The organism is Ruminococcus callidus ATCC 27760, assembly GCF_000468015.1.
Taxonomy (GTDB): Bacteria; Bacillota; Clostridia; order Oscillospirales; family Ruminococcaceae; genus Ruminococcus_C; species Ruminococcus_C callidus.
Map to the genome: position 1 here is coordinate 86528 of NZ_KI260408.1, position 57671 is coordinate 144198.

Here is a 57671-nt window from a genome sequence, read left to right on the forward strand (position 1 = left end):
ACTGTAAATCTGCCCACAGCAGCTGTACAGGTCGTTGCTCCTATCGCATTGGAAGCCAGAATTGGTTCTGTTTGCGGCTCTGACGGCACAACACCAGTTCGCACAGTTATTATGACGCTGGGACTTTTCTCGGTTGTAGAAGTTTTTCGTCCCGTAACCATTCTGGTGCCCACGTATGAGTACACCATTCCCGCAAAGGAATGTCATACCGACACCGAATCTCCCTGTGCTGTTTTTGACAAGATTCGGTTTCCGGCAGAAGAATTTTCACCGTCGGCACTGGACACCATTCCCAAAGAGAAGTGCTGCGGCTGCAATGAACTAACAGAAAACGACGAAAATTCTACATTGGAATAAACAGACAACACCGCCCAGAGCTCGCCTAAGGGCTTTGCACAATTTTTATGTGGTGTTGCCTTTGATCTTATCCAACGCGTACAGGCAAACGGGCGGCAGTTTTGTCGCCCGTTCCTTATTTCAAAGGGGTTTCTCACATGCGAAAACAAGTTTACCGGAAACGCCGTACTCATATCCGTTCCCTGCTCCTTTTTGGAACGGCTATATGCTTACTGCTGGCATTTCTGCTTCGCATAGACCATGCGATCCGTCCCAATCTCTGTGCAGTTTGTGAAAGCGAAACCAAACAGTTTACCGCCGGACTAATGGCAGACAGCATTGCAGAAGTGTTGCAAGATCAACAGATGAAAAATGTCAGCTTTGCTGAACTGACATACGATGCCGCCGGCAATGTCACTACAATGGAAACCCGAACAGACCAGATCAATCGGCTGCAATCTGCAATCTACCGCAACGTACAGCAGCACTTGGAGCAGTGCCGTGATGCAGAACTTGAGGTTTCTCTGGGAACTGCATCTGGAGTCTGGATTTTTGCCGGACGGGGTCCGCACGTTTCTGTGCGGCTTCTGCCGGTAGGGCATGCTTCCGTGAAACTCATCAGTACAATAGAATCTGCCGGCATCAACCAAACTTGCCACACCATACGAGCAGAGGTAACTGCGGAAGTACAGACAGCCATTCCCTTCGCACAGACCACAACAAAAACCACCTATGCATGTCTTCTCTCGGAAACTTTAATTGTCGGAACCGTGCCGGATTCCTACATGGAATTTGAAAGCACGTTGGATTCTGGCGAAAAACAGGATTTCAGAGAATAAAGCATGAAATATTTGTAAAAGGTCTAGCATATGACGCGTTTTTGTGGTATAATAAATTGTGTGCCAAAAAAAATGCAGAGCCGCTTTCTGTGGCTCTGCCACACAAGGAGTGTGACCGAATGGACGAAGCAACAGCAAAACAGCGTATGGCGGAATTACAACAGCGGCTGGAACGCTATAACGAAGAATATTATGTACAGGATGCCCCGTCTGTAACAGACTATGAATACGATATGCTTCTACGGGAACTGGAAACATTGGAGCAGCAGTATCCTCAGTTTGCCGCAGCCGATTCGCCAACCAAACACGTTGGCGGAACAGCGTCCCGCACATTTGAAAAGGTGCCGCACACCGTACAGATGATGAGCTTGCAGGACGTATTTTCCTATGAAGAAATGAACGCTTTTGTACAAAAGTGTCAGGAGGAACTGGAGAATCCAGAGTTCAGCGTAGAGCCGAAAATCGACGGATTATCCGTATCGCTGGAATATACCAATGGCGTATTCACTCGTGGTTCCACCCGCGGGGACGGCTTTGTAGGGGAAGATGTAACAGCAAATCTCATGACGATTGCCAACATTCCCAAGAAGCTGGAACACGCTCCGGCATTTCTGGAAGTCCGCGGCGAAGTATATATGCCGCGAAAAAGTTTCGCTGCATTAGTGGAGCAACAGGAACTGAACGGAGAAACACCGGCAAAAAATCCCCGCAACGCAGCCGCTGGTTCACTGCGGCAGAAAAACGCCGTAGTCACTGCACAACGCAGTCTGGATATCTGGATTTTCAACATCCAGCAGATCGACGGAGAAATTCTTTCAGAACACATTGAATCGTTAGAGTATCTCCGGAAGTTAGGCTTCCCTACAGTTATTCCACACAGCAAACCTTTACGAACCGCAGAGGAAATTCGTGCGGAAATTGCTGCAATCGGTGAAGCCAAGCTGCATTACGCCTATGACACAGACGGCGTAGTTGTCAAAGTGAATTCCTTTGCACAGCGAGAAGAAATGGGAGCGACTTCAAAAGTCCCGAAGTGGGCAGCCGCTTTCAAGTTCCCGCCAGAAGAAAAAGAAACCACACTGCGGGAAATACAGTTGAGTGTAGGGAGAACCGGTGTGATTACACCAGTGGCAATTTTCGATCCGGTACAACTTGCCGGAACCGAAGTAGCACGTGCCACTCTGCACAATCAGGATTTTATCACCGAACGAGATATTCGTCTGGGTGATACCATTGTGGTTCGTAAGGCAGGGGAGATCATTCCGGAAGTACTTCGTGTCAAGTGTCATGCAGAAGGAGCTTTACCGTATCAGCTGCCCAATGCTTGTCCGGTGTGTCATACGCAGGCAGTACGCGATCCGGAAGAAGCTGCCATTCGCTGCCCGAATCCAGATTGTCCGGCACAGTTGATGAAACGCATGATCCATTTCGTTTCCAAAGATGCCATGAACATCGACGGACTGGGACCGCAGAATCTGGCTGCCTTGCAGGAAAATGGTCTGGTGCATTCTGTGGCAGACTTGTATTCACTAACAAAAAAGGAACTGACCGAACTGGAACGCTTTGCAGAAAAATCTGCGGAAAATCTGGTTCGTGCCATTGCCGCTTCTAAAGAAAATTCTTTGGATCGTCTGGTGTTCGCACTGGGTATTCGCGGCATTGGTTCCCGTGCGGCAAAATTGCTCTGTGAACGATTTCCAACTATGGACGCACTGCTGCACGCAACGGCAGAGGAAATACAGGAAATTGACGGTTTCGGAGAAACCATGGCAGAAAGTGTCGTAAAAGCACTGTCAGAGCCGCATATGCTTCAACTGATTACACACCTGCGGGAAGCAGGCTGTAATATGACCTACCACGGAACGGTGGTAGAAGATCATCGCTTTGCCGGTATGACCTTTGTACTGACCGGAACGCTTTCTACTATGAAACGCAGTGAAGCCAAAGAATTGGTGCTGCGTTACGGCGGAAAAGTCAGCGGCAGTGTTTCGAAAAAGACAACTTTTGTGGTGGCAGGAGAAGCCGCCGGCAGCAAGTTGGACAAGGCAAACGAACTGGGTATTCCGGTTCTTAGCGAAGAAGAATTTCGTCAGAAAATTTTGGAGAACGCAGAAACAAAATAGATTCTTGCGTGCTCTGTGAAAGGAACGATAACCATGAAAATTGATATTGCACATATTGCAAAACTTTCCCGACTGCATATCGAGCCGGAGAAAATGGACAAGTTTGAAAAAGATATGGCTGCCATTGTAGATATGGTAGACCGTCTGCCGGACGTGGAAGACGAACTGACACTGGACGCAGAACACCCCATGAAATTGCGGGAAGATGTTGCGGTGGAACATAAATTCCGCCGTGAAGAAATGCTGGCAAATGCACCAGTGGTACAGTCTGGCTGTCTGGTTGTTCCGAAAACGGTAGAATAAGGAGGAGATACACATGAAGCTGTATGAGAAAAATGCCGCAGAACTGTCTGCAATGCTGCAAAAAAAAGAATGCAGTGCAGTTGAACTGACGCAGGACGTTCTGGAACGTATCGAAGAAAAAGAATCTGCTGTCGGTGCCTATGTAACACGTTGCGAAGATTGTCTGGATCGGGCAAAGGCAGTAGACGATGCACGTGCTGCCGGAAAAGAACTGCACCCGCTGGCTGGTATTCCAATTGGCATCAAAGACAACATTTCCACTAAAGGAATTCGTACTACCTGTTCTTCCAAAATGCTTGGAAACTATGTGCCGCCTTTTGATGCAACAGTAATGCAGCCGGTTCGTGAAGCTGGAATGGTGATCACCGGTAAGATGAACATGGACGAGTTCGCCATGGGTTCTTCCACGGAAACTTCCTATTTCCACACTACACATAATCCGCACAATCTGGAGTGCGTACCAGGCGGTTCGTCTGGCGGCAGTGCCGCAGCAGTAGCTGCCGGTGAAGCAATCCTCACACTGGGTTCAGATACCGGCGGATCGATTCGTCAGCCTGCTTCCCTCTGCGGTGTTGTAGGACTGAAGCCGACCTACGGCAGCGTTTCTCGTTATGGTCTGGTGGCATTTGCTTCCTCTCTGGATCAGATCGGTCCGTTCGGAAAGTCGGTCAAAGATGTTGCCCTGCTGCAAAGCCTGATTCAGGGACATGACAACATGGACGCCACTTCTGCATATCGGACATACACTAATCTGTATGACAATCTGAACGGCAACGTACAGGGTCTGCGTATCGGTGTTCCGAAAGAATATTTCGGTGAGGGTATCGATGCAGAAGTCAAGACTGCTGTGCATGCTGCGATCCAGCTGCTGGAGCAGAACGGTGCTACTGTAAAGGAAATTTCTCTCCCCAGCACAGAATATGCGATCAATACTTACTACATCATTGCTTCTGCTGAAGCTTCTTCCAATCTGGCAAGATTTGACGGTGTAAAGTATGGCTTCCGTGCAGAAAATTATGATGGTCTGACAGACATGTATGAAAAGACCAGAAGTGAAGGTTTTGGCGATGAAGTAAAGCGTCGGATTATGCTGGGCACATTCGTGTTAAGTTCCGGTTTCTATGATGCGTACTATAAAAAAGCAAAACTGGTACAGCGTCGCATCGGTCAGGAATTTGCAGCAGCATTTCAGGATTGTGATGTAATTCTGACACCAACTGCACCTTCTGCCGCATTCAAGATCGGTGAAAATATTGGTGATCCGTTGAAAATGTACTACAGCGATGTCTGCACAGTCACTGTCAACATTGCAGGTCTGCCGGCTGTCAGTGTTCCCTGCGGAAAGTCTGCTTCCGGTCTGCCGCTGGGTATGCAGCTGATCGGTAACAAGTTTGCAGAACAGACCATTCTGAACGCAGCATATGGTTATGAACAGCTGGTCGGCGGATTTCACGCCATTGCAGAAACCCTTTGAGCAGGAGGAAGAAATCAATGAAAGATTATGAAATTGTCGTTGGACTGGAAGTCCACGCAGAACTGAATACCAAATCTAAAATTTACTGCAACTGCCGTAACGCATTTGGTCTGGAAGTCAACACACAGGTTTGCCCTGTCTGCATGGGCATGCCGGGTACATTGCCGACACTGAATGAAAAAGTGGTAGAATATGCAATCAAAATGGGACATGCTATGCACTGCCAGATCAACGGTGTTTGCAAACAGGACAGAAAGAATTACTTCTATCCGGATCTGCCGAAGGCATACCAGATTTCTCAAGCAGAAGTACCGCTTTGCGGAAAGGGTTATCTGGACGTTATGGTAGACGGACAGATGAAGAGAATTGGCGTAACCCGTATCCATATCGAAGAAGATGCCGGAAAGCTGCTGCATGACGAGTCTTTCTCTGGTTCCCTGGTCGACCTGAACCGCTGCGGCGTGCCGCTGATCGAAATCGTATCCGAACCGGATATTCGCAGCAGTGCCGAAGCCAAGGCATATCTGGAAACCATCAAATCAATTTTGCAGTATCTGAACATTTCAGACTGCAAGATGCAGGAGGGTTCCATTCGCTGCGATGTCAATGTTTCTGTTCGTGAAAAAGGTGCAACCGAATTTGGTACCCGCTGTGAAATGAAAAATGTCAACAGTTTCAGTGCAGCTGTTCGCGGCATCGAATATGAGGCAAAACGCCAGATAGAAATTCTGGAAGCCGGCGGTACCATTGCACAGGAAACCCGTCGTTGGGACGATGTCAAGGGTATGAGCATTGTTATGCGTTCAAAGGAAGATGCTCAGGATTACCGGTATTTCCCGGAGCCGGATCTGCTGACCATTGTAGTGCCGGAAGAAAAGATTCAGGCACTGAAGGAAAGTATTCCGGAATTGCCGAATGTAAAGCTGCAGCGGTATGTTTTCGACTTCGGTCTTTCCCAGACAGATGCCACACTGATTGCAGAAGACATTTCTCGTTCTAAGATGTTCGATGCCTGCGTTGCACTGGGCACCTGCAAGCCCAAGAGCATCAGCAACTGGATTCTGGCAGATATTGCAAAGTATACCAACGAAACCGGAAAGTCTATTGAAGAAACAGCTCTGACACCAGAACATCTGACTTCTTTGATTGAGCAGGTGGAAAAAGGCGTTATCTCCAACGCTTCTGCAAAGAAAGTGTTTGCTGTAATTGTAAAAGAAGATAAGGATCCGCTTGCCATTATCGAAGAAAAGGGCATGAAGCAGAATTCGGACACCGGCTTCTTGGAACAGCTGGCAAAGGACGTACTGGCTCAAAACGAAAAGTCTGTAACCGATTACAAAAACGGAAAAACCAATGCACTGGGCTATCTGGTCGGTCAGTGTATGAAGGCATCTAAGGGCAAGGCAAATCCGGGTATTGTCAAGGAAATTGTCACCAAAATGCTAAATGCATAATCACACATTCGAAAGCACATGATAGAATGCATTTTCTATTTCATGAGAATACATTCTAAAAAATCAAGGCAACAGCATACGATTTGTATACTGTTGCCTTGATTTGCAACTGGATTCAGTTTAAAGCTGTACTTTGGGAAATTCTTTTGTCATGAACGGCGGTGGCGGTGTCTGCACTGTCAATCCATTCAAATCGGCAAGGCAAGAATCCGCATCTGTTTCCAACTGTAATTGATATGCCCACAGCAACTGATGCTTACAGCGGCAGGCACGGTTTTCCCGCATGTTGCCATACTTGGTATCTCCCAGAATCGGCGTGTGAATATGTGCCAGATGTGCACGAATCTGATGCGTTCTGCCGGTAATCAAATCCACTGAAAGTAATGCATGACGTTCATTGGAAGCAAGCACCTCATAACCAGTGATGATTTCTTGAAATCCTTCTTCCGGTGTGTCACGAACCGTGACTGTATTATGGCTGGCTGACTTCTTATGCCAGCCGTAAAGCGTCGCTTTCCGCTCCTTTGGTGTACCGACAGTGACACAGAGATATTTTTTGTGTACCTTGTTTTCACGAATCAAACGGTTCACTTCCCGCAGTGCCGCAGCAGTTTTGGCAGCAATGACAATGCCACCAGTATTTCGGTCTAAACGATTGCAGAGTGCCGGTGTAAAACTTTGTTCCTGCTCCGGCTGATATGCACCGTTTTCGTACAGATAGTGCAGTACGCGATTGATAAGAGTATCCGGAATCTGTCGGCTGTCACAATGCACCACCAGACCAACTGGCTTATTTACCAGCAAAATTCGCTCATCTTCGTAGAGGATTTCCAGTTGGTTCGGTGCCTGCAAAAATTCCGGAACACCACTGCGTTCTTCTTCTGTTTTGATAGCAAAATAAGAATCGCTGACAAACAGTGTCACCACATCGCCGGTCACCAACCGCTGATCTGGTGTACAGCGTTTTCGATTCACTTTAATGTGCTTGGTACGAATCCACTTGTAGCAAAGACTTTTTGGCAGTTCCGGCAACGTTTTTTGTAAAAAGCGATCCAGACGCTGGTCGCTGTCGTTTTCCTGTATGCAAAATTCTCTCATGGTTGTAAATTGCTGCGAAAGCAGCACTCCTTTTTCTGTTATTGATTCTATTATAGCATATTTTTGCTTAAAAGAAAAGGGCTATAAGCGTGCACACATGAATTTTTATGGCAACACCGTACAAAGCTTGTGTGTAAGATGCGTAGTCAGATTTTTTGGCAATATGACAGCTTTGTGTAGTGTTGCCTTGTATTTTACCTGATGATAGGAGGCTTTATCATGGAACAGTCTAAAAAAGAAATCCAGAATCTGAAACAACCTGCGGACAAGCGGAACGTTTCGAATTCGGATACTGCTGTTTCCAAGAAAAAACACAGTCATGCCGGTCATCGGGAACGCATGCGGCTTCGTTTTCAAAAAAGCGGCTTGGAAAGTTTTCAGCCACACGAGATTCTGGAATTGTTGCTATTCTATGCTTTGCCGCGAGTAGACACAAATCCCATTGCACATGATTTGATTGCAGAGTTTCATTCACTTTCCGGTGTGCTGGACGCGGATATACAGGATTTAAAACGTATCAATGGCATCAGCGAAAACGCAGCCATATTTCTGAAGTTGCTTCCGCAGCTTTGCCAGCAGTACCAGTTGGATAAACTGCGGGAACATGTTGCGTTAGACAGCACACAAAAATTGTGTGCCTATGTGCAGGCAAAACTTTCCGCGACAGTGGAAGAAAAGGTGCTTCTGCTCTGTCTGGACGAGCACTTGCATTTGCTGCACTGCGAAACAATCTCCACCGGCACTGCACAAAGAGCCGCACTGGATACACATCGCATTGTGGAATGTACAATACGCATGCGGAGCAGCCGTGTAGTGCTGGCACATAATCACCCGCAGGGACAGGCAGCCTTTTCTGATGCTGATCTGTTTGCCACCCAACAGCTGCGGCGGATAATGGACAGTATGCAAATACAACTGTTGGATCATATTGTATTGGGAAAACAGGGAGATACAATTTCCATGCGGCAAGTCATGGGCTGGAGCGATTCATAAAATGCTTTGAAGGAGGGAACCAAATGGATCATTTTGATTTGCATGCACCATTTTCGCCTACCGGTGACCAACCGGAAGCGATTGCCAAACTGGTACAGGGAATTCGGGACGGTGACCACGAGCAGACTTTACTGGGCGTTACCGGTTCCGGTAAAACGTACACCATTGCCAATGTCATCGCACAGGTGAACAAACCGACTCTGGTGTTGGCTCACAATAAAATTCTGGCAGCACAGCTTTGTTCAGAGTTTCGGGAATTTTTCCCGAATAATGCCGTAGAATATTTTGTGTCCTATTACGATTACTATCAACCGGAAGCCTATATTCCCAGCACGGACAGCTATATCGAAAAAGACTCCTCGATCAATGACGAGATCGACAAAATGCGGCACAGTGCCACAGCGGCACTGGCAGAGCGAAAAGATGTCATCATTGTCGCCAGCGTTTCCTGTATCTATTCCCTGGGCAGTCCGGAAGAATATCGTTCCATGATGGTTTCTATTCGTGTGGGAATGGAAAAGTCCAGAGATCAACTGATTGACCAACTAGTTGCAATTCAATATGAACGAAATGACATCAATTTTGTCCGCAATAAATTCCGCGTTCGCGGCGACGTAGTAGAAATCTTTCCGGCATCTTCCACTGACAAAGCAATTCGCGTAGAATATTTCGGAGATGAAATTGACCGCATCTGCGAAATCAATGTGGTTTCCGGAGAAGTTACAGCAACCATGCAGTATGCGGCAATTCTGCCGGCATCGCATTATGTTGTGGGAAGCGAAAAAGTGACCAAAGCTGTCAAAGAAATACGTCAGGAGATGCTGCAACGGGTGGCGTGGTTCTCCGCCAATCACAAACTGATCGAAGCACAGCGAATCCAACAGCGTACACAGTACGACATGGAAATGCTGGAGGAAATCGGTTTTTGCAGCGGCATCGAAAACTATTCTCGTGTATTAGCCGGCAGACCGGCAGGCAGTGTACCCTATACGTTGTTAGATCACTTTCCGGAAGATTTTCTATTGGTGGTCGATGAAAGTCATGTGACACTGCCGCAGGTTCGTGCCATGTACGCCGGCGACAGAGCCAGAAAGCAAACGCTGGTGGACTATGGATTCCGGCTGCCCAGTGCGTTCGACAACCGCCCGCTGAATTTCGAGGAATTCTACAGCCATGTGCATCAGGCAATCTATGTCAGTGCAACCCCCGGACCATTTGAAAAAGAGCATTCTGTACAGACCGTAGAACAGGTGATTCGCCCCACCGGTTTGCTGGATCCGGAAATCACTGTGCGTCCGGTAGACGGACAGATTGAAGATTTGTTTTCAGAAATCAATCTCCGTGCAGAAAAAAATGAGCGTGTACTTGTTACAACACTGACTAAAAAGATGGCAGAAGACCTGACGGCTTATTTGGAACGTATGGGCGTTCGGGTTCGGTATCTGCACCATGATATAGATACTGTAGAACGTATGGAAATTATCCGCGATCTGCGGCTGGGAGAATTTGATGTGCTGGTTGGCATCAACCTGCTCCGTGAAGGGCTGGACATTCCGGAAGTTTCTCTGGTAGCCATTCTGGATGCGGATAAGGAGGGGTTCCTGCGAAGTGAAACCTCTATGATCCAGACAATCGGACGTGCCGCACGAAATGCACACGGACAAGTTATCATGTACGCCGACGAGATAACCGGTTCTATGGAACGGGCAATCACAGAAACAGAACGCCGTCGTGCCAAGCAGCAAGCCTATAATGAAGCACACGGCATCATTCCGAAAACCATTCAAAAAGATGTGCGTGATGTCATTGAAATTACCACAAAAACAGAAGTGGAAAAGAAAACAACTGGCAAGAAGTTACGCGGCAAAGAAAAACGTGCATTGATCGAACAGCTGACTGCCCAGATGAAAGAAGCTGCAAAATTGTTGGAATTCGAACACGCCGCATATCTGCGGGATAAAATCAAAAAGCTGGAGGAGGAACAATAATTCATGTTGGATAAAATTGTTGTACGCGGTGCAAGAGCGAACAATCTGAAAAATATTGATGTGGAGATCCCACGGGATAAACTGGTAGTCATGACCGGACTTTCCGGCTCCGGAAAATCTTCTCTGGCATTTGACACCATCTTCGCAGATGGACAGCGTCGCTATATGGAAAGTCTCTCGTCTTATGCACGGCAGTTTCTGGGACAAATGGAAAAGCCTGATGTGGACAGCATCGAAGGCTTATCGCCGGCAATTTCCATCGATCAGAAAACCACTTCCAAAAACCCGCGTTCCACAGTGGGAACCGTAACTGAAATCTATGATTATCTCCGTCTGCTCTATGCCCGTATCGGCATTCCTCATTGTCCTGTCTGTGGCAGAGAAATTAAACAGCAGTCTGTTGATGAAATTGTAGACCGCATTCTGGCACTGGAGGAGGGAACACGAATTCAACTTCTGGCACCCATTGTCCGCGGGAAGAAGGGGCAGCATCTAAAAGCATTAGAAACGACAAAGAAGTCTGGTTATGTTCGCGTTCGCATAGATGGAAATCAATACGATTTGTCTGAGCAAATCACGCTGGAAAAAAATAAAAAGCATACCATTGAAATCATTGTAGACCGACTTGTAGTAAAGCCGACAATCCGTCCGCGACTGACTGACAGTCTGGAAACAGTGCTCGCTTTGACAGGGGGATTAGCAGTTGTAGACGTGATTGGCGGAGAAGAAATGCTGTTCTCACAAAGTTATGCTTGTCCGGAACATGGCGTTTCCGTCGAAGAACTGACTCCTCGTATGTTCTCTTTCAACAATCCATTCGGAGCGTGTCCGCACTGTACCGGTTTGGGCGTATTTCAGGAAATTGATCCGAAGCTGGTGGTTCCGAATCGTGACTTGAGTATTCGTCAGGGTGCTATTAAGGCAGTGGGGTGGAATAGTCTGGACGACAATTCCATTGCTATGATGTATTATCAGGCAATCTCCGAAAAATACGGCATTTCTTTAGATGTTCCTGTAAAGGAACTCTCCAAGGAACAGCTGAACTTATTTTTGTACGGCACAAAAGAAGATCCACTGTTTCTGCATCGCACCACAGCCGGCGGCAGAACTGAGGGATTCCGTGCTCCGTTTGAAGGTGTAATTCCCAATCTGAAACGACGATTCGCAGACGGCGGGGAATGGGCAAAGGAAGAAATCAGCAGTGTGATGAGTGATGTAGCTTGTCCGGTGTGCCACGGCAAACGTTTGAAGCCGGAAGTACTGGCGGTTACAGTTGGTGACAAAAACATTATCGATCTGACTGAACTTTCCGTTACAAAAGCACTGGACTTCTTTGCTCAGCTGCAATTAACAGAACGGGAGCAATTTATTGCCGCACGAATCGTAAAGGAGATTCGGGAACGACTGGGATTCCTGAATAATGTGGGACTGGAATATCTGACACTTTCCCGCAATGCCGGTACGCTTTCCGGCGGCGAAAGCCAACGTATCCGCTTGGCAACACAAATCGGTTCCTATCTAATGGGCGTACTGTATATTCTGGACGAACCCAGTATTGGATTGCATCAGCGGGATAACGATAAATTAATTGATACGCTGAAACGTCTGCGGGATTTGGGCAATACGCTGATCGTGGTAGAACATGACGATGACACCATTCTGGCAGCAGACTATGTGGTAGACATCGGTCCCGGTGCAGGAATTCACGGAGGAAATGTTGTCTATTCCGGTGATGTTCAGGGATTGCTTGCCTGCGAAAAATCGATTACCGGTCAATATCTCAGCGGGCAGCGAAAAATCCCGCTTCCCAAGGGACGCCGTACCGGAAACGGAAATATGCTAACCATTCATGGTGCAAGAGAGCATAACTTGAAAAACATTGATGTTTCCATTCCTCTTGGTGTATTTACCTGTGTAACTGGTGTTTCCGGCTCTGGAAAGTCCTCGCTGGTCAACGAGATTTTGTATAAATATCTGGCGGCAAGGCTGAACCGTGCAAGAACCCGCCACGGAGATTTTGACAGCATGGAGGGAACGGAGTTTCTGGACAAGGTCATTGACATTGACCAGTCTCCGATTGGACGGACACCTCGTTCCAATCCAGCAACCTATACCGGTGTATTTACCGACATTCGGGAACTGTTTGCCAAAACCAATGATGCCAAAGCCAAGGGCTATACCGCAGGACGATTCTCTTTCAATGTCAAAGGAGGCAGATGCGAAGCATGTCAGGGCGACGGTATCCTGCGAATTGAAATGCACTTTCTGCCAGATGTTTACGTTCCCTGCGAAGTCTGCAAAGGAAAACGCTACAATCGAGAAACGCTGGCGGTAGAGTACAAGGGAAAGTCTATTTATGATGTACTGGAAATGACAGTAGATGAAGGCGTGGTATTCTTTGAAAATCACCCGAAAATTGCCCGAAAGTTGAAAACGCTGCAGGAAGTAGGACTGGGCTATCTGAAAATCGGTCAGCCGGCAACCACGCTCTCCGGCGGGGAAGCACAGCGTGTCAAACTTGCAACAGAACTTTCCAAACGTCCCACCGGAAGAACCATTTATATTCTGGACGAACCGACTACTGGCCTGCATACTGCCGATGTACACCGTCTGATCGAAGTACTTCAGCGTCTGACTGATACTGGGAATACTGTTGTAGTAATTGAACACAATCTAAATGTTATCAAGGTGGCAGACTGGATCGTAGATCTCGGACCAGAGGGAGGCGACCGCGGCGGCACCGTCGTAGTCAGCGGTACACCGGAACAGGTAGCAGCCTGTGCAGATTCTTACACAGGCAAGTACCTCAAGCCGTATCTGGAAAACTAAGGGAAACGTTGGAGAGAGTCAATCCACCTGCAAATTTTCCCGCAAAACTGGCGGATTTCCAAAAAAATCAGATTTTCCCACAATAGATTTTGGGCTTTTTAGAAAATCTCACGGAAAAGCTTGCAAATTTTTGTGAAATGGTGTATAATAAAACTGTATGAAATGCACCAACCGCATTTCAGAAAAATCGTTAAATTTCAGGCTGTATCGGATAATATATGAATTTCCCTTTCACGATGCAGTCTATCGCAGAAAGGATGTCAAACAAATGGCAGAGTTAAACAAGGTATCTGTAGACGATCTGAAAGTGACCGGCAAACGTGTTCTGGTTCGCGTGGACTTCAATGTTCCGATGAAGGACGGCGTTATCACAAATGATAACCGTATTCAGGCAGCACTGCCGACCATCAACAAGCTGGTTTCTGAAGGTGCAAAGGTAATTCTGTGCTCTCATCTGGGCAAGCCGAAGAATGGTCCGGAGGAAAAGTTCTCTCTGAAGGCTGCTGCTGCTCGTCTGGCTGAACTGGTTTCCGCAAAGGTTACTTTTGTTCCGTCTGATGTTGTTGTAGATGATACTGTAAGAACTGCTGTAGACAAGATGCAGAACGGTGAGATCGTTGTTCTGGAAAACACTCGTTTCCGCAAGGAAGAAACCAAGAACATCGAATCCTTCAGCAAGGATCTGGCTTCTATCGCTGATGCATTTGTTATGGACGCATTCGGCAGTGCACACAGAGCACACTGCTCCACTGTCGGCGTAACAGAATTCGTAAAGGAAACTGCTGTCGGCTATCTGATGCAGAAGGAGATCAAGTTCCTCGGCAATGCTGTTGAAAATCCGGTTCGCCCGTTCGTTGCAATTCTGGGCGGTGCAAAGGTTGCAGATAAGCTGAACGTTATCTCCAACCTGCTGGAAAAGTGCGACACCCTGATTATCGGCGGCGGTATGGCTTATACCTTCCTGAAGGCACAGGGCTATGAAGTTGGTACTTCTCTGGTAGATGACACCAAGATCGACTATTGCAAGGAAATGCTGGAAAAGGCAAAGGCAAACGGCAAGGCTCTGTTGCTGCCGGTAGACACCGTAACTGCTTCTGAATTCCCGAACCCGATCGATGCTGCAATCGAAGTTGTTACCTATGATTCCAACAAGATTCCGGCAGACAGAATGGGTCTGGATATTGGCGAAAAGACACAGGCTCTGTTTGCAGATGCAGTTAAGACTGCAAAGACTGTTGTATGGAACGGACCGATGGGCGTATTCGAAAACCCGATTCTGAACAAGGGTACTGTTGCTGTTGCACAGGCTCTGGCAGATACTGATGCGACCACCATCATCGGTGGCGGCGACTCCGCAGCAGCAGTAATGCAGCTGGGCTTCGCAGACAAGATGAGCCACATTTCCACTGGCGGCGGTGCATCTCTGGAATATCTGGAAGGCAAGGTTCTGCCGGGCGTTGCAGCAATCGCTGACAAGGACTAATCAAAATAAGAACGCAGCTGTTTTGTGCTGCTGCAAACAGGAGGATTCTGTGAAAATGGAAACCTCCGTTTGTGCTGTCTTGGGAAAGGAATGATACCATGAAAAAATGGGAAGTGCAGGATTCTGTCAAAAATGCGTTTTTGAATCCGGCTGCTGCATTTGCACTGGGTGCTTTTTGCGGTCTGGCGATTGGAATGCTCTGTATGCCTTTTTCCAAAGGCATCGTCATCGGCAGCTATAATGGAAGCAACAACAAGGAATCCCACGAAGAAGGGGATTATATTACAGATGCAGAAGCATCAGAATCATCAGAAAAGAGGAATTTGTCATGAACAAGGCACTGAGAAAGGCAATTATTGCCGGCAACTGGAAGATGAACAAGAACCGCAAGGAAGCAGCAGAGCTGATCAACGCTCTGAAGCCGATCGCAGCTGACAAGACCTGTGGTGTTATCATTTGTGTACCGTTTACCAATCTGGAAACCGCACTGTCCCTGACTGAGGGCACAAATATCGAAGTTGGTGCAGAGAACGTACATTTCGAAAAGAGTGGTGCATTCACCGGCGAAATTTCCGCTGATATGCTGACCGAAATGGGCGTAAAGTATGTCATCGTTGGTCACTCTGAACGTAGACAGTACTTCGGCGAAACCGATGAAACTGTAAATAAGCGTACTACTGCTGCAATTGAAGCTGGCATGACCGTTATTCTGTGCGTTGGTGAAACACTGGCAGAACGGGAACTGGGCATCACAGAAGAAGTTGTTGCAAAGCAGGTAAAGGTTGCTCTGCACGGTCTGACTGCAGATCAGGTAAAGAATATCGTTATCGCTTATGAGCCGGTATGGGCAATTGGCACTGGTAAGACTGCTACTGCAGAACAGGCTGAAGAAGTTTGTGCATTTATCCGTGCAACTGTTGCTTCTCTGTACGATCAGGCAATTGCAAACGGTATGACCATTCAGTACGGCGGTTCTATGAACGAAAAGAACTGTGCAGAACTGCTGGCAAAGGAAAACATCGACGGTGGTCTGATCGGCGGTGCTTCTCTGGTTGCTGAAAAGTTCGGCGTACTGCTGGCAGAAGCTTCTAAGTAAGCTAAAATTTTAGGCAATACCATATAATAAAACGGGTGTTACCTTTATCCAATACGCAATCAGGCAGTGCCGTACAGAGCCGTAAGGTGACTGCACGGTGCTGCCTTTTTGGAAGAAAAGGAGAAATACAACATGAGCAAAAAACCTGTTGCATTGATTATCATGGACGGCTTTGGTCATAATCCCAGTGATTACGGCAATGCAATCCACGCAGCAAAGAAGCCAAATCTGGACAAATATATGCAGGGCCCGAATACCCTGATCGGTGCCAGCGGGCTGGACGTTGGTCTGCCAGACGGTCAAATGGGCAACTCGGAAGTTGGTCACACCAACATTGGTGCCGGCAGAATCGTTTACCAGATGCTAGTAAAGATTACAAAGGATATTGAGGACGGCAAGTTCTTCGAAAATCCTGCAATTTCCGCAGCAATGGACACTTGCAAAGAAAAAGGAACTGCTCTGCACCTGATGGGTCTGCTCTCTCCGGGCGGCGTGCACAGCCACATTTCTCACCTGTACGGACTGCTGGAAATGGCAAAGCAAAAGGGTCTGTCCAAGGTATATGTACATGCATTTCTGGATGGCCGTGACGAACCGCCAGCATCTGCCGCTGGTTTCATGAAGGAAGCAGTTGCCAAGCTGAATGAAATCGGCGTTGGTAAAATTGCCACCATTTCTGGTCGTTATTATGCAATGGATCGTGACAATGCATGGGATCGTGTAGAAAAGGCATATGATGCAATGGTTCTGGGCGAGGGTGTGCAGACCACTGCTGATCCGGTGAAGGCAATCGAGGACAGCTATGCTAACGATGTTACCGACGAATTCATGCTGCCGACCGTTCTGGAAAAGGACGGCACTGTTAAGGCAGGGGACAGCATGGTATTCTTCAATTTCCGTCCGGACCGTGCAAGACAGCTGACACGTTGCTTCGTAGATCCGGATTTCAACGGCTTCGAGAGAAAGAACGGTTATTTTCCGGTACAGTTCGTTTGCATGGCTCAGTATGATGCATCCATGCCGAACGTTTCCGTTGCATATCCGCCGGAAGATCTGCACATGACACTGGGTGAATACCTGAGTAAGTGCGGCAAGACACAGCTTCGTATTGCAGAAACACAGAAGTATGCACACGTTACATTCTTCTTCAACGGCGGCAGAGAACAGACCTTTGACGGAGAAGACCGCATTCTGGTCAAGAGCCCTGACGTTCCGACTTTCGATCTGAAACCGGAAATGAGTGCATACGAAGTAACGGATAAGGTTGTTGAAGCAATCAACAGCGATAAGTATGATGTCATCATTCTGAATTATGCAAACTGCGATATGGTTGGTCATACCGGTGTCTTTGATGCCGCAGTCAAGGCTGTAGAAGCAGTAGACACTTGTGTTGGTCGCATGGTTGATGCAATCATGAAAAAGGACGGTATCGCATTCATCACCGCTGATCACGGCAATGCTGACAAGATGCTGGAAGCAGACGGCACACCGTTCACTGCACACACTACCAATCCGGTACCGTTTATCGTAGTTGGCAAGGATTGCAAGCTTCGCGAAGGCGGCGTTTTGGCAGATATTGCTCCGACAATGCTAGAGGCAATGGAACTGCCGCAGCCAGAAGAAATGACTGGCAAGAGCCTGTTCGCGTAAATCATGACTTTAGTAAGTATCATATAAGAAAAGCACTTGTACAGAATACTGTACAAGTGCTTTTTGCATTTCATTATAGATATATATCAATTAGAAATCAATTTCCGTGTCGTAGTAGCAAGCTTTCAGCAGCTTTTCCATTTCCTCTTGAGAGGGCTGACGCGGATTGGAACCAGTGCAGGCATCGGCAATAGCATTCTTTGCCACTTCCGGCAGCTTTTCCAAAAATTCCTTTTCATCAATGATAGAAGTATCTGCCTTTACGCCGCTCTTACCGTAATTCTTAATGCCCTGCGGAATATCCAACTGGTCATTCATGGAACGGAGTTCTGCAATCAACGAATCAACTTTTTCCTCTGTTGTTGCACCAGACAAACCAATAAAGGATGCGATTTCTGCGTACCGATTTGCAGCTTCTTCATTTTTCGAATTATACTTGATGACCTTTGGCAGATACATTGCATTGGCACAACCGTGAATGATGTGATCGCCGGTATAAGCCGCACCAGTCTTGTGTGCCATAGAGTGTACGATACCCAACAGTGCATTTGAGAATGCCATACCAGCCAAGCACTGTGCATCATGCATTGCCGCACGAGCTTCCATATCTCCGTCGTAAGACTTCTTCAAGTTGTTGTGAATCATCTTGATTGCATGCAGTGCCAACGGATCAGTATAATTGCAGTGCAGGGTGGATACATATGCCTCAATCGCATGTGTCATAGCGTCCATACCAGTATGTGCAACCAGCTTTTTCGGCATAGTTTCTGCCAGTTCCGGATCTACAATGGCAACGTCCGGCGTGATATTAAAGTCAGCCAACGGATACTTAATACCCTTGTGATAGTCCGTAATTACCGAAAATGCAGTTACTTCTGTCGCAGTACCCGATGTAGACGGAATTGCACAAAATTTTGCCTTTGTCCGCAATGTCGGGAAGCTAAACGGTGTAATGATTTCTTCAAATGTAGTATCCGGATACTCATAGAATACCCACATTGCCTTTGCAGCGTCAATCGGAGAGCCACCACCCATGGCAACGATCCAATCCGGCTGGAATTTCCGCATTGCTTCTGCACCCTTCATTACGGTTTCTACAGAAGGATCCGGTTCAACGCCTTCAAACAGCTCCACTTCCATGCCGGCTTCTTTCAAATAAGCCACCGCCTTGTCCAAAAAGCCAAACCGCTTCATGGAACCACCGCCAACAACTACGATTGCTTTTTTGCCAGTCAGCGTTTTTAATGTTTCCAAAGAACCTGTGCCATGATACAAATCTCTTGGCAATGTAAATCTACCCATGATACAAATACCTCCAGTGTACACGAGTTTCCGGAGCATTTCCCAGCAAACTCTTTTGACAATATTCTTTCTGGAAATACATGTTGCTGCAATCGTGCACCGCTACATGATTTCCAATTTCAAACAACACTGCACAAAGCTTGTACGTAAGATGCACTTGGTAAATTGCGTGCAAAATCGACAAATAAACCTTGTGCTGTGCTGCCTTTATTATAATCCTTTTGGGTAAGAATGTAAATAGGTAGTATTGTAAACTATTTATGAATTTGTCAAGATACTGCTATCGAGCGATACTGCAATGGGGAATACCCTGTCTGCCTGCGAAATACCCGATTGAAATAGCTAACATTTTCATACCCACAAGAAAAAGCAATTTCTAAAACAGTTTCATCAGTTTCCAGTAACAATGCCTGTGCCTTTTCAATTCGGACAGCGTTTAAATATGCCGTAAAGTTTTGACCTGTAGCAATGCGAAAATAGCGGGAAAAATATTTTTCAGACATATGAAACTGCTCTGCCATAACTGTAATGGTCAAAGGAGCAGCATAATGCCTCTGAATAAAATGCAACATTTCTTTCAAGCGTTTGCTTTTTTCACTGGGGGAATGCTGCACCGAAACAATCTGATGTTGGCAGAGCATTTGTGCAATTATTTGCAAAAGCTGTGCCTTTACCATAAGTTCATACCCAACACTTTTTTGCTCCGCGGCAATTTGAATCTGATACAAGGTTTCACGCAGAAAATATTTTTCAGTTTCATTGGTAACTTGTACCGGAAACCGCAGTACCCCTTGTACAATTTGTTCCAAGTAAGTCTGAGCAGCATCGCTTTCTGAAAAAGTCAATGCCTGTAACGGAAAAATAACTGTACGATATACTAACTGATTATCCTCTGAAACAATTCGGTGCAGTTCCTCCTGATTGATACAGAAAATATCTCCCTCTACTGCGGAAAACGTTTCATTTCCAATTGTAATTACTGCTGTACCATGCAACATTTGCATAATTTCTATATTTCTGTGCCAGTGCAACGGTACCAGAAAATGTTGATTTCCATCTGCACGTGTCACAAAACATTCCATAGGGAATCGTGGGGTACCATGTTTTCGCTTCTCATAAAATTTCTGTTTTTCCAATTCCGACACCTCTGTTTCTTTTTTTCTCTGCATTTTGACAATCAGAGAAAATTAGTGGAAAAAGTACAAGAATCCGAGGATATAGTACTAGATTTTACGGATTGTTACAGATATAATATAACACAGAACAGGCAATCTGTCAACCATTGATCTATCAACTTTAGGAGGTTTATATATGAAATTTCAGGACAATTTTTTATGGGGAACTGCTTCCGCCGCATATCAGGTAGAAGGTGCATATCAAGACGATGGCAAAGGCTTAAACGTCTGGGATGCTTACACACAGGAAGACGGTCATGTGGCACACAGCGAAAACGGAAATATTGCATGCGACCACTATCATCACTTCAAAGATGATGTGAAAATGATGAAAAAAATGGGCATTCGCAATTACCGGTTTTCAATCAGCTGGACAAGAGTTTTGCCGGACGGTACTGGAAAAGTAAATCAGAAGGGATTGCAGTTCTATTCTGATTTGGTAGACGAACTGCTGGCAAACGGCATTGAACCGTTGGTAACGCTGTTTCACTGGGACTATCCTCTGGCACTGCATCAGAAGGGTGGCTGGCTGAATCGTGATTCCTCAGACTGGTTTGCTGAATATGCCAAAGTCGTAGTCGATGCTCTGTCTGATCGTGTAAAGTATTGGATGACCATTAACGAACCGCAAGTATTCATCGGCTGCGGCTATGCCATTGGAAAATTTGCTCCTTTCGAGGTGCATCAGGCACACGACTTGACTCGCATGACACACAACGTTTTGCTGGCTCACGGAAAAGCAGTACAGGTGATCCGGAAGTATGCAAAACAGAAGCCAACTGTTGGATTTGCCTTTGCAACACCCTGCTGCACACCGGAAAGCAATACACCGGAAGCCATTGCAGAAGCAAAACGTAAGAGTTTCGCTTTTACTAAAAACCGCTTCCCATTTGAACTTGCTTGGTGGGCAGATCCGATCTTCTTTGGCAAGTATCCGGAAGAAGCTTATCGGATTCTTGGAAACGACATGCCGGAAATTCTGGAAGGGGATATGGAAATCATCTCTCAGCCGGTCGATTTTTACGGTGTCAATATTTATGAGAGCAAGGCTACGGAAACAGAATTTGGCTATGCAGAAAACGCTTATATCGGCTGTGCAAGAACACAAATGGGTTGGCCGGTAACACCTGAGGTACTGTACTGGAGTCCGTTGTTCCTATATGAACGCTATCAGAAACCGATTCTGCTTAGTGAAAACGGTATGGCAAGCCATGACTGGGTACAGCTGGACGGTAAAGTTCATGATCCGCAGCGAATTGATTTCATGAAACGGTATCTGCGGGAACTGTATCGTTCGATGCAGGACGGAGCAAAGGTAATGGGTTACATGTACTGGTCTGTCATGGACAATTTCGAATGGGCTGACGGTTATGATAAGCGTTTCGGTTTGGTACACGTGGATTATCAGACACAAAAGCGTACCATAAAGGATTCTGGTTATTTCTACCGCGATGTAATTAACACTAACGGAGAAGCCATTTTCAGTGATACTTGGACGGAACAGTAATTCTGATTGTTCAGTAAATACATTCCATAACAAAAAATAGAAACGCTCTGGAAAGCTTTGTTTAATCCGCTTTCCAGAGCGTTTTTCACGTAAAAATAGAAATTACAATTTCAGGAACAGAGCAGAGAATAAAATCAACAGCATGCAAATCGGACAGATAAATTTGATCATAACACGATACAAACCTTTCACACGAAAGCGTGCATTCTTCTCGATTTCATCTTCTACAAAAGTTGTTTTTACAACAAATCCAACCAACACACAAGTCATCAATGCGACAATCGGCATCATAATGTTATTGCTAATATAGTCGAAGAAGTCCAGGAACTGCATGTGGAAAATAGTGAAATCAGACCAAATGCTATATCCAAAGACAGAAAGTAAACCGATCAGAAACGATATGCCGGTAACAATCAGGCAACTGGGAATCCGTTTCCAGTGGAATCGTTCTTCCACAATGGAAACAACTGTTTCCATCAAAGAAATGGAAGATGTCATTGCAGCCAGTACCACCAACAAGAAAAATACTGCACCAACGATCTGTCCGCCCAACATTTCCTTGAAAACATTCGGGAGTGTGATAAACATCAGACTTGGACCAGCATTCAAAGCATTTTCATCACCACCGGAAAAGACAAAAACTGCCGGAACGATAATCAGTCCAGACAGAAAAGCTACCAAAGTGTCGAACACTTCAATCTGGCGAACAGAACTTTCAATGTTATCTTCTTTCCGCATGTAAGAACCATATGTAATCATAATACCCATTGCCAATGACATAGAATAGAACAACTGTCCTACTGCGGCAATTACTGTTTTTATAGAAAACTGGTTGAAATCCGGCTTGACATAGTAGATCAATCCATCAATTGCTCCCGGCAAAGTCAACGTATAGATACTAATTCCTACAATCAGAATCAACAATACCGGCATCATTAGCTTGCTGACTTTCTCTACCCCTTTTTGCACACCTAGCATAACAACTACTGCGGTAAGGAGAATGAAAATTGCAAAAAACAACATCGGTGATCCGGCATGACCGATAAAGTTAGAGAAATAAGAACCGTCACCGGCCGCACTTGCTCCAGAACCAGTTGTAAATATCACCAGATATTTCAGCACCCAACCTCCGATCACACAGTAGTAGGGAAGGATAATTACCGGAATCGCTCCTGCTAGCCAACCAAGCGGTTTGAAATGACAGTTCATATCTGAATATGCCTGTATGACACTTTTTCCGGTACGCCGTCCAATGGCAATCTCTGTGGCCATCAGGGCAAAACCAAACGTAACCGCAAAGATCAAATAGACCAGAAGGAACATACCGCCGCCGTATTTCGCAGCAAGATAAGGGAAACGCCAAATATTTCCCAATCCAACAGCAGAGCCCGCAGCTGCTAAAATAAATCCCAGCTTGGATCCAAATCCGCTTTTGACTTGTGTAGTTTTTGATTGCATATGATAAAATACTCCTCTCTTTTCACTTGAAGCATGCTAATATGAAAATATCAACAAGTTCAATTTTCTGTACACCAGCACAAAAGTGCGTTCACAAAGATTTCTTTTATCACTCCTGTGAGCATACTCTATTTAGTATACACGATTTCTGTAGAATTGTCAATGAATATTATGAAAAATCACAATGAAATCCTATGGATATATCATAAAACGCCGCCCTGTTTTGCAGAGCGACGCTGTACGAAAAAGATTGATTTTATTCTGTCATTTTGCTTAAGGCAATACCGCACAAAGATTGTGCGGTATTGCCTTAAACGATTTCAGCAAGAGGAATTGTCACAGTTTTTCTGTCACCGGTTTTATTGTAAGGATAAGAAACTTCCAATTCTTTTTCCCGAACGGTAATCTGCAAATTGCCAAAGGAGCACACATTATTTCCGGAATCGTCTTTTGTCCAGACTGCCTGAGAATCCGAGAACACGGAAAACGCTTCGTCCAGCGGCAGGGAAGCCAACCGATTAAAGTTGTGATATAGAACTATGCCAGACGGCGAGGTACTGTACAAAATCACTTCGCTGTAATTTCCAAAGCTATACTGATTGACAGCAAACCCTTCTCCCATGGTATCCGGAATTGTCGTAAATGCCCATGCTCCATTATTCAGCAAAAACTCATCATTATAATCCGCATAAGTAACTTCTGCATTCTCTGCAATATTCTTGGAAACTGCAAGCATGCTGATCTGCATAACTCCGTCGCAGGATACAGGCTGTTTTTTTCGACAGGATACTGTGATTTTACGAGTGTTTTCATTTTGGGTAACCCGGAACACAGTTCGACTGGTGCCTGCAATATCATCATCTACAGATAAGTAAAGTGCTTTTTTCTCAAAAAAGCTTTCCGGATATAATTGCAGCAATGTATCGGCTGTGATGTATTCATCTGTGATATTTGCACTTTGAAGCACCGTCCGCAATTCTTCCCTTGAAGAAATCCACTGTTTTTTCATGGAAGAAATGTTCAATACATCATAATATCGCAAGCTTGCAGAAATCTCGGTTTCTCCGACTTCTTTCCATGTTGGTTTTTTTCCGTTCCACTGCTCTATAGGAACTGCAACCCAAAGCAAGTCGATTCCAGTACCGGAGGTGCCGTCAATTTCTGTTCCACTGTAAAAAATCTCAATGTAGCCATTGTCCTGCTGCACAACTTTTTCGGGTGCATAGACTACAGAATTGCATTTTACAGTCGGACGTGCAAACAGCACATAGTCTGCAAAGAACGCATCGTTAAAATAGTCACGCAATTGCTGGGCAACTGCATTTTCATACAAAGGAGCGAGGCTATCCTCAAAGTCCTGCTCCGATGTCAGCACCATTTCCGGACGGCTGCTCAATGCACGATTCCAGCCGCTTTTGGTAACTGCTTGAATATTTTGTTCCACTGAAAGTTGACAGCTGCTTGTGTCCAATGTTTTAGAATTCCACACCGGTGCTTTTCCATTCCATTGGGACTTGGGCAAAGCAACCAAAAGCAGATCAATAGATTTTGAATGAAAACCGTTACAAAGTTCCTGTTGATAAGTGATCTGCAGCGTTCCGGTTTTATCCTGTGAAACTTCACAAATTATATTTTCATAGTCGTTTCCGTCTGGTTTTGCAACGAGATCAACAAACAGCACATGGGAAGCAAAGAACTCCGAATCATAGTATTTTTTCAGATTTTCTGTTGTTTTTTCTCCCAACAGCGATGTAATTTGTTTCTCTAATTCTTCCACAGTAGAAAAAATCAATGCGGAATCGGAACTCTTTGCTTTGTCCCAGCCCTGTTCTGTTGCTGTGGTAATATTGAACAGCATATCATACGACGGAAAAATCCAATTGGTATCCCATACAATTTCTTCACCGTGATACTGTGTTTTCGGAATCGTCACCTGAAGCAGCATTCTGCTGCCGATACCAACACAATCCATGAGCATGCCAGAACGATTCGATGCCTTTATGTGTATTTTTCCATCGGTACTATGAAAAACATCGTCAATGGAAAAGAACTCCTGTGTTCCGGCAGAAACTACCGGTGAGATATTGACCAGCAACACATGACTTTGGAAAAATTCTTCTGTATATTGATTGCAGAATGGTTCTGTGTTAAGCAGACTATTTTTGGAACCTAATTCCACGGCAAACTGTTCCCCATATGCATTCCATTCGTCCATTGTGGAAATCACTGCCGGCATAGAGTCTATTTCAGATTCATTTTTGAAATAGACATTGTGAATTGCTGTGGTAGGCGTAAGTGTTCCCTTCTGCGATGTATCCTGTTCCGGCAGGGTAGTGGTGATATGCACCAAAAATCGCAGTAGGGAAGTGGTGTCCTGCATATCGATCGTTCCAGAGGAAGAATCCTGATAGCAATCCCCATTCTGCGTCTGCTGTGCATTCAGTATAACGACACCAGCCACATATTTGTTCAGGAGAACAGCATCGTTAATGGCAATTCTTCCGTCCAAATCAATATCCCCATAGAGAGCATCAGCAGGAACTTCTTGTTTGGTGGAAGAACTGGTACTGGTTTCTGTAGAAGCAGAGGCAGTTGAGGTGGTGGTTATTGTGGTTGCGGTTTCGCTTTCCGTAGAAGTCCGCTGCTCCTGCGTTGTAGTTGCAGTAGAAACTGGTATAGATGTAGTGATTTCTGAAGTCGTTTGACTTGTGCCTTCAGTAGATTCTGTGGTTGTCTGGATTGTTGTAATTGCAGCAGTAGTTTCTGTGAAAGTATTTTCTCGCAGATAGTGCATCTCCGCATAGAATTCTCGAAACGGCTGTTCCACATTTCCACCAGTAGGCACCTTTTTTGCAATCGCATTCCAGTCTGCCTGTGTTCCGTCATAATATATATCCCGCAATGCAGTATCGGAGAAAGCATCAGCTTCCAGAACCTGAATCGAATGCGGCAAGGTCAGATTAGTCAAGGATTGGTTGTAGAAAAATACACCCTGTGCAATCGTTTCCACGCCGTCTGGCACAGAATACGAACTTTTCAGTGTGTTTTCATTTTCTGCAAGAGCATTCGGATAAGCATACAGTATTTTTTCTTCCTTGTCATAGAGCACGCCGTCTACACTGGTATACGCCGGATTATGCTCATCAACTTCGATTCTCTGCAAATCTGCACACGCTTGAAAGGCAATTCCGCCGATCTGGGTGACACTCTCCGGAATATAAATAGAAGTTAACTGACTCGAAAAGAAGGCCCCTTCTTGAATCGTCGTTACCGGCAGACCGTCAATGGTATCCGGCAGCACAATGTCTGTTTCATCTGCACGAAATCCGGTAATCTCCACATAGGTATCATGTTTGTTGTATTTCAGTAATACAGCATCTGTTGCTGTTATATCAGAAATAGCCGTTGTTTCTAGTGCAGCGGCAGTCATGCTGCTGATGGGAGCAACCTGTACAAGCATTGCACCCAAAACCGCAAGTGCGATCCATTTTTGTTTCATCTTGCTTTCCTCCATTCATGTGATTTTTCAGTTGAATTTGTGAATGGCATCTACCAGTTCGCTGCCCGTAAAAGTAAGCGGGTTATTGGCATCCGAATTAAAGTATACGCCGTTTTTCCAATAGAATTCCGAGTATCGAACATATGCTCCGTCAGGCACCGCATCTCCGCCATCATTCAAGAAATATAGGAGCGTTTCTCCGACTTTAGGAAGTGATATATCTCCATTGTTCTCAAACAGACTGGTTTCTGCTGCCTGCTCTGCCGTCATATTCCATTGTTCCGGTGTTTCTCCTATATAGGAAAGATATTCCGTCATTGGCATATAACCGCCCTTTATATAAATTGAAATGCAATCTCCGTAATGCAACTCTTTTGCCGAATCAAAAACCATTTCCAGTTTGACATCAACTTGAATCCACGGCTGTCCCTGAATACTGGTATAAGTTACAGCATTTGTTGTGCCGAGTACAATCGTATCCGATTTTGCAATCAGATCTGAAAGTGTGTCAAATGTTATACCTACTGAGGCAACTTCCCAAACGTGTTTTGCAACTGTATAACTGCATGGCGGCTGTACCGTATAATCTTTTGTTTGCATTGGTTCACAGGAATCAGCACGCGTTGTGACGGTCTGTATATCATTTTTGCCGTCCATATAGCGTGTTGTTGTCTGTGCAGCAGTCGTATGCTCTGATGCAACTGCTGTTGATGCAAGGGGAGTGGTCATCTGCTTTGTGCCAGTCGTTGTTCTTTTCCGTGTGGTAGTATATGCAACAGAAGTCACAACTGCTTTTGCTGTTGTCGTATCAGATCTTCTTACAGTTGAAACCGAAATTGTAGTTTGCTTGGAATCCGAAGTCGATTTTTCCGGTACTTGGTGAGAGGTGGTATGTTTGGATACTGTACTGGTTGAACTTGACAGAGTATTTTCTGCGGTTGCTAAAACTGTTTCAGCAGAATTTTTTTCACCGGTAGTAACTGTTGTTCGTGTTGTTTCTGCCGTAAATGATGTCATTGATTGTGAAGTCACAGTCGTTGTTGCCGGATCTATCCAGGCTGTTATTGTGGTTTCCTGCGGCGGAACAACCTCGAGTTGATCTCTGGAATCGAAAAACGCTTGATACGCACCATACCCGATACCCAGTACCGCAGCTGCACAGAACACCATTGCAGACTGTCGAATCCACTTCGGATACCGCTGAAAAAAGAGGGGAGTGGCGGTATCTTGTGATTGTTCAGCCTGTATTTGCTGTAGAAACTGTGCTTTTCTTTGAGGAGCAGGCGGTTCAAAACAGTCTTGCAGTGCCTTTTTATATTTCCGTTTCATACCCGTCTGCCTCCTTTCCAAAATGTTTTCGCAGTTTTGCCAGTATGGCTTTCAATTTTCGATGCAGTGCAAAGCGGGATATTCCGTACAGCTGGCTCATCACCACGACAGGCACTTCATTGACATAGCGGAGCAGGATCAGTTCCCGTTCTTCCGCTGTCAATTCTGAAAGAGCATTTCGCAGTGCTACATGTGTGATAAAATCATCATCTTGTACAGAAACAACCGGCATATTTTCCTCACTGAGGGGTTCGGCAGAGGGCTTGCGGTATGTATCAATACAAAGATTTCTTGCAATTACATACAAATACTGCAATTCTTTTCCGGTACTTTGATACTGCGGATGCTGATAGTATCTCAAAAATGTTTCCTGCGTCAAATCTTCTGCAAGTTCCTGACATCTGGTATGAAAAAAACAATATCGATAGATCTTGTCATATTGCTGCGACAGATTCATAGGCACTGCATCTCACCCCTCTCATTGGCATTAACGTTTGAACTGGAAAAATGTGCGTTTAAATTTGTAAATATTTTTTGAACTATAAAATTCTATGACATATCAGAATGTATTTCAACGGTGCTATTCATTTTTATGTGAATTTATGTGAATATGCTCTATATCATAATCCCCAGTATACCATAATTTTAGCAAGTTTGCAAATTTGCTGTTTTTCTGAAAATGTATTTTGAACAGCTGGACAATCCCCCAAAATTGTGCTATAATAAAAAAGGCGGGATTTGTCCTGCCGGATTTTATCGAAAAGGGAGTCTTACAAATGAGAAAAAATTTTGGAGCACAGACATGGATGTATCCGATGCCGGTTCTCATCGTCGGCACCTATGATGAAAACGGAAGGCCCGATGCCATGAATGCAGCTTGGGGCGGCATTTATGAAACCAATCAGATCATGCTTTGCTTGAGTGAAAACCACAAGACGACAAAGAATATTCGAGCAAAGGGTTCTTTCACAGTCAGCTTTGCAACTGCGGATACGGCTGTTCCGGCTGATTATGTGGGTTTGGTTTCCGGAAATAACACACCGGATAAAATGGAAAAGTCCGGTCTGCACGCAGAAAAGAGTACTACAGTTGATGCTCCGCTGTTTCAGGAATTTCCGATGGCATTGGAGTGCAAGCTGGTAAAGTTCAATGAAGACGGCATTGTTGTCGGCGAAATTGTCAATGTTTGTGCTGATGAGCGTGTGCTGGACGAAAATGGAAAGATTGATACTGACAAGGTAAATCCAATTGTTTTCGACAGCGTTGCTCACACCTATCGCAAACTGGGCGAAAAAGTTGGCACCGCATTTTCTGACGGCAACCAGCTGAAATAAAAACATATTCTAAGTCAAATCTAAAAAGCAAAAATCACGCAGTTTCAAAAAGCTGCGTGATTTCTATGCGATAGCGATACTATTGAATTTACCACATCAGAGAAGTGAGATCGTCCAGAATACAACCAGCGGCTTTGACTGCCTTACCGGCATTTTTTCGAATGTCATGCTTCTGCTTAGAGGTTGCCTTGGACATCATATAACAAACTGTTCCTACAGTTGCACCAACTGTAACCCCGCGAACTACAGATTTTACGGTCATTTTTGCATACTCCTTTCCGCATTTTCATTTTTCAGCGATTTCTGCTGCATGCTTATTATGCGAAAAGAAAACTGCATTTATCCCTGTATATCCATTCCACAACTGGAAAAGAGAGGGCTTTTATGAAATTATCACAATTGAACATCGTTTTAGTCGAACCGCAAATTCCGCAGAATACCGGAAATATTTCCAGAACCTGTGCCGTTACTGGAGCAAGGCTGCATTTAGTGGAACCTCTTGGATTTACGGTGACAGACAAGCACCTCAAGCGTGCGGGGTTGGACTATTGGGACAAGCTGGACTTGACATATTACACGAACTGGGAGGACTTTTGCGACAAAAATCCGGAAGGGGAGAGGTATTTCTTCACAACAAAGGGCAGACATATTCACAGTGATGTTTCTTATCCAACAGATAAACCTGTGTATCTGGTATTCGGCAGAGAAGACAAAGGACTGAACGAATCTCTGCTAGTACAACATCCGGACACCTGTGTTCGCATTCCTATGCGAAATACCCTTCGCAGTCTGAACCTTTCCAATTCTGTGGCAATTGCAGCATATGAAGTATTACGGCAATGGGAATATCCAGAGTTATCTGTAGAAGGCGAACTGACACAGTTTACATGGGAATAAAGTACTTTGAAATTGATATAAAAACAACGGGCAAGTTACATGATTATTGTAACTTGCCCGTTGTTTTAGCAATACATATCAATGTTATGTATTAGTAATTCACTCTGGATTTGTAATATCTGTATTCTCTGATTTCGATTCATGATCTTCATTGTTTTCCTGCTCAGCTTGACTTTGACTGTTTCTTTCAAAGTGTGCCAGAGGCGAACTGTCTGTCGCATGTTTCAAAATCTGATTGGACAAATGGGTGTAGATCTCTGTTGTAGAGGTGCTTGCATGTCCCAATACTTCTTTTAGCGTCAATGCATCAACATTTCCGTACTGATACATCAGCGTTGCCGCAGTATGCCGCAACTTGTGGGTAGAAAAGCCTTGTCCGCCAAGATCTGCCTGTGCCAACGCAGTTTCTACTACTTGCTGCACACGCCGTTTGCTGATCCGTGTATGCCGCTTGCTCAGGAAAACAGCAGTTTCCGCAGAGCCCTCAGGCAACTCACGAACTTGTAAGTACGCGTGAAGTGCGTCCATACAGGCTTCATTTAAGTACACCATGCGTTCCTTATTGCCTTTGCCCAGCACACGCATTTTGGCTTCCTTGAAGTTGATGTCTGAAAGATTCAAACCCACCAGTTCGCTAAGCCGTATTCCGCAATTCAAGAACAATGTCAATATGCAATAATCCCGTTCTGGATATGCAGAATTCAAAGATTGCAGCAATTGCTGGCTTTGTTCCAATGTCAAATATCGCGGCAAAGCTTTTTTCGGCGATGGCAGTTCCAATTGCTCAGTCGGGTCTTGCGAAATCAATTTCTGATGTTGGCAGAGATAGCGGAAAAAGCTACGCAGTGCAGAAACTTTTCGGCCGCGGGCACGATCATGATTTTCACGTTCTTCTGTAACATAATACAGATAGTTATATAAGTCCTGCAATGTCACAGATTGCAAAGCAGATACGGACATATCTTTGATCGGAATCTGCTGCAAGTCGTTGATGTCCTGAAACTGCGGCTCACGCATCATGCGAAGATACTTCAGAAACAAACGAATGTCCAGATAGTATTCCTGTACCGTACGGCTGGACAATGATTTCGTTACAGTGATATATAAAATATAATCCAGAAAAAAATCAGGGCACTGTTTGCGATCAATTTCCAAAATAATTGCCCTCCCCTCGTAATTGGGTCCTCTTAATTGCACCAAATTTGTATTTGGTGCAATTACATATTAGCATTTCCCTGTCATATTTCGGCTCATTGCAAATATGCCTGCAGCACTTGTTCTGCACAACGAATTCCGTCTACTGCCGCAGATGTGATTCCACCTGCGTATCCGGCTCCTTCGCCGCATGGATACAAACCAGCCAGCGACACTGACTCACAGTTTTCGTTCCGAACAATGCGTACAGGCGACGAACTGCGGCTTTCTACGCCGGTCAATACTGCATCTGTTTCTGCAAATCCATGAATCTTACGATTCATGGCTGGAATTCCAAGTCGCAAAGTTTCTGCAACAAATGCCGGTAAATATTCATCTGGTGAAATCCAATTGACACCCGGCTGATACGTTGGTTCAATTTTTCCGCAACCAGTCGCAGCGTGTTTTTGCAAAAAATCGCCAACACAGCAAACTGGTGCATAATAATTGCCGCCGCCAGCTTGAAATGCAGCTTCTTCCAGTTTCTGTTGAAACCGCATTCCGGCTAACGGGTGTGAATCCTGCAACTCTGCCGCGGAAACGCCGACCAGTAATGCACTATTGGCATTTCTGCCATTTCTGGCATAATTACTCATACCATTGACAACCAGTCGATGTTGTTCTGAAGATGCTGCAACGACTTCCCCACCCGGACACATACAAAATGTGTACAAACTATGTTTGTTCGGCAAGTGCACAGCCAGCTTATAATCTGCAACCGGAAGCTCCGGCGGAGAGGCTTCCCTGCCGTACATGGCATGATTTAACCAATCCTGCGAATGCTCGATTCGCATACCGACTGCAAAATTTTTTTGCGTCATAGAAATGTTCGCATTGTACAGCATTTCAAACACATCTCGAGCACTATGCCCCACAGCAAGAATACAGTGAGAGGTAAGGATTTCTGTCGTTTTTCCGTCCTTTTGATACTGTACAGCTGTCAGCTTGCCATTTTTCTGTACCAGCTTTTCCATGTGAGCCTGAAAGAGGATCTCTCCGCCGTATCGTTGAATTGTTTTCCGCATTTCTCGCACGACATGTACCAGCTTATCCGTTCCGATATGTGGTTTTGCCAGATAGAGAATTTCTTCCGGTGCGCCGCATTCTACAAAGCTTTGCAGCACAAAACGAATTCGCGGATCCTTAATGCCAGTCGTCAGTTTGCCGTCTGAAAATGTTCCTGCACCGCCTTCGCCAAACTGTACATTGCTGTCTGTACAGAGCATGCCGGTTTTTCGGAAATTTGTCACATCTTCCTGTCGCTGCTCCACGCATTTTCCGCGTTCCAGCACAATTGGACGCAATCCCGCCTTTGCCAGAATTAATGCCGCAAACATGCCCGCCGGACCAAATCCCACAATTACAGGACGATTTGATTGGCTTACGGGAACTGTACATTTTGGGATACGATAATAATAAGGTACGTACGACTGAATGTCAGCATCTTTTACAGCACGCCGCAGAATTTTTTCCTCATTTGAAACGGCAACTGCAACTGTCAAAATCACAGTGATTTTCGGTTTTTTCCGTGCATCAACAGAACGTTTCAAATATAACACTGACTGAATTTCCTGTGCTGAAATATGCAGCCGTTGTGCAATCTTCTGCCGTAAAATATCTTCCGTGAATTGCAAGGGCATAGAGAGATTCGTTAATTTAATCATACAGTGTCACCTCTTTTCTGCAAAATTTGTTTCGCCGCATTTTCTCCGGAAAATTGTCCGGATTGCCATGCCCAATTCAGATTATAACCGCCGCAGTTTCCATGAAAGTCCAAGATCTCACCTGCAAAAAACAAGCCATTTACCAAACGAGATTGCAAATCCGCATCAATTTCCTCTGCCGGAATGCCGCCGGAAGTCACTTGAGCCTCCTGCCAACTGCCTCTGGAGAGGACTGGAAATTTCCAAGAAAGAATAGTTTTCGCAACTTGCTCCAATTGCTGCGGCGTAATTTCATAAACAGGCGTATCCATTGACATAGCAATACCAGCACTTCGCAAAAGCTGTATGCCCGCCTTTTTAGGCAGCAAGCCGGTAAGCCAATCCTCCAGTTTCCAGTTTGTCCGAACGCCATATAATTCCCACAACAAAGGAAGTAGCCGTTGTTCTGGAATTTCCGGCAAAAGCCTTAGACAAATTGCAGCCGGTTCCTGTCCCACACAAGCAGCAGAGAGATTCATTACACATATTCCGGAGATAGTCCGTTCTGTAAACTGCACTTCTCCTGTATCTACCGCAAGAACAGTGCCATTTTCAGAAATTGCAGTCACTTCTGCCGAAAGACGGATACCTTTCAACAGTCGCAGTAAGACTGGTTTTGTTAAAAAAGGCACCAATGCCGGCTTTGGTGTATTGCAATGATGCCCCAAATTCAAAAGCCATGAGAATGCTGACCCGTCAGAGCCGGTTTTAGGAGCAGCAAATCCACCTGTTGTGACAATTGCCGCACTTGCAAGGAAATCTCCTTGTGTGGTCTTTGCCAGAATTCCGGATTCCGTCTGCTGTATATCGGAAACCAAACAATAGCAAACGTCAGAAATCCCCTCTTGTTCTATTGTCAAACGAAGTGCATCTAATACGCTCGCCGCCTGATTCGAACAAGGATACAGCCTACCATCAGATTCACGACGGCAGTACAGTCCCATGCTTTGAAAAAATGCTTCTGCTGGCTGCGTCTGTTCTACAATTGTATTCCAGTACTTTTTGCAGGAGCCATAATAATATCGGGAATCTGTTGAAATGTTCCCAAGGTTGCAGCGACCGTTTCCGGTAGCCAGTATCTTTTTTCCAACTCTGGAATTACGCTCCAGAATCATAACAGATAACTCCGGACAAAAACGTTTTGCTGCAACAGCGGCGGCGAGGCCTGAGGCTCCGCCGCCGATAATCATTATATCTGTTGTATACTGCTGCATGGTTCTCCCATTAGTTCTTGATGCTGTGCATCGGTGCCGGAATGCGACCGCCGCGTGCAATGAACTTTGCAGCGGACTTCCGCTTTACAGGCATAACCGGTGCACTGCCGAACAAACCGCCGAATTCCAACATATCGCCTTCCTTCAGACCAATTGCCGGAATCAAACGAACTGCGGTTGTTTTGTTGTTGACCATACCGATTGCCATTTCATCTGCAATAATTGCGGAAATGGTAGACGCTTCAATATCGCCGGGAACTGCAATCATATCCAGACCAACGGAGCAAACAGAAGTCATTGCTTCCAGCTTTGTCAGTGTCAATGTACCGTCTACTGCTGCATCGATCATGCCAGCATCTTCGGAAACCGGAATAAACGCACCAGACAGACCGCCAACATTGGAGGAAGCCATAACGCCGCCCTTCTTTACCGCATCATTCAGCAGAGCCAGAGCAGCTGTAGTGCCATGTGTACCGCAGGTTTCCAGACCCATTGCTTCCAGAATATGTGCAACGCTGTCACCAACAGCCGGTGTGGGGGCCAGAGAAAGGTCTACAATGCCGAACGGAACGCCCAGCATCTGCGATGCTTTTGCACCTACCAGCTGACCCATTCTGGTGATCTTGAATGCGGTCTTTTTGATGATGTCTGCAATCTGATCGATCGAAGCGTCCGGATACTTGGATACGGTAGAACGTACAACGCCCGGTCCGGAAACGCCGACATTGATAACGCAATCCGGCTCACCGACACCGTGGAACGCACCAGCCATAAACGGATTATCTTCCGGTGCATTACAGAAAATGACCAGCTTGGACGGTCCAACACACTGACGATCTGCTGTCAGCTTTGCAGATTCCAGAACAATGTCACCCATGATACGAACTGCGTCCATGTTGATACCGCTTCTGGTGGAGCCTACGTTGACAGAAGAACACAGACGAGTAGTTACATCCAGTGCTTCCGGAATGGAACGAATCAGTTCCAGATCTCCTGCACTGAATCCCTTGTGAACCAGTGCGGAATAACCGCCGACAAAATTGACACCACAGGTTTCAGCTGCACGCTGCAAAGCCTTGGCGAACTTTACCGGATTTTCCTTCGGGCATGCAGCTGCCAGCATAGCAATCGGTGTTACAGCAATTCGCTTGTTGATGATCGGGATACCGTATTCCTTTTCAATCTTTTCACCGGTTTCCACCAGCTTTTCTGCCTTTCTTGTGATCTTGTCATAGACCTTATCACAAGCCTTATTGATGTCGGGGTCAATACAGTCCAGCAGAGAAATACCCATCGTGGTAGTACGAATGTCCAGACACTCATCCTGAATCATTCGGATCGTTTCCAGAATATCTCCTGCATTAAACATAGTGCTATTCATAATATAATCTTCTCCTGCGTTTTCTTAGATACGGTGCATTGCATTGAAAATATCTTCATGCATAGCGTGAATGGACAAGCCCAGTGTTTCACCCAAGCTGTTCAGTTCGTCACTCAGCTGTGTGAAATCTGTTGTCATTGCTGTGATGTCCACCATCATGATCATGGCGAACATATCCTGCAAAACGCTCTGAGTCACTTCCAGCACATTCGCCTGATACTTTGCACAAACGCCGCTTACCTGATGCAGAATACCTACATTGTCCTTACCAATTACTGTGATTACAGCACGCATAATAAATAATCCTCCGTTGTCATTTCTATCATAGCCTAAAACGGCTTTGACTTTTTTATATTATTTCAGGCAGCCAATTTTTTCAAGAAAGCAGCTTCTTCATGCGTTCCATTGCTTCCTTGGTTTTTTCTCTGTCGCCAAATGCAGTCAGACGGAACCAGCCCTCGCCGTTCTTGCCGAAGCCTTCGCCTGGTGTGCCGACAACTGCTGCTTCGTGGAGCAGGTAATCGAAAAATCCCCAGCTGTTCATACCCTTAGGGCACTTCAACCAAATATACGGAGAATTCTTCCCGCCGGTATATTCAATCCCCAGTTCTTCCATAGTCTTTGCAATAATTGCAGCATTTTCCTGATAGTATGCAATGTTCTTACGAATCTGTTTCTGTCCTTCTTCCGTGAAAACAGCTGCTGCTGCACACTGTACCGGATAGGAAACGCCGTTGAACTTACTGCCCTGCCGTCTGCCCCAAATCTGTGCGATGCTGACATCAGTGCCGTCAGAAGCGATTACATGCAGTGCGGTCGGAATAACAGTATAGCCGCAACGCATACCAGTAAAGCCTGCTGTCTTGGAGAGAGAACACATTTCAATGGCACATTCCTTAGCACCGTCTACTTCGTAAATGCTGTGCGGCACATCCGGATCCGTGATGAACGCTTCATACGCAGCATCAAAGATAATGATTGCTTTATTTGCCTTAGCGTAAGCAATCCATTCTTTCAGCTGTTCTCTGGTATATGCGGAACCGGTCGGGTTGTTTGGAGAGCAGAGGTAAATCAAATCTGCATGAACAGACGAATCTGGCATAGCTGCAAAACCGTTGGATTCATCAGAATCTGCATAAATTACCGTTCTGCCGTTCATTTTATTGGAATCTACATAAACCGGATATGCCGGATCCGTAATCAGTACAATATTGTCATCGCCAAAAATGTCTACAATATTGCCGCAGTCACTCTTGGCACCGTCATTGACACGAATTTCATCCAGTTCCAGAGAAACGCCAAACTTCTTGTAATATCCTGCAATTGCTTCTTTCAGGAAATCATAGCCGGAGCCGCTGTCCTCATAGCCACGGAAGGTTTCTTTTACGCCCATTTCATCGGCACCTTTTTTCATTGCCTCTACGCAAACCGGTGCAATCGGCAGTGTAACATCGCCGATGCCCATACGAATCAGCGGTGCATCTGGATTTTCAGCCATGAACGCATTGACTTTTTTTGCAATATTGATGAACAAATAATTCTTTCCCAGCTTCAAAAAATTCTCATTGATCGTTGGCATTTGAAATACTCCTTTATGAAATTAAAATTATGATTTAGGGGGCGTTGACATTATCATTATAATATAATGATATGTGAATTTTATGAGGTGATTTTTCTCCGTTCTAAGCAAAAATTCGCAGGCGTGCTTTCGCATGGCAAGGATTTTTAACGACGAACGGGGAAAATCACCCTAAAAGACACGTGTCAACACACCCTACATTTGCTTTAGAGATTCGGATACTCCATCTTTCCTTCAAAAACATAGATTGCAGGTCCGATCATAGTGACTGTATCATCTTCGTGATAAATAATACGCAGATCTCCACCGCGGAGATGTACCAGAATTTCTTCTTCCTTTTTGCAGAATCCATTGAGAACTGCTGCCACTACAGTGGCACAAGTGCCGGTACCGCAGGCAAAGGTTTCACCACTTCCCCGTTCCCATACACGCATTTGCAGCGTATGGTCATCGATCACGCGGACAAATTCCGTATTCACTCGATCCGGAAACAGCTCATGATGTTCAAAAGACGGACCGATTTTCTCCAGATCCAGAGAATCCACTTCCGGCAAAAACACAACTGCATGCGGATTTCCCATAGAAACGCAGGTCATTGCGTATTCCTTACCGTCCACTGTTACTGGCTGTGCAATAAACCGTTCCAGATCCGAATTGACCGGAATTTCTCTCGGAACGAGGATTGCCTTTCCCATATCCACTTTGACGCTTTCAATCTTGTTGTTGGCATCAGGATACAGTGTCAGATACTTGATGCCGGAGTTTGTTTCCAGCGAAATTTCTATTTTGTCAGTCATGCCCATGTCGTAAACATACTTGCCGATGCATCTGGTGGCATTGCCGCACATCATTGCTTCAGAGCCGTCTGCATTAAAAATCCGCATTCGGAAATCTGCAACTTCTGACGGAAGAATCAAAACCAGACCGTCAGAACCTACGCCAAACCGAACATCACTTAAAAAAACAGAAAGCTTTTCCGGATCCGTTACGGTTTCCTTGAAACAATTGATGTAGATGTAGTCATTGCCAATGCCGTGCATTTTTGAAAAAGTCAGCATTATGAATCCTCCCTACCTTGGAAATCCCAAACTCTATGTTTTGACAGACACAAGGGTTTCCAAACAATATCACATTCTATTATACTGAAAAACCGGAAAAAAATCAAGCATATCCGGAAAAAATTTTCAAATTCTGTTTTTTTGTGCTTTCCCGTAAGAAAAGCCTTGCAAAATTCAAGGGATTATGTTATAATAAAACCTGTGTAAATTTGAGCAGATGTCTGCGGCTTTGCCGTGGAATAAATTTCTGCAATTTCAGAAATAGAAATGAGGGTCAAGATTGGATTTACAGATGATTGCCTATCTGGCAGAATTGGGAAAGCTTCATTTTACAAAAGAAGAAATGGAGCAAATGGCATCTGAAATGACAAGCATCATTGAAATTATGGATACCGTAAAGGAAATCGACATTCAATATGATGCATATGCCGACAATAAAAATGTTTATCTGAACGACTTGCGGGAAGACATCAAGGAAGACAGTTTCCCTACAGAAAAGATTCTGCAAAATGCTGTAAACGACGAAAACTGTTTCGTTGTGCCAAAGGTTGTAGAATAATCGCGATAAGCCACACCCGTTGTGTACGTGCTTTTCGCCGGATAACAATCAGAAAAGGAGGCATTCGTCTGCGGACGAATGAGGAAAACATATGGATCTTACGCAACAAACCATTGGAAAACTGCGTCAGATGCTGGACAGCAAAGAAATTTCTGCACCGGAACTGACACAGAGCTATCTGGATCGCATTGCAAAATATGATGATACCATTCAGAGTTATATTACAGTAACAGCAGAGCGTGCTCTGGCAGATGCCGCTGCTGCACAGAAAAAAATTGATGCGGGAAATGCAGGCGTGCTTTGCGGCATTCCCATGGCAATCAAAGACAATATTTGCACAGATGGCATCAAGACCACTTGTGCTTCAAAAATGCTGGAAGATTTCATTCCGCCGTATAATGCAACTGTAATGGAAAAACTGGCTGCACAGGACATTGTCATGCTGGGAAAAGCAAGCATGGACGAATTTGCAATGGGTGGTTCCACACAGACTTCTGCTTTTGCAAAAACCCGCAATCCGTTTAACACTGAATGTGTGCCGGGTGGTTCTTCCGGCGGTTCCGCAGCAAGCGTATCTGCTTCTCTGGCTGCAGCTGCACTGGGTTCGGACACCGGCGGCTCCATTCGTCAGCCAGCAGCGTTCTGCGGTGTTACCGGACTGAAGCCAACCTACGGCAGAGTTTCCCGTTATGGTCTAGTGGCATTCGCTTCCTCTTTGGATCAGATCGGACCGATTGCCAAAAACGCACAGGACTGTGCATGGATTTTGAATGCCATTGCAGGATTTGACCCGCACGATGGTACATCTTCCAAACGCAATCCGGAAGACTATACCGCAAAACTGGGAAAAGACATCAAGGGACTGAAAATCGCAATCCCGAAGGAATTCTATGCAGAGGGTATTGACGATGAAGTTCGAAATGCAGTGATGCAGGCTGCAAGAACTTATGAAAAAATGGGAGCAGAACTGGTGGAATGCAGCATGCCCAGTCTGAAATACGCTGTTGCAGCATATTATCTGATTGCTTCCGCAGAGGCTTCTTCCAACCTGTCCCGCTACGACGGCATCAAATATGGTCACCGCAGCAAGGTCGGCGACACATTCCAAGAACTGATCTGCAACTCCAGAAGCGAAGGCTTCGGCAGCGAAGTAAAACGCCGTATTTTGCTCGGAAATTATGCTCTGTCCAGCGGTTACTATGATGCATATTACGGAAAGGCTATGGCACTCAAGCAGCGAATCTCCGCAGAATATGCACACATTTTCGAAACCTGTGATGTAATTCTGACACCGACAACCCCGTCTGTTGCCTATGGCGTACATGAAAACATTTCTGATCCGGTAAAGATGTATCAGGCGGATATTTGTACGGTAACCGTAAATATTGCTTCTCTGCCGGCAATTTCTACCCCCTGCGGCTATAATGCAGCAGGCATGCCGATCGGTATGTCCATTGTGGGCAAGCAGTTCGATGAAGCAACCATTCTACAGGTTGCAGATGCCTTTGAACAGCAGTTTGAAACCGCTGTTCCGGTATTGAAGTAAGGAGGAGCAGTTTTATCATGTCATCATATATTCCTGTTATTGGTCTGGAAATCCATGCGGAGCTCCTGACCAAATCCAAAGTTTTTTGTACCTGTAGTGCAGAATTCGGCGGAAGCCAGAACTCCCGCTGCTGTCCGGTCTGCACCGGTATGCCGGGCACACTGCCGGTCATCAACCAGACTGCTGTAGAATATGCGGTAAAGGCTGGTATGGCACTGGGCTGCGACATCAGCAAGTTTTCTGTTTTTGACCGAAAGAACTACTTCTATCCGGACTTGCCGAAGGCATATCAGATTTCCCAGTTGTATTATCCGCTTTGTCTGGAAGGCAAAGTTGCTATTGACACCCCGAACGGACAGAAGTATATCCGAATCAACCATATCCACTTGGAAGAAGATGCCGGAAAACTGGTGCACGATGACTTCAACGCCGTTTCTCTGGCAGACTACAACCGTTGTGGTATCCCGCTGGTAGAAATCGTTACAGAGCCGGATATTTCTTCCGCAGAAGAAGCGAAGGCTTTCATTGAAAAGGTTATGCTCCTGTTGCAGTACGCTGGTGTCAGTGACTGTAAAATGGAAGAAGGTTCTCTCCGCTGCGATGTCAATGTTTCTATTATGCGTCCGGAGGATAAGGAACTGGGTACTCGTGCAGAGATCAAAAACATGAACTCTCTGAAATCGATTACCCGTGCCATCAATTATGAGATCAAGCGGCAGTCCAGACTGCTGGATGCCGGCAAAAAAGTTGTGCAGGAAACCCGTCGTTTTAATGAAAACAAGGGCGAAACTTCTTCCATGAGAAGCAAGGAAAACGCACATGACTATCGGTATTTCCCGGAACCGGATATTTTGCAGGTCAACTTTACAGATGAAATGCTGGATTCCATTCGGGATATGCTGCCGGAACTGCCATATAAGCGTATGGAACGCTACATGAAAAACTATGGTCTGTCCAAGACAGATGCTCAAATTCTGATCAACCAAAAGAGCGTTTCCGATTTCTACGACAATGCCGTTGCAGTTTATAACGCACCTAAGAGCATTGCGAACTTTATCATTGTAGAACTGCTTCGCCGTGTAAATCTGGGCGAAGTTTCTATGGAAGCACTGCCGTTCTCCCCTGCTGAATTTGCAGAACTGGTAAAAATGGCAGATACTGAACAGGTATCCAAAAACGATGCCAAGAAGATTCTCCGTCAGATGATCGAAACCGGAAAAACAGCAAAGGTCATTGCAGAAGAATCCGGCATGCTGATTGTCAACGATACCAAAAAGGCAGATGAGGTTATCAGCAAAATTCTGTCAGAGAATGCAGAAGCTGTTTCACAGTATCAGTCTGGTGAAAAGAAAGTATTCGGCTTCCTGATGGGACAATGCACCAAATCCCTTCGCGGCGTTTGCACCCCCAGTACAATCAAGGAACTACTGGAAACCAAACTGGCAGAAGCAAAACCGGCAGTCACTGCGGAAGAATCTGCTGACAAGGCAAATGCGGCAGAAGAAGTTAAATCAGTAGAATGCACTAAGTTCACTAATCCGAATCAGTATATTCCGGAGAAGAAAGACGGCATCACACAGATCAATACTGATCATCTGCTGCACGAATTTGATTTCTCTGATGCAGCAGATCATGTAGGAGAAGAAATCTCTCTGCGTGCCTGCGTACATAAGATCCGCCAGATGAGTGGTTTTGCATTCCTGATTTTGCGTACCGGTCGTTACCTGATTCAGTCGCTGTACGTACCGGAACAGTGCAAGGATTCTATCACCGGACTTCGGGAAGGCAACTTTGTCTGGGTTCGCGGTAAGGTTACAAAGAATGAAAAGGCTGTCGGCGGCGTAGAGTTGCAGCTGTCTGCACTGGAAGTCATTGCAAACTGCAACGAGGAATACCCGTTGAAAGTTTCCAACAAAAAACTGGGCTGTGCACTGGACATCAATCTGGACAACCGTTCTGTTGCCCTGCGTAACATTTATGAACGTGCCATTTTCAAGATTCAGGAAGGCGTTGTCGGTGGATTCCGCGAATTCCTCATTGGACAGGGCTTCACAGAGATCCATACCCCGAAGATCGTTGCACAAGGTGCCGAGGGTGGTGCGAATATCTTCCATCTGGAATACTTTGACAAACCGGCATTCCTGAACCAGTCCCCGCAGTTCTACAAGCAGACTGCTGTGGCATTCTTTGACCGCGTATTTGAAATTGCACCGGTATACCGTGCAGAAAAGCACGCAACATCTCGTCATATCAACGAATACATTGGTCTGGACTTTGAAATGGGTTACATTGACAGCATGTATGACGTTATGGCAATGGAAACAGCATGCCTGCGATATGTCATGGAATATCTGAAAAAGCATTATGCATTTGAACTGGAACTGCTGGAAGCAGATGTACCGGTAATTCGGGATATTCCCAGCGTTACCCTGCTGGAAGCAAAGGAAATTCTGGGCAACAAAGGTTCCAAGAACAAGCTGGATCTGGAACCAGAAGACGAAGTGGCAATCTGCGAATACGCAAAGAAAACATTCGACAGCGACTTTATCTTTGTTACGCATTTCCCGTCCTCTAAGCCGCCGTTCTATGCAATGAATTCCAGAGAAGATCCGCGTCTGGCATACAAGTTCGACTTGTTGTTCCGCGGTCTGGAAATTACCAGCGGCGGTCAGCGTATCCACGATTATCAGGAACAGCTGGACAAGATGCACGCACAAGGTCTGGATCCGGAGGACTTCAAATACTATCTGGAAGCCCACAAATATGGTCTGCCTCCGCACGGCGGTCTGGGTATTGGTCTGGAACGTCTGGTTATGAAGCTGCTGGGTCTGTCAAATGTTCGTCAGGCAAGCATGTTCCCGCGTGACATCAACCGTCTGCTCCCGTAATAGGCATTATCATTTGCAAATCGTATAGAGTAGCATTGTATGCACTCTGATTTTTCGTAAAACGCACACAAATGCACGGTCTTTGTGTGCGTTTTCTGTATAGGAGGGATCATCTATATGGACGACAAGGAATTTTATCTGGATGCCATTCGCGATGTGGTTCCGGAACACAAGGAAGAACAGATTCAAGATGTGTTTTATTCGTTTTTGGAATTGGAACATCTTTACGATTCTGCAATTGAACTGGTAAAGACACAGCTGAATATTTTCGACAACGAATTCAGTATGCGGTTTCAGCGAAACCCAATTCACAATATCGAAAGCCGTATTAAGACACCGCAGAGCATTGTGGGAAAGTTGCAGCGGAAAGGCATGCCGGTTACACCGGAAAGTGCCCGCAACAATTTAACAGATATTGCAGGGGTTCGGGTAATCTGCTGCTATATTGATGACATTTATGCAATTGCAGACCTCCTGACAGACCACAGTGCTTTTCAGCTGCGAAAAATCAAGGACTATATCAAAAATCCAAAACCGAATGGTTACCGGAGTTTTCACATGATTCTGGATGTACCGGTCTACATGTCCAACGGCAAAGAAATTGCTCCTGTAGAGATTCAGATTCGCACCATTGCCATGGACTTCTGGGCAAGTCTGGAGCATCAGCTGCATTACAAGTCTACTGGCGATCCTAAAATTGCCGCTTCCCTGACTGGCGAACTGAAAGAGTGTTCCGAAACTATTTCAGGAATCGATCAGAAGATGCAGGACATGTTCAAAAAAATCAATTTGCTTTAAGGCATTTTATGCATAACAAAAAAGCGTTTTGCAAGGCAGATTATATTCTGCCTGCAAAACGCTTTTTTGTTTATTGTGCTGATGCAAATTAGTTTTGATTCAGTGCATTCAGCATTGTTGAAACAATATCCGAAGTAGAGATTTCACCAGAAACACGGTCTTCAATTACTACGCAAAATGCAATCGGTAAATTGGGATCATCATTGAATCCAACCAACAAAGAATTTTCCGATGCCCCGTTCTGTACCTGTGCTGTACCGCTTTTTACACCAACGGGATAGCCAATAGAACTGTAGCGTTCCTGTCCATTTTGTCGCATGATCTGTTTTATCTGACTGGCTACTTCTGCGGAAAAAATGTTGTTCTCTCCATAGGTGGTTTTTGCTTCATATTTTGTGCTCCCAGTCACGTTAGTAGTATGGTCAATGAGATAGGGCTCTGTCACTTTTCCGCTGGCATTGGCAATGGCACTCTCCCACAGCATCATTTGCAGTGGGCTTGCAAGTGCTTCGCTCTGTCCCATGCAACTCCACATGGTGTCGAAGTCACTGGTATCTGTCAGCTTTGTAGAAGCACTAAAAGAAGATAACCCGTCAAATTGGATTTTCTGCATTTTTGTATCGTTTACCGCAATGCCCATACGTGTGTATGTTTGAATAATGTTATCCAACGGCATATCCTGTACCAGCTGTGCAAAAAACGGATTACAGCTGTTTTCAAACCCCTGCACAATGTTCTGTGTGCCATGTCCGTTAAGGTCATGACATTTGATCTGCTGATTGTATTTTGTGGTATAGATGCCGTTGCAAGTATATGTTTTGGACATCAATCCATCATAACCGAATGTTTCCAGAGCCGCAGCAGTGGTTGCTATTTTTTGTGTGGAGCCGGGAGTGGTTTCATAAAACGCTTTGCAAATCAAACTGCCGTCCGGCAATTCGCTGATATTGCTGTAATTATCCAGAATATTGACACTGGGTTTGCTGACGCACACCAGAATCTCTCCTGTCTGATAGTTGTAAGCGATTGCCGTTCCGTTTTTGCTGCCAAAAGCATTGTATACCGTTTGGTTGGCTTTATGATCCAATGTGGAGTAAATTGCCGTTTTTCCGTGAGGCGTTGCACCAAAAATCAAACTATAGTTTTGCAGTTTTTCAATGTTTTCGGAAACCAGCGTATTTGTCATCTGACCGCTGTCATCGCCAATCACATTTCCCACATCTAAGAAGTAATTTTCGTCATAGGTTTCTGTAGAAGCATTTGGATCAAATAAAATCTGATTATTTCGGTCATAGACCATTCCCAGCGTCACATCATCAGAATGGGACATATAAAAGGAAGATTCTTTTACTACTTTCCAAACCAAAACACCCATGCCTAGGAAAAACACAATCAAAATCAGAATGGTCAGCCGTTCTCCGCGTCGGATACTTTGAATGCTTTTCATGCCGCAGCCACCGCCTTTCTTGCTTTGGCTTTTTTCTTTTTCGGTTCCGGTTTCTTAAATACCGGTGACTGTCCCGCTTTCAGCATACCGGCTAAGAAGCCACTGGTAATCATGGAGCTACCACCCTGCGAAATAAACGGAATTGTAACACCAGTAAACGGGATCAGATTGCAGGAGCCGAAGATGTTCAAGCCCATTTGCACAATCAACACTGCCACGCAGCCAAGAATCATAGTTGTATGGAAATAGCTACGAGGTTTATTGATCATCGGAAGCAGCATCATTGCCATTAAGATCAATATCGACAGCAATGCCACCAAAAAGCCCCATTCTTCACAAATGGTAGAAAAAACAATATCGGTGTCCGAGGCAAACACTTTATACAAGGAGCCGCAGCCCGGTCCCTTTCCGAACAAACCGCCCTCTGCAATCGCAATCAAAGCTTTACACTGCTGGTATCCATCTCCCTCCATTTGATTCCAGATGTCAACCGAAAGACGGTTTTGTACATAACCCGGTGCAAATCGCAATGCCAATGCTACAAGAATCGCAGCAATAGCACTGATTCCGATAATTGTTTTCTTGGAAAATTTTGCTTTTGGATAACACAAGCGACATGCCAACGCACAACCGTACGCAGCGGCAAAAGTAGGCAGCGAACCTAAATCACGACACCACCACTGCAAACCTACAATGACAATAAATGCTCCTGTCAGGATCATCATTTCCTTGGAAACGTAGAAAAACAGAATCTTTTTCTTCTCATGCTGTTCCCGAATAGAGGTCGCACAGATCAAAACAAAAACTGGCTTCATAAATTCTGACGGCTGAATACTGATTGGTCCGATGTTGATCCACATGCTTCGACTGCCAGTCAGCAGCAAAATACTCAAAATCAGCACACCCAACAGAATATACAGCACAATTTTTTTAGATTGAATCCAAACATGATTTCGTGTCAAAAGGAAACCAACTTGACAAACTGCCAGTGCTACAATACAAGTAACATAGTGCTTTGCCGCAAATCCAACACCGCCAAAACAGGATTGAAACATGACACTGATGTTGATAAGCAGCAGCAATACAAAATCCAGCGTATAAGTCATTTGGCGGTACAGGAATCGCAGCACTATACTATACGTGAGATCTAACCCGATCACAGCAACTGCCAACGGCAAAATGTCTTGCGGCGTATCATATTTGCCGCGGAGCAGAATCGCAAGCAGCATAATAATGTGTGTCAACAAGACAATTGTGGTGCATTTTCCATAAGTGAGTCCGTTTTTATACATTCTGTTTCCTCCTTCGCTGCCGGATTATCACTGATTTTGTTCCAAACCGAATCTCGTCCATGTCTTTGAGTTTGACCTGCGAACGAATCCGCCTGCCGTTGACAAATGTTCCGGATTTGGAATCCAAATCCATGATGCTCCACACCCCGTTAGACACATAAAGCACTGCATGATAACGGGAAACACTCATGTCCGTAAAACGAATATCTGCGGCTCCGTGTCTGCCGATCAGGATTTCATCCGCTTCCAACGGAATGACAACACGGCGTGAAGTGTCGTACAATGCCATGTGAGCACTGACCTTTTCCCAACGAAGCTGTTCGATTTCTTTTTCCTGCCGTGCAGTTCCAAACATCACCAGAACACTAACAGCAATAAAAATGACAACAACAGCACTGATTAAAATAGAATATGCCGGTATCCCCTGCAATGAAGATAAAAGCTTGTCAAGCATGTTCCAAACCTCCTATCCAGATAATTTTTTATAGGGCAATACCGCACAAAGAGCGTCTGACGACTTTGCACGCCATCTGCTTGCAAATTTCCCGTCATATTTCACAAAAATGCTCGTGAATACATCAAGTATTCACTCTGCTTTTTGCTCCATCTGACGGAAAATTTGACGACGCATCTGTCGCACAATCTTTGTACGGTATTGCCATAGATGAAACACTCTATGACTATGATAATCGATTTTTTGAAAAGTTGCAAGTCCAATCCCCTTGTTTTGTATAAATTGCCAATCATGAAGTGCTGTTTCGTCGAAATATCAGCTATTTTCACGAAACCAGAGAATTGTTTTTGTATGTATTCCACAAAAAATAAAAAAGTACTTGCCACCAAACTAGAAATATGTTATAATATGAGAAACAAACAGTTCGAACGTAAAATGCTTCGGTATCTTGCAGCGAACTGTAGAAGGAGGAATTCATCATGAAAATTACAATCACAGCGAAAAAAATGCAGATCCCGCAAAACTTTACAGAGTATGCTGAAAAGCGTCTGAGTACAAAACTGGACAAATTTTTCGGCAGTGAAGCAGAAGCAAAAATCACAATGGCAACACACAAAAATCTGATCGTCATCGAATTGACGGTTACTTATAACAACCTGATTTATCGTGCAGAACAGTCTGCTGTAGATAAGGAAGATGCTTTGGATGCTTCCATCGATAAGATCATTCGCCAGATTCGCAAGAACAAAACTCGTGTCGAAAAGAAATTGAAAGAAGCTGCATTTACCGGCATGCTGGAAGAACCGGTTGTCGAAGCAGATCACGAAGTCATTCGCCACAAGAAGTTTGTAATGCACCCCATGGATCTGGATGAAGCAATTCTGCAAATGGATTTGCTGGGACACTCGTTCTTCATGTTCACCAATGCCAATACCGGTGAAGTCAATGTTGTCTACAAGCGTGCAGACGGCAAATATGCGGTTCTGGAGCCGATTTACGAATAAAGCTTTCTTCCCTGCTCCTTTGTTTTTTACAACTTGTTTCTGAACATACAGCGGATACTGTGTCATGCAGTATCCGCTTTCTTTTTATGCAATTTTTATGAAAATGTCCTGCTCCGTAAAAATTAGGGGAAACACTGCATAAAGCTTGTGCGTAAGATGCGTAGTCAGATTTTTTGGCAGATTGGTGACGAGCCGTCAGGCGAGCTTTATACAATGTTTCCTTAGATTCTCTGAGCCAGCCGTTCGCTGTATTCCTTGCGGAACTGTGCAAACTCCCCTGCGTCCAGTGCATCACGAATCCGTTCCAGCAGCGTATTATAGAAATAGAGATTGTGCATTACTGCCAGACGGCCAGCCAGCTGTTCCTTTGCCTTAAACAAATGCCGCACATAAGCACGTGTATGATTCCGGCATACCGGACAGTCACATTTCGGATCTAACGGCTGGGAATCCGTTTCATAAGCAGCATTGGTGATATGCAGAATACCGTCCCATGTAAAGATCGTTCCATGCCGTGCGTTTCGGCTGGGCATTACACAATCAAACATGTCTACGCCGCGTGCAACGCCCTCAATGATGTTTGAAGGCGTTCCTACACCCATAAGGTAACGCGGCTTATCAACAGGCATGTGTGGCTCCACCTGCTCAATGATGTGATACATGATCTCTGTAGGTTCTCCTACCGCCAGACCGCCAATGGCATAACCATCCAGCCCAAGCTGTGCAATTTCCTGCATATGCGATACACGAATCGCATCGTAAGTACCGCCCTGATTGATGCCAAACAGCATCTGATGCGGATTGATAGTCCCCTCCAGACTATTCAACCGCTGCATTTCCTTTTGGCAGCGAATCAACCAACGGGTCGTTCTAGCACAGGAATTCTTCACGTAATCCAACGGTGCCGGATTCTCTACACACTCGTCAAATGCCATTGCAATGGTAGAGCCAAGATTCGACTGAATTTGCATGCTTTCTTCCGGACCCATGAAAATCGCCTTACCGTCGATATGGGACTGGAAGTAAACGCCTTCCTCTCGGATACGGCGAAGCTTTGCCAAAGAGAACACTTGAAATCCGCCGCTGTCTGTGAGAATTGGCTTGTGCCAGTTCATAAACTGGTGCAGTCCGCCCATTTGACGGACAATTTTATCTCCCGGACGCAAATGCAAGTGATAGGTATTACAAAGTTCTACCTGACATTTCAATTCATTCGCTAAGTCAATGGACGATATGCCGCCTTTGATGGCCGCAGCAGTTCCTACATTCATAAAGAAGGGTGTCTGAATGGTGCCATGTACGGTTTCAAAGATGCCTCTTCGGGCATGTCCTTCGGTTTTTAAAAGTGTAAACATTCGTGTAAATTCCTTTCTGCTTTATCATTGTATTGTTAGATGCATTCCGCATGCCGTATCGTACTAATACCAAAGAAGCACGTCAGTTTGATTTCATTCGCTTTTCTCTGGCAAGATACACATGGCATCTCCAAAGCTAAAGAAACGATATTTTTCCTGTACAGCGATTTCGTAGGCATGCATAGTCTTTTCATATCCCAGAAATGCGGAAATCAGCATAATCAAAGTGCTTTCCGGCAAGTGGAAGTTTGTAATCAAACCGTCCAGTACCTTAAATGAATAACCGGGGTAAATGAAAATATCGGTATAGCCGTCTTCTGCCACCAGTTCCCCGTTGTGTGCCGTAGCAACTGCTTCCAGCGTCCGACAGGAAGTTGTACCCACTGCAATGACACGACCGCCGTTTGCCTTTGTTTCCCGTATCATATCTACCGTTTCCTGAGGGAGATGATAGTGCTCACTGTGCATCTGATGCTGCAATACGTCATCTTCCTTTACCGGACGGAACGTTCCCAATCCTACATGCAGTGTCACATAGGCTTCATTTACGCCTTTCTCTTTCAGCTTTTTCAGCATGTCTTTTGTAAAGTGCAGTCCGGCTGTAGGAGCCGCCGCAGAGCCGAGTTCCTTGGAGTAAACTGTCTGATAGCGTTCTTTGTCTTTCAACTTTTCGTGAATATACGGCGGAAGCGGCATCTGTCCCACTTCTTCCAGTGCAGTATAAAAATTACCCTCACAGGTAAACTGCACAATTCGATTGCCGTCCGGTTTCACTTCAACGACTTCACCAATCAATCTGCCACCGCCAAATGAGAACTTTACACCGACTTTTGCTTTTTTTCCGGGACGGCAAATGATTTCCCAAAGCTTATCTCCTTTCTGTTCCAACAGCAGGAATTCGATAAAGGTGCCATTATCTACTTTCTCTCCATACAGACGTGCCGGAAGAACGCGGGAATCATTCATTACCAGCAGATCACCCGGTTGCAGAATCTCTAACAGATCATAAAAATGCTTGTGTTGAATCTCACCGGTATTCCGGTCAATTTGCATCAATCTAGAATGATCTCTTGGCTCAACAGGTGTCTGTGCAATCAATTCATCCGGCAAATCATAGTAAAAATCTGATTTTTTCATGAGCTTTTCCTCTTTTTCGCAAAAATGTTATTGACAAATTCCCATAGAAATGATATGATAGGAATAGGTAGAGGCGCACTTGCGATGAGTATGTTCCGACAGGTTACCATTCCGCGATGATCGGAGCAGAAAGGCGTTCGTGCCGAAGAAGCTGTACCGGTGACACAGCTTCTGGGCATATTTCCAAACAGGGATATGACTGTCATCGTTATGATGGAGTGCTATCGGCGATATACCATTCGGTGTACGTCATTCTATTCTATTATATCGCATGAGCCGCCGGTTTTCAACCGGTTTTTTCATATTTTTAAGATTTTTTTGGAGGAATGACAAAAATGAAACAGTACAAGGTCGGTATTATCGGTGCAACAGGTATGGTTGGACAGCGTTTTGCGACACTTTTGGAAAACCACCCGTGGTTCCATGTGGCCGCACTGGCGGCTTCTCCCCGTTCTGCCGGAAAGACTTATGAAGAAGCTGTCGGCAACCGCTGGGCAATGCAGAAGCCAATGCCGGAATCTATGAAGCAGATGATTCTGTTTGATGCAACTGCTGATGTTGACAAGATCGCAGGCATGGTGGACTTCGTATTCTGTGCCGTAGACATGAAGAAAGATGAGATCCGTGCACTGGAAGAACGCTATGCAAAGGCAGAATGCCCTGTCGTATCCAACAACTCTGCACACCGTTTCACACCGGATGTGCCGATGGTTGTACCGGAAGTGAATCCGGAACACATCGAGGTCATCGAGAGCCAGAGAAAGCGTCTGGGTACGAAGCGTGGTTTTATCGCTGTAAAGTCGAACTGCTCGATTCAGAGCTACGTGCCGGCACTGTCCCCGCTGCGGAAGTATGGCATTCAGAATGTTCTGGCTTGCACCTATCAGGCAATTTCCGGTGCCGGAAAGACTTTTGAACGCTGGCCGGAAATTCTTGACAACATCGTTCCGTATATCGGCGGTGAAGAAGAAAAGTCCGAAAAGGAGCCGCTGAAGGTCTGGGGCAAAATCGAAAACGGACAGATCGTCAGTGCAGACAGCCCGCTGATCACCACACAGTGCCTGCGTGTGCCGGTTTCCGACGGTCATACTGCCGCTGTATTCGTATCCTTTGAGCAGAAGCCGTCCAAGGAAGAAATCCTGAAGATCTGGGAAGACTTTAAGGGCGTACCGCAGGAACTGGAACTGCCGTCTGCTCCGAAGCAGTTCATTCACTATTTCCAGGAAGATGACCGTCCGCAGGCAAAGCTGGATCGTAACATTGAAGGCGGTATGGCAGTGTCTGTAGGTCGTCTGCGGGAAGATACTATGTTCGATTATAAGTTCGTCTGCCTTTCTCACAACACTCTCCGCGGTGCAGCAGGCGGCGGCGTTCTGCTGGCAGAACTGCTGGCAGCAAAGGGCTATATGGACTAATGCATTTCTGTAAAGCACACATCTTATTGAGATTTTGATTACCATCAGGAGGTAATTTTTATGAAAAACACCATTTTTACCGGTGCTGGCGTAGCCATTATTACACCGATGCTGGAGGACGGTTCTGTAGATTATGCCGGTCTGGCAAAGAACATTGATTTTCAGATTGAAAACGGTACAGATGCCATTATCATCTGTGGTACAACCGGTGAATCCTCTACGCTGGACGATAAGGAGCATCGGGAATGCATCCGTTTTGCAGTAGAGCATACCCACAACCGGATTCCGGTCATTGCCGGAACCGGAAGCAATGACACCAAGTATGCCATTGAGCTCTCTCAAGAGGCTCAGGAACTAGGTGCAAACGGTCTGCTGATCGTTACCCCGTATTACAACAAGACCACACAGAGAGGTCTTGTGGCTCATTACAATGCCATTGCAGACAGCGTAGACCTGCCGATCATTCTTTACAATGTTCCCAGCCGTACCGGCGTAGGTTTTGATGTCAGCACCGTTGCAGCACTGGCAGAGCACAAGAACATTGCAGCAATCAAGGAAGCCAGCGGAAACATTGGCTATACCGCAAAGGTTGCTGCAAAGTGCGGCGATAAGATCGACATCTACAGCGGCAACGATGATATGATCGTTCCGATCATGTCCTTGGGCGGCAAGGGTGTTATTTCTGTACTGTCTAATGTACTGCCGAAGGAAACACATCAGATGACTCAGTATTGTCTGGAAAACAACTTCGCAGCTGCTTCCGAATTGCAGCTGAAGTATCTCCGTCTGATCAATGATCTGTTTATGGAAGTTAATCCGATTCCGGTCAAGGAAGCTATGAACCAGCTTGGCATGCCCTCTGGTCCCTGCAGAATGCCGCTGTTGGATATGAGCGATGAGCACAAGGCTGCAATGCAGGCAACTCTGCGTGCATACGGTATGCTCTCCTAAGGAAAGATATTCGGACGAGAAAAGAGGCAAGGATTATGACAAAGATTGTAATTTGCGGTGCAAACGGCAAAATGGGACACACCGTAGCTTCCTGTATTGACGGACGGGACGATTGCACAGTAATTGGCGGTGTGGATTCGTACACTGCAAAGTATGCGGATTTCCCCATTGTTGCAACTCCGGCAGAACTTCCGGAAGTACCGGACGTGATTATTGATTTCTCCAATCCGTCCACACTGGACGAATTGCTGGAATACGCACTGGTCAACAATGTTGCACTGGTGCTGGCAACCACTGGCTATGACGATGCACAGATCCAGAAAATCCAGAGTGCATCTCAACAGATTCCGGTATTCTTTACGTTCAACATGTCATTAGGCATTAACCTGCTGGTGGAACTAGCAAAGAAAGCTGCCACTGTTCTGGGCGGACAGTTTGACATTGAGATTGTAGAGAAGCATCACAATCAGAAGATCGATGCTCCCAGCGGCACAGCAATTATGATTGCCAATGCCATTAACGACACCCTGAACAATGAGTATCATTATGTATACGATCGTCACGCACGCCGCATGAAGCGTGACAGCAAAGAAATCGGTATGCATTCCATTCGTGGCGGCACAATTGTCGGCGAACATGACGTGATCTTTGCAGGACAGGACGAAGTGATTACCCTTTCCCACAGTGCAGCTTCAAAAACAGTCTTCGCTGTAGGTGCAGTAAACGCTGCGGTCTATCTCTGCGGCAAGCCGGCTGGCATGTACGACATGAAGCAACTGGTACAAGAATAAGTTTACAAATTTGAATTAAAAGAGCAGGCACAATACGACGAGTACTCTCTCCTATTGTGCCTGCTTTTTCTGCTCTGGTTTATATCACATACAAAAAGGGAGAGTTGCAAAATACAACTCCCCCTTTTGTATTAGATTTTACTTTTCAAAGAAAAGATAGGATTACTTTACAGTTACCGGGAACGGATCAACGGTAATGCCAGCACCACTCTGTGCAATATGCAGCAACAGATAGTAAATATCCATTGAATCCAAAGTATCATTTCCATCCAGATCTGCCAGCTTGGTCTTACGCTCATCGAAAGAAGAACCCATACCAGCACCCTTCTGTGCCACGTCCAATGCGAGTTCCAGCAGGTCGATAGTATCTACAATACCGTCTTCGTTAAGGTCACCATACGGCAGAGCAGCGTATACATTGGCAACGCTGAAAGTAACTTCAACGCTCTGAGCCACAGCAGTTTCCGCAGAAATATCGGTTACTTTTCGACCAGATGCATTCCACGTATTCAGGAGATATGCACGTGTTGTACCGGTATCATTAGCATAATATTTGTAGTCTACTGCATTATCAGACATCTTGTAATCGACCTCGTTGCCGTCTACCTTTACAGAGTCAATTGTGATTGCCAAATCCGGATAAGTATCCTTTGTAATGAAATGGTCATCGTTCGTATCAAACTCCAGCATCAGGAATTCGATAGATCCAGTGCCATCACCGGTGATCTCCCAAGATGCAGTATACTGCTTGTCTTCGTTTGTGATCTGCACCGGCTTATTTGTAAGATCTTCCGAATTTCCAGTATTGTCTTCGCCCCAGTAGCCATATGTTCCCATCTGGCCCTTCAGGGATGCAGTACCGATTACGGTAACGTCTTCTTCAGCAGATGCAGAAAATGCACCAGTAAATGCAACTGCGTTCAAAGCCATCGATGCAGCCAGAACAGCTGCGACTTTCTTCAAAGTCTTCATAAATCAAAACTCCTTTATTTGTAACATTGCACAATTTGTGATGCATGCCACAGTGTATTGTGGTTTTATTATAGCACACATTCTGCAAAAAGTCAACACTGATTTGAAAAATTGCAAAAAATACACAAAAAGCTGTGTTCCACAAAAAACGTGTCAGTATTCTTTCCGAAAGTTCTTGTTTCTGAAATTTCGTGTGACAAAAAGTTGTTCTTTTCAGTTTTTATGGAAATCACTTGCCTTTTCAATTTCTCTTTGGTATAATACAAGTAACTCATTTTTTGCAGTCGCACAACAATCAAAACGATATTTTTCTGCATGGCATTTCCGAAAAATTTGAACCTTTTGAACTTTATATGTTACATGTAAGCGGCTTATTCCTTCCGGAAAATTCCAGCACGAAAAGCATGTGAACACGGCGGTCAAGATGTATGCTGCTATTTCGAAAGTGTTTCTTGAAAAATACTATATCTTGTGGTGCGCAAGTTGCGTAACCACAATTTGTTGTGTTTCGAGTGGAAAATACATAAAAAATTTTCTTGACAGATCGGAAGAATCGCGATATAATAATAGCTGTTCAACATCGTATTTTGAAACGGATTTTTATCAATGATTGGGAAGAAAGGCTGCTGTAACATGCAGCTTTCTGTTTGCCATGAAAAAGAAAATTGCAATAAAAGCAATACCGCACAAAATCAACAAACATGCTCTGTGCAATACTGCTCAAAGCATTTCCAAAAAAACTTACCTTTTTGAAGTACTTTTCTGTGTTCATAAAGCTGAGTTCTTTGATTATTATCTGGAATTGGAGGAATAATTGTGAAAATCATCAAACGAAGCGGCAAGGAAGATGTCTTCGACCGTGCGAAGATCATCGCAGCTGTTGGGAAAGCAAATATCACTGTCATTGAAGCGGAGCAGCTTTCCTCGGAAACCATTGCCAAAATTGCCAGTGACATTGAAACACGATGTGCCGGCATGAACCGTGCAGTGGACGTTGAAACCATTCAGGACTGGGTGGAAATTGAGATCATGAAGTACGGTGCATTCACCGTTGCAAAAAATTATATCACCTACCGCTATGAACGGGGACTGCTGCGGCAGTCCAACACAACTGACCAAAAGATTCTAAGTCTGCTGAATTTCGAAAATGAAGAAGTCAAGCAGGAAAATTCCAATAAGAATCCGATTGTCAACAGTGTACAGCGTGATTACATGGCGGGCGAAGTCAGCAAGGACATTACGACCCGCTTTTTGCTGCCCCATGATATTACAGATGCTCATCGGGAAGGTATTATTCATTTCCATGATGCAGACTATTTCGCACAGCACATGCACAATTGCTGTCTGGTCAATCTGGAGGATATGCTGCAGAACGGAACTGTTATCAGCGAAACTATGATCGAAAAGCCGCACAGTTTTTCTACCGCATGTAACATTTCCACACAGATCATTGCACAAATTGCAAGTTCTCAATACGGTGGTCAGAGTATTACCCTGTCCCACTTGGCACCATTTGTGCAGACCAGCCGTGAGAAGTTCCGCCGTGATGTTCGCCGCGAATTTGAACGTCTGGGAAAAGATACCGATGATGAAACGATCAACCAGATCGCCGAAATGCGTGTCCGGAACGAGATCATTCAGGGTGTACAGATGATTCAGTATCAGGTTATCACTCTGATGACGACCAACGGGCAGGCTCCGTTTGTCACAGTATTCATGTACCTGAATGAAGTACCGGAGGGACAAACCAGAGATGATCTGGCATTGATTATCGAGGAAATGCTCCGGCAGCGAATTCAAGGAGTGAAAAATGAAAAGGGTGTCTACATTACGCCGGCATTCCCGAAGCTGATCTACGTACTGGAAGAAAATAATATTCGCGAGGATTCCAAGTATTTTTATCTCACAAAGCTGGCTGCGGAGTGCACAGCAAAACGCATGGTTCCGGATTATATTTCCGAAAAAATTATGAAATCCCTGAAAGAGGGCAACTGCTATACCTGCATGGGCTGCCGTTCTTTCCTGACCGTTTACAAAGACGAAGCCGGCAAGTACAAGTTCTATGGCCGCTTTAATCAGGGCGTTGTCACGCTGAATCTGGTGGACATCGCATGCTCCTCCGGCGGCGATGAAAAGCGTTTCTGGGAAATCTTCGACGAACGGTTACAGCTGTGCTATCGTGCCCTGATGTGCCGTCATGAACGCCTGAAAGGCACACCGTCTGATGTGGCTCCGATTCTGTGGCAGTATGGTGCACTGGCTCGTCTGAAAAAAGGCGAAACCATTGACAAGCTTTTGTACGGCGGTTATTCTACCCTGTCGCTGGGCTATGCCGGACTGTGTGAATGCACACGGTATATGACCGGAAAATCACACACAGACCCCTCTGCAACGCCATTTGCACTAAAGGTCATGCGGCATCTGAACGATACCTGCAAGAAATGGGCAAAGGAAACCAATATCGATTTCAGTCTGTACGGCACGCCTTTGGAATCTACCACGTATAAGTTTGCCCGTTGCCTGCAGGAACGCTTTGGCGTGATTGAGGGCGTCACAGACAAAAACTACATCACCAACAGCTATCATGTACATGTTACCGAACCGATCAATGCTTTTGACAAGCTGTCTTTTGAAGCACAGTTCCAGGAACTCTCCCCCGGCGGTGCGATCAGCTATGTAGAAGTACCCAACATGCAAAACAACATTCCGGCTGTGATTGCGGTAATGCAGCATATTTACGAAAATATCATGTATGCAGAACTGAAC

The 57671-nt window shown here is 45.3% G+C and carries 46 protein-coding genes and 1 riboswitch (2 of these 47 running past the window's edge); of the genes, 25 read left to right on the top strand and 21 right to left on the bottom strand.

Translation table 11 applies throughout. The features are described from left to right. The 6 genes from RUMCAL_RS08090 to gatB (RUMCAL_RS08115) all read left to right on the top strand — a co-directional run. On the top strand, nt 1-357 hold the final stretch of the coding sequence (locus tag RUMCAL_RS08090) for a hypothetical protein (protein WP_040647568.1). The gene continues 411 nt to the left of window position 1, outside the view; 357 of the gene's 768 nt are visible here — the last part of the coding sequence; the start codon falls outside the window, past its left edge; it ends in the stop codon at nt 355-357. Between the two features lie 137 nt (nt 358-494). Continuing rightward, nucleotides 495-1175, top strand: coding sequence for a sporulation protein YunB (gene yunB, locus RUMCAL_RS08095; RefSeq protein ID WP_021682239.1), 681 nt, complete (start codon nt 495-497; stop codon nt 1173-1175). Nucleotides 1176-1294: 119 nt separating this feature from the next. Continuing rightward, complete coding sequence (gene ligA, locus RUMCAL_RS08100; protein WP_021682240.1) at nt 1295-3298, top strand: NAD-dependent DNA ligase LigA; 2004 nt, start codon at nt 1295-1297, stop codon at nt 3296-3298. Between the two features lie 33 nt (nt 3299-3331). Continuing rightward, nucleotides 3332-3601 carry an Asp-tRNA(Asn)/Glu-tRNA(Gln) amidotransferase subunit GatC gene (gene gatC / locus RUMCAL_RS08105; protein ID WP_021682241.1) on the top strand — a complete coding sequence of 90 codons (270 nt, stop codon included), beginning with the start codon at nt 3332-3334 and terminating at the stop codon, nt 3599-3601. 13 nt (nt 3602-3614) lie between these two features. Beyond that, on the top strand, nt 3615-5075 hold the full coding sequence (gene gatA / locus RUMCAL_RS08110) for an Asp-tRNA(Asn)/Glu-tRNA(Gln) amidotransferase subunit GatA (RefSeq protein WP_021682242.1): 1461 nt from the start codon (nt 3615-3617) through the stop codon (nt 5073-5075). A gap of 17 nt (nt 5076-5092) precedes the next feature. Beyond that, nucleotides 5093-6529, top strand: a complete 1437-nt coding sequence (gene gatB / locus RUMCAL_RS08115) for an Asp-tRNA(Asn)/Glu-tRNA(Gln) amidotransferase subunit GatB (protein WP_021682243.1) — start codon at nt 5093-5095, stop codon at nt 6527-6529. Between the two features lie 120 nt (nt 6530-6649). Here gatB (RUMCAL_RS08115) and RUMCAL_RS08120 read toward each other — a convergent pair whose 3' ends face one another. Further along, a complete protein-coding gene (locus RUMCAL_RS08120) occupies nt 6650-7627 on the bottom strand; it encodes an RluA family pseudouridine synthase (protein ID WP_021682244.1) in 978 nt (325 codons plus the stop codon). 219 nt (nt 7628-7846) lie between these two features. Here RUMCAL_RS08120 and RUMCAL_RS08125 point away from each other — a divergent pair, with 219 nt between their 5' ends. The 7 genes from RUMCAL_RS08125 to gpmI all read left to right on the top strand — a co-directional run bounded on the left by RUMCAL_RS08125 (nt 7847) and on the right by gpmI (nt 17666). Then, nucleotides 7847-8620, top strand: a complete 774-nt coding sequence (locus RUMCAL_RS08125) for a JAB domain-containing protein (protein WP_051343749.1) — start codon at nt 7847-7849, stop codon at nt 8618-8620. A 23-nt stretch (nt 8621-8643) separates the two neighbouring features. Further along, complete coding sequence (uvrB, locus tag RUMCAL_RS08130; protein ID WP_021682247.1) at nt 8644-10608, top strand: excinuclease ABC subunit UvrB; 1965 nt, start codon at nt 8644-8646, stop codon at nt 10606-10608. 3 nt (nt 10609-10611) lie between these two features. After that, a complete protein-coding gene (gene uvrA / locus RUMCAL_RS08135) occupies nt 10612-13437 on the top strand; it encodes an excinuclease ABC subunit UvrA (RefSeq protein WP_021682248.1) in 2826 nt (941 codons plus the stop codon). A gap of 268 nt (nt 13438-13705) precedes the next feature. Next, entirely contained in the window at nt 13706-14920 is a 1215-nt protein-coding gene (locus RUMCAL_RS08140) for a phosphoglycerate kinase (RefSeq protein ID WP_040647570.1), read from the top strand. Nucleotides 14921-15018: 98 nt separating this feature from the next. Next, nucleotides 15019-15252, top strand: a complete 234-nt coding sequence (locus RUMCAL_RS08145; protein WP_021682250.1) for a hypothetical protein — start codon at nt 15019-15021, stop codon at nt 15250-15252. Continuing rightward, entirely contained in the window at nt 15249-16016 is a 768-nt protein-coding gene (gene tpiA / locus RUMCAL_RS08150; protein WP_021682251.1) for a triose-phosphate isomerase, read from the top strand. The genes RUMCAL_RS08145 and tpiA overlap by 4 nt, the downstream gene beginning before the upstream one ends. Nucleotides 16017-16148: 132 nt before the next feature. Beyond that, entirely contained in the window at nt 16149-17666 is a 1518-nt protein-coding gene (gpmI, locus tag RUMCAL_RS08155; RefSeq protein ID WP_040647572.1) for a 2,3-bisphosphoglycerate-independent phosphoglycerate mutase, read from the top strand. A 90-nt stretch (nt 17667-17756) separates the two neighbouring features. On the opposite strand, the gene RUMCAL_RS08160 is transcribed toward gpmI, so the two are convergent. Both RUMCAL_RS08160 and RUMCAL_RS08165 read right to left on the bottom strand, forming a co-directional pair. Further along, nucleotides 17757-18968 carry an iron-containing alcohol dehydrogenase gene (locus RUMCAL_RS08160; protein ID WP_040647574.1) on the bottom strand — a complete coding sequence of 404 codons (1212 nt, stop codon included), beginning with the start codon at nt 18966-18968 and terminating at the stop codon, nt 17757-17759. 269 nt (nt 18969-19237) lie between these two features. Continuing rightward, entirely contained in the window at nt 19238-20104 is an 867-nt protein-coding gene (locus tag RUMCAL_RS08165; protein WP_169726001.1) for an AraC family transcriptional regulator, read from the bottom strand. 175 nt (nt 20105-20279) lie between these two features. On the opposite strand from RUMCAL_RS08165, the gene RUMCAL_RS08170 reads away from it, so the two are divergent. Then, complete coding sequence (locus RUMCAL_RS08170) at nt 20280-21650, top strand: GH1 family beta-glucosidase (protein ID WP_021682256.1); 1371 nt, start codon at nt 20280-20282, stop codon at nt 21648-21650. A gap of 102 nt (nt 21651-21752) precedes the next feature. Here the strand turns inward: RUMCAL_RS08170 and RUMCAL_RS08175 are convergent, their stop codons facing one another. The 4 genes from RUMCAL_RS08175 to RUMCAL_RS08190 form a co-directional block, all read right to left on the bottom strand. Further along, nucleotides 21753-23108, bottom strand: coding sequence for a sodium-dependent transporter (locus tag RUMCAL_RS08175; protein ID WP_021682257.1), 1356 nt, complete (start codon nt 23106-23108; stop codon nt 21753-21755). 310 nt (nt 23109-23418) lie between these two features. Beyond that, on the bottom strand, nt 23419-26607 hold the full coding sequence (locus RUMCAL_RS08180) for a leucine-rich repeat protein (protein WP_040647578.1): 3189 nt from the start codon (nt 26605-26607) through the stop codon (nt 23419-23421). 27 nt (nt 26608-26634) lie between these two features. After that, on the bottom strand, nt 26635-27936 hold the full coding sequence (locus RUMCAL_RS08185; protein WP_021682259.1) for a hypothetical protein: 1302 nt from the start codon (nt 27934-27936) through the stop codon (nt 26635-26637). Then, nucleotides 27920-28393, bottom strand: coding sequence for an RNA polymerase sigma factor (locus tag RUMCAL_RS08190; RefSeq protein WP_021682260.1), 474 nt, complete (start codon nt 28391-28393; stop codon nt 27920-27922). Before RUMCAL_RS08190 ends, RUMCAL_RS08185 begins: the two co-directional genes overlap by 17 nt. A 319-nt stretch (nt 28394-28712) precedes the next feature. Between RUMCAL_RS08190 and RUMCAL_RS08195 the strand changes: the two genes are divergently transcribed. Continuing rightward, nucleotides 28713-29270: a flavin reductase family protein gene (locus tag RUMCAL_RS08195; protein ID WP_040647581.1), complete on the top strand. Its 558-nt coding sequence runs from the start codon at nt 28713-28715 to the stop codon at nt 29268-29270. A gap of 88 nt (nt 29271-29358) precedes the next feature. Here the strand turns inward: RUMCAL_RS08195 and RUMCAL_RS15510 are convergent, their stop codons facing one another. After that, nucleotides 29359-29532 carry a hypothetical protein gene (locus RUMCAL_RS15510; RefSeq protein ID WP_156902500.1) on the bottom strand — a complete coding sequence of 58 codons (174 nt, stop codon included), beginning with the start codon at nt 29530-29532 and terminating at the stop codon, nt 29359-29361. A 122-nt stretch (nt 29533-29654) separates the two neighbouring features. Here RUMCAL_RS15510 and RUMCAL_RS08200 point away from each other — a divergent pair, with 122 nt between their 5' ends. Then, nucleotides 29655-30167: a tRNA (cytidine(34)-2'-O)-methyltransferase gene (locus RUMCAL_RS08200; protein WP_021682263.1), complete on the top strand. Its 513-nt coding sequence runs from the start codon at nt 29655-29657 to the stop codon at nt 30165-30167. Nucleotides 30168-30266: 99 nt separating this feature from the next. On the opposite strand, the gene RUMCAL_RS08205 is transcribed toward RUMCAL_RS08200, so the two are convergent. The 7 genes from RUMCAL_RS08205 to dapF form a co-directional block, all read right to left on the bottom strand. Continuing rightward, nucleotides 30267-31322 (bottom strand): tyrosine-type recombinase/integrase, encoded by a 1056-nt coding sequence (locus RUMCAL_RS08205; RefSeq protein ID WP_084194390.1) that lies wholly within the window; start codon nt 31320-31322, stop codon nt 30267-30269. Between the two features lie 95 nt (nt 31323-31417). Beyond that, a complete protein-coding gene (locus RUMCAL_RS08210) occupies nt 31418-33025 on the bottom strand; it encodes an NAD(P)/FAD-dependent oxidoreductase (protein WP_021682265.1) in 1608 nt (535 codons plus the stop codon). Continuing rightward, a complete protein-coding gene (locus RUMCAL_RS08215) occupies nt 33022-34278 on the bottom strand; it encodes an aminoacetone oxidase family FAD-binding enzyme (RefSeq protein WP_021682266.1) in 1257 nt (418 codons plus the stop codon). The genes RUMCAL_RS08210 and RUMCAL_RS08215 overlap by 4 nt, the downstream gene beginning before the upstream one ends. Before the next feature lie 10 nt (nt 34279-34288). Beyond that, nucleotides 34289-35647, bottom strand: coding sequence for a PFL family protein (locus RUMCAL_RS08220; protein ID WP_040647625.1), 1359 nt, complete (start codon nt 35645-35647; stop codon nt 34289-34291). A 36-nt stretch (nt 35648-35683) separates the two neighbouring features. Next, nucleotides 35684-35953, bottom strand: coding sequence for an ACT domain-containing protein (locus RUMCAL_RS08225; RefSeq protein ID WP_021682268.1), 270 nt, complete (start codon nt 35951-35953; stop codon nt 35684-35686). Between the two features lie 82 nt (nt 35954-36035). Then, entirely contained in the window at nt 36036-37238 is a 1203-nt protein-coding gene (locus RUMCAL_RS08230; protein ID WP_021682269.1) for an LL-diaminopimelate aminotransferase, read from the bottom strand. A 206-nt stretch (nt 37239-37444) separates the two neighbouring features. Further along, on the bottom strand, nt 37445-38293 hold the full coding sequence (gene dapF, locus RUMCAL_RS08235; RefSeq protein ID WP_040647626.1) for a diaminopimelate epimerase: 849 nt from the start codon (nt 38291-38293) through the stop codon (nt 37445-37447). A gap of 283 nt (nt 38294-38576) precedes the next feature. On the opposite strand from dapF, the gene gatC (RUMCAL_RS08240) reads away from it, so the two are divergent. The 4 genes from gatC (RUMCAL_RS08240) (at nt 38577) to RUMCAL_RS08260 (ending at nt 44087) form a co-directional block, all read left to right on the top strand. Next, a complete protein-coding gene (gatC, locus tag RUMCAL_RS08240) occupies nt 38577-38855 on the top strand; it encodes an Asp-tRNA(Asn)/Glu-tRNA(Gln) amidotransferase subunit GatC (protein WP_040647582.1) in 279 nt (92 codons plus the stop codon). Between the two features lie 91 nt (nt 38856-38946). Continuing rightward, a complete protein-coding gene (gatA, locus tag RUMCAL_RS08245) occupies nt 38947-40401 on the top strand; it encodes an Asp-tRNA(Asn)/Glu-tRNA(Gln) amidotransferase subunit GatA (RefSeq protein WP_021682272.1) in 1455 nt (484 codons plus the stop codon). 17 nt (nt 40402-40418) lie between these two features. Next, a complete protein-coding gene (gene gatB, locus RUMCAL_RS16775; protein WP_341349367.1) occupies nt 40419-43289 on the top strand; it encodes an Asp-tRNA(Asn)/Glu-tRNA(Gln) amidotransferase subunit GatB in 2871 nt (956 codons plus the stop codon). 117 nt (nt 43290-43406) lie between these two features. After that, nucleotides 43407-44087 carry a GTP pyrophosphokinase gene (locus RUMCAL_RS08260; protein WP_021682274.1) on the top strand — a complete coding sequence of 227 codons (681 nt, stop codon included), beginning with the start codon at nt 43407-43409 and terminating at the stop codon, nt 44085-44087. 88 nt (nt 44088-44175) lie between these two features. Here the strand turns inward: RUMCAL_RS08260 and RUMCAL_RS08265 are convergent, their stop codons facing one another. From RUMCAL_RS08265 to RUMCAL_RS08275, 3 genes are all read right to left on the bottom strand, one after another. Beyond that, nucleotides 44176-45534: a penicillin-binding transpeptidase domain-containing protein gene (locus RUMCAL_RS08265; protein WP_021682275.1), complete on the bottom strand. Its 1359-nt coding sequence runs from the start codon at nt 45532-45534 to the stop codon at nt 44176-44178. After that, nucleotides 45531-46712 (bottom strand): FtsW/RodA/SpoVE family cell cycle protein, encoded by a 1182-nt coding sequence (locus RUMCAL_RS08270; protein WP_242823498.1) that lies wholly within the window; start codon nt 46710-46712, stop codon nt 45531-45533. The genes RUMCAL_RS08265 and RUMCAL_RS08270 overlap by 4 nt, the downstream gene beginning before the upstream one ends. A 106-nt stretch (nt 46713-46818) precedes the next feature. Continuing rightward, nucleotides 46819-47280: an FHA domain-containing protein gene (locus RUMCAL_RS08275; protein WP_021682277.1), complete on the bottom strand. Its 462-nt coding sequence runs from the start codon at nt 47278-47280 to the stop codon at nt 46819-46821. Between the two features lie 479 nt (nt 47281-47759). Here RUMCAL_RS08275 and hpf point away from each other — a divergent pair, with 479 nt between their 5' ends. After that, nucleotides 47760-48284 (top strand): ribosome hibernation-promoting factor, HPF/YfiA family, encoded by a 525-nt coding sequence (gene hpf, locus RUMCAL_RS08280; protein WP_021682279.1) that lies wholly within the window; start codon nt 47760-47762, stop codon nt 48282-48284. Between the two features lie 221 nt (nt 48285-48505). Here hpf and tgt read toward each other — a convergent pair whose 3' ends face one another. Continuing rightward, complete coding sequence (gene tgt / locus RUMCAL_RS08285) at nt 48506-49639, bottom strand: tRNA guanosine(34) transglycosylase Tgt (protein ID WP_021682280.1); 1134 nt, start codon at nt 49637-49639, stop codon at nt 48506-48508. 93 nt (nt 49640-49732) lie between these two features. After that, nucleotides 49733-50776, bottom strand: a complete 1044-nt coding sequence (gene queA / locus RUMCAL_RS08290; protein WP_021682281.1) for a tRNA preQ1(34) S-adenosylmethionine ribosyltransferase-isomerase QueA — start codon at nt 50774-50776, stop codon at nt 49733-49735. Nucleotides 50777-50836: 60 nt separating this feature from the next. After that, a riboswitch (Lysine riboswitch) is annotated at nt 50837-51008 on the top strand. A gap of 103 nt (nt 51009-51111) precedes the next feature. Between queA and asd the strand changes: the two genes are divergently transcribed. Genes asd through dapB form a run of 3 tightly spaced genes read left to right on the top strand, consistent with a single transcriptional unit; the run spans nt 51112 to nt 53933 of the window. Continuing rightward, nucleotides 51112-52191: an aspartate-semialdehyde dehydrogenase gene (asd, locus tag RUMCAL_RS08295; protein ID WP_040647583.1), complete on the top strand. Its 1080-nt coding sequence runs from the start codon at nt 51112-51114 to the stop codon at nt 52189-52191. A gap of 60 nt (nt 52192-52251) precedes the next feature. Then, a complete protein-coding gene (gene dapA, locus RUMCAL_RS08300; protein WP_021682284.1) occupies nt 52252-53142 on the top strand; it encodes a 4-hydroxy-tetrahydrodipicolinate synthase in 891 nt (296 codons plus the stop codon). Nucleotides 53143-53177: 35 nt separating this feature from the next. Further along, on the top strand, nt 53178-53933 hold the full coding sequence (gene dapB, locus RUMCAL_RS08305; protein WP_021682285.1) for a 4-hydroxy-tetrahydrodipicolinate reductase: 756 nt from the start codon (nt 53178-53180) through the stop codon (nt 53931-53933). Between the two features lie 162 nt (nt 53934-54095). On the opposite strand, the gene RUMCAL_RS08310 is transcribed toward dapB, so the two are convergent. Next, the gene (locus RUMCAL_RS08310; RefSeq protein WP_021682286.1) at nt 54096-54905 is read right to left on the bottom strand and encodes a hypothetical protein; all 810 of its coding nucleotides are present in this window, start codon (nt 54903-54905) and stop codon (nt 54096-54098) included. Nucleotides 54906-55721: 816 nt separating this feature from the next. Here RUMCAL_RS08310 and nrdD point away from each other — a divergent pair. Further along, nucleotides 55722-57671, top strand: the 5' portion of a protein-coding gene (gene nrdD, locus RUMCAL_RS08320) for an anaerobic ribonucleoside-triphosphate reductase (RefSeq protein WP_021682290.1). 210 nt of this gene lie beyond the right edge of the window; the window shows 1950 of its 2160 coding nt (coding positions 1-1950); the start codon lies at nt 55722-55724; the stop codon falls past the right edge of the window.

Coding starts and splice junctions, on each gene's coding strand:
- dapB (WP_021682285.1), top strand. CDS start 53,178: ATGACAAAGATTGTAATTTGCGGTGCAAACGGCAAAATGGGACACACC.
- RUMCAL_RS08230 (WP_021682269.1), bottom strand. CDS start 37,238: ATGCCAACGATCAATGAGAATTTTTTGAAGCTGGGAAAGAATTATTTG.
- dapA (WP_021682284.1), top strand. CDS start 52,252: ATGAAAAACACCATTTTTACCGGTGCTGGCGTAGCCATTATTACACCG.
- tpiA (WP_021682251.1), top strand. CDS start 15,249: ATGAACAAGGCACTGAGAAAGGCAATTATTGCCGGCAACTGGAAGATG.
- gpmI (WP_040647572.1), top strand. CDS start 16,149: ATGAGCAAAAAACCTGTTGCATTGATTATCATGGACGGCTTTGGTCAT.
- RUMCAL_RS08145 (WP_021682250.1), top strand. CDS start 15,019: ATGAAAAAATGGGAAGTGCAGGATTCTGTCAAAAATGCGTTTTTGAAT.
- RUMCAL_RS08125 (WP_051343749.1), top strand. CDS start 7,847: ATGGAACAGTCTAAAAAAGAAATCCAGAATCTGAAACAACCTGCGGAC.
- tgt (WP_021682280.1), bottom strand. CDS start 49,639: ATGTTTACACTTTTAAAAACCGAAGGACATGCCCGAAGAGGCATCTTT.
- RUMCAL_RS08140 (WP_040647570.1), top strand. CDS start 13,706: ATGGCAGAGTTAAACAAGGTATCTGTAGACGATCTGAAAGTGACCGGC.
- yunB (WP_021682239.1), top strand. CDS start 495: ATGCGAAAACAAGTTTACCGGAAACGCCGTACTCATATCCGTTCCCTG.
- gatB (WP_021682243.1), top strand. CDS start 5,093: ATGAAAGATTATGAAATTGTCGTTGGACTGGAAGTCCACGCAGAACTG.
- uvrB (WP_021682247.1), top strand. CDS start 8,644: ATGGATCATTTTGATTTGCATGCACCATTTTCGCCTACCGGTGACCAA.
- RUMCAL_RS08215 (WP_021682266.1), bottom strand. CDS start 34,278: ATGCAGCAGTATACAACAGATATAATGATTATCGGCGGCGGAGCCTCA.
- hpf (WP_021682279.1), top strand. CDS start 47,760: ATGAAAATTACAATCACAGCGAAAAAAATGCAGATCCCGCAAAACTTT.
- RUMCAL_RS08190 (WP_021682260.1), bottom strand. CDS start 28,393: ATGAATCTGTCGCAGCAATATGACAAGATCTATCGATATTGTTTTTTT.
- RUMCAL_RS08260 (WP_021682274.1), top strand. CDS start 43,407: ATGGACGACAAGGAATTTTATCTGGATGCCATTCGCGATGTGGTTCCG.
- uvrA (WP_021682248.1), top strand. CDS start 10,612: ATGTTGGATAAAATTGTTGTACGCGGTGCAAGAGCGAACAATCTGAAA.
- RUMCAL_RS08185 (WP_021682259.1), bottom strand. CDS start 27,936: ATGAAACGGAAATATAAAAAGGCACTGCAAGACTGTTTTGAACCGCCT.
- gatB (WP_341349367.1), top strand. CDS start 40,419: ATGTCATCATATATTCCTGTTATTGGTCTGGAAATCCATGCGGAGCTC.
- RUMCAL_RS08175 (WP_021682257.1), bottom strand. CDS start 23,108: ATGCAATCAAAAACTACACAAGTCAAAAGCGGATTTGGATCCAAGCTG.
- RUMCAL_RS08200 (WP_021682263.1), top strand. CDS start 29,655: ATGAAATTATCACAATTGAACATCGTTTTAGTCGAACCGCAAATTCCG.
- RUMCAL_RS08265 (WP_021682275.1), bottom strand. CDS start 45,534: ATGAAAAGCATTCAAAGTATCCGACGCGGAGAACGGCTGACCATTCTG.
- RUMCAL_RS15510 (WP_156902500.1), bottom strand. CDS start 29,532: ATGACCGTAAAATCTGTAGTTCGCGGGGTTACAGTTGGTGCAACTGTA.
- RUMCAL_RS08160 (WP_040647574.1), bottom strand. CDS start 18,968: ATGGGTAGATTTACATTGCCAAGAGATTTGTATCATGGCACAGGTTCT.
- queA (WP_021682281.1), bottom strand. CDS start 50,776: ATGAAAAAATCAGATTTTTACTATGATTTGCCGGATGAATTGATTGCA.
- RUMCAL_RS08275 (WP_021682277.1), bottom strand. CDS start 47,280: ATGCTTGACAAGCTTTTATCTTCATTGCAGGGGATACCGGCATATTCT.
- ligA (WP_021682240.1), top strand. CDS start 1,295: ATGGACGAAGCAACAGCAAAACAGCGTATGGCGGAATTACAACAGCGG.
- RUMCAL_RS08180 (WP_040647578.1), bottom strand. CDS start 26,607: ATGAAACAAAAATGGATCGCACTTGCGGTTTTGGGTGCAATGCTTGTA.
- gatA (WP_021682272.1), top strand. CDS start 38,947: ATGGATCTTACGCAACAAACCATTGGAAAACTGCGTCAGATGCTGGAC.
- RUMCAL_RS08120 (WP_021682244.1), bottom strand. CDS start 7,627: ATGAGAGAATTTTGCATACAGGAAAACGACAGCGACCAGCGTCTGGAT.
- RUMCAL_RS08310 (WP_021682286.1), bottom strand. CDS start 54,905: ATGAAGACTTTGAAGAAAGTCGCAGCTGTTCTGGCTGCATCGATGGCT.
- gatC (WP_021682241.1), top strand. CDS start 3,332: ATGAAAATTGATATTGCACATATTGCAAAACTTTCCCGACTGCATATC.
- gatA (WP_021682242.1), top strand. CDS start 3,615: ATGAAGCTGTATGAGAAAAATGCCGCAGAACTGTCTGCAATGCTGCAA.
- RUMCAL_RS08210 (WP_021682265.1), bottom strand. CDS start 33,025: ATGATTAAATTAACGAATCTCTCTATGCCCTTGCAATTCACGGAAGAT.
- RUMCAL_RS08225 (WP_021682268.1), bottom strand. CDS start 35,953: ATGCGTGCTGTAATCACAGTAATTGGTAAGGACAATGTAGGTATTCTG.
- RUMCAL_RS08170 (WP_021682256.1), top strand. CDS start 20,280: ATGAAATTTCAGGACAATTTTTTATGGGGAACTGCTTCCGCCGCATAT.
- RUMCAL_RS08195 (WP_040647581.1), top strand. CDS start 28,713: ATGAGAAAAAATTTTGGAGCACAGACATGGATGTATCCGATGCCGGTT.
- asd (WP_040647583.1), top strand. CDS start 51,112: ATGAAACAGTACAAGGTCGGTATTATCGGTGCAACAGGTATGGTTGGA.
- RUMCAL_RS08220 (WP_040647625.1), bottom strand. CDS start 35,647: ATGTTTAATGCAGGAGATATTCTGGAAACGATCCGAATGATTCAGGAT.